This is a genomic window from Segetibacter sp. 3557_3 (assembly GCF_004354985.1).
Classification (GTDB): Bacteria; Bacteroidota; Bacteroidia; order Chitinophagales; family Chitinophagaceae; genus Segetibacter.
The window spans coordinates 1-57,671 of sequence record NZ_SMSK01000018.1 but is presented as its reverse complement, the minus strand read 5'-3'; the positions used below and the strand labels follow the sequence as shown (position 1 = coordinate 57,671).

Here is a 57,671-nt window from a genome sequence, read left to right as displayed (position 1 = left end):
AGCATGGTCATTATGAAATAGACATTGCAGTAGTAAGTAAAGAGGAGATCATTTGTCAATGGGTATCAAAAAAGAAATTGCAGGTACTCAGTGATTTTCAGTCGCCGCTTGACGAAAAATGGCTCGGCATTATCTCAGAGCCTTTAAAATTTTCTTACGGAAGCGCAAGTTCATGATGCTGCTAAAACAACTACTAGCTAAGTTTGGATTTGCAAAGACCTCATTTGAAAAATTGACCTTTGCCGCACTAGGCGCCGGCAGTTCAGTTGCGCCCCTGTTTTTTATAAAGAATCCGAAGTATATGAAGATCGGGCAGAATTTCTCTTCGCTACATAACCTGCGTTTAGAAGCCTGGGACAGTTACGCAGGAACCAATTACTCTCCACAGTTATCTATCGGTGATAACGTGTGTTTCAACTCAGATGTACATATTGGCTGTATAGATAAAGTTCAGATTGGAAACAATGTACTCCTGGCAAGCAGGATATTTATATCTGATCATTCGCATGGAGAAATAAATACCGAGGCATTAAAATTGCCGCCGATTGCCAGGCAATTATTTTCAAAAGGGCCTGTAATTATAGAAGATAACGTTTGGATTGGAGAGGGCGTTTCTATCCTACACGGTGTAACAATCGGTAAAAACGCGATTATAGGAGCAAATGCTGTTGTTACAAAAAGTATCCCTCCAAATTGCGTTGCCGGTGGTATACCGTGTAAGGTTCTTAAGGCATTGCAGTAACTTGTCGTTAGGGTTTTTAATTGCGCAACCCCAAGTCAATCCGCAAGGAATTAATCAAACGTTTTTGTGCTGTCTTGTACCCTATTTCAAAGTATACATATATAACTATGGCGCCATTTCACGTTCGCTACGAACAGCAAGAATTGGATCCGGTTCACTAAACATCAGGTAAAAAATCTTTCATGATTGCATTTACAATTTGTTCTAATAATTACCTGGCGCACGCCAAAACATTAGGTGACTCTTTTTTACAGCATCACCCGGAGGCAAAGTTTATCATAGGCCTGGTGGATAAATTTGATGATGACTTCGACTATAAATTCTTTAAGAACATCGAGTTCGTCTTGGTTGAAGAATTATCCATGTCGGAGTTTCCGGAGCTACTTTCTAAGTATAACATCACTGAACTGAACACGAGCGTAAAACCGGCATACTTTCATTACCTTTTTAAAAAGTATAATGCAGATAAGGTAATTTATTTAGACCCGGATATCCTGGTTACAAGCCGGTTTGAAGAAGTAATAAATACTTTAGCGGAGAAAAATATTGTTTTAACACCTCATATTTGCAGCCCTATAGACGATGACTATGCCCCATCCGACTTTCATACACTTGGCGGTGGCATTTTCAATTTAGGGTTTATTGCACTAAGCAATTATTCCAGCGTAAATGGCTTTCTTAATTGGTGGCATGATCGTGTGGTAAAATATGGCTATTGCGATCAAAGCAAGAACATGTTTTATGACCAGCTGTGGATTAATTACGTTCCTTGTTTCTACCCTAATCATCATATCCTCAGCCACGTTGGTTACAACATGGCCAACTGGAATTTGCACGAAAGAAACCTGACTGTCACCAGCAATACGTTCACTGTTAACTCAACACAACCGCTGCGTTTTTTTCACTTTAGTAGTTATAAGTACGAACGTCCCGATGTAATTTGTGCTTACCTGACAAGATATAACTTCAATAGCAGACCAGATCTGGTTCCCTTGTTCGATCAGTATAGAAAATTGTTGCAGGAAAATGGGATAGAACAAATCAAAAAGCTAAAGGTTTTTTACTTTCCTCAACTTGATAACGTTCAAATAACAGTGGAGCAGAAAAAACCAATTCTGTCAAAGCTTGCTTCAAGGGTAAACCGCTCAGCAAACATCTTAAGACGAGGATATGAGTAGTGGCTGTGTTGTCGTTATCCCGGTTCATAGTGCTAAACCCAACGCATACGAGTTGATATCTTTCCAGCAATGCTTTCGCATTCTGGGAAAATATCCCATTAAAGTTTTAGCTCCCGAGGGATTAGATTTAACGTTATACCGTAATAAAGTTCCTGATTTTAAAACAATCCTGATAGATCCCAAATGGCAATCCAGTTATATCTATTATAACAAGCTTAAAAAAAGCCGGTATTTCTATAACCTCTTTGCCGATTATCAGTATCTGTTAACCTACGAGCTTGATGCTTTTGTGTTCAGGGATGAAGTGGAAGAATGGTGCAAGAAAGATTATGACTACATCGGAGCCCCCTGGTTCGAAGGGTTCAATAATATTACCAGCAATAAGTTAATTGGCGTTGGAAACTCAGGCTTTTCACTTAGAAACATACAAACGATCAAGGACAAACTCGCCGTACTTTTTTTTAAGAAACCTAACGAGTATTACAAAGGGAGGAGACACTTACTAAAGGCTTATTTTAAGTTTCCGTACAGGTGGTTAATGAACCAATTTGGGGAGAACTACACGGTGCAGCGGTATAGCAATGGTTATGAAGATGGGTTCTTTTGTTTTGAGTTTCCAAATTATTTTCCAGACTTTAAAATAGCTCCGGTAAATGAAGCCCTTCACTTCAGCTTTGAAACCAGGCCAGAATACCTTTATGGGTTAACTAATGGTCAATTGCCTATGGGATGTCATGCATGGTGGACTTATAATCTAGAGTTCTGGCGTCCGTTTATAGAAGGATTTGGCTACGAACTTTCAACAGACCAGGTCGTGCATTCTTCTGACAAAGCTAAAGAAACACACTGATGCTAATTACTGTTATTACAGCAACTTACAACAGCGCCCATTGCGTAGCTAATGCCATTCAAAGCGTGATTGACCAGGATGTTTTCGAAGTTGAACACATTATAATAGATGGCGGTTCGTCAGACGGTACCATTGACATTGTAAAACGGTATTCAGCCGTTAAGTGGGTTAGCGAGCCAGATAGAGGCGTTTACGATGCTTTAAATAAAGGATTAAAAATAGCTAAAGGAAAATGGATATATTTCTTGGGAAGTGACGACGAATTAACAGAAGGATGTCTCAAGCGGTTACAACCTGATTTTGAGTCAACTACGGCACAAGTAATTTATGGAAGTGTACGCATTAAGGCAAGCGGTAAATTATACGACGGAAGGTTTTCAATGCAGAAATTCCTTACCACCAATGTTTGCCAGCAAGCGATCTTCTATCGCGATGCGTTATTTCGCACTAGTCAATTCGATTTGCGTTTTCCAATTGCAGCGGACTATGCTTTTAATATAAATTTACTTTCAAATAAAAGCATTGAGATACGTTACGTACCATTGCCGATAGCAATCTTTGATGACAATGGCTTAAGTGGGAGGGTAGTCGATACTCGTTTTTTATCCAAAAAAGTGAGCTTGTTTTCAAAAGCCCTGCAGAAGTCAAGATTTAACGCTTTTTTTGATAGCCACAGGCACCAGGAAGCGATTAATCAAATACTCTACGGTAGTCTTCTGCTTGGCTGGACTGAAATGTTGCTATGGTCTTACAGGAAGCAAGTTCTGGCAAAAAGTATTTATAACATGTTGGCGTTTACAAAGCAAAGGTTTTTGCAACGATGAGAATAACATTTATTGCCACGCTGCAACAAACGTACGGCGGAAGTGAAGTGCTTTGGGTTAAGATGGCGGAAAATGCAGTGAGTCGCGGACATGAGATCCAGGTTGTCGTTTATGCTCAAACGGATGGTCTGCATCCTGCATTGGCGAAACTGCAGCAAAATGCTACGTTCGTAGAGATGCCGAATTCGTTTGTTAAGGGCAATAAAATGGCGGCTGTCGTACGTTACGTAAAGGGGAAGTTGATGCCTTATAACCTTGATGAAGTTGTGAAGTTTAAGCCTGACTGCATCGTTGTAAACCAGGTGCATACTTATAGTGCTCCTTTTCATCCCGCAATTAACGACTTACTGCATCACAGCAACTTTCCTTTTTACCTGATATCGCATTTCAATACCGACCACGAGGTTCTAAGCTACGCCGATATTGTAAAGGCGAGAAGCTTGTTTAAGAAAGCAAAGAAGATTTCTTTCGTATCTGAAAGAAATAAAGAGATTGCTGAAAAGCAGTTAGCTGTTCGCTTACCTAATGCTGAAGTAATCAGTAACCATCCTGAAATTAGCAAGTTAAAGTACCTGGACTATCCGGCGGAAGAACAGCCAATTAAATTCGCGTCAGTAGCGCGACTGGAGGCAAATTTCAAAGGCCAGGACATTTTGCTGGAGATCTTCAAACAGGAAAAGTGGCGCGAAAGAAGCTGGCATTTAAATCTTTATGGCTCAGGTCCCGACGAAAACTACCTAAGAGATCTTTGCAGCTTCTATTCTCTGGATAGTAAAGTCACGTTTCACGGACATGTTCCCGGAATTGAAGCTGTTTGGAAGGAAAATCATGCGTTGCTATTACCGTCGATTGCTGAAGGAAAGCCACTTGCTTTGATAGAAGCAATGATGTGTGGAAGAATCGGAATAGCTTCAGATGTGGCAGGAAATGGAGAGTTGATAGACGACCTTGAAAATGGCTACCTGGCTTCCTCCTTTTTTGTTGCTCCATTTGGAAAGACCCTCGAAAACGCCTGGCAACAAAAGAGCAGTTGGGCAGAGATGGGGAAAAAAGCAAATAGAAAAATCCTTGAAACAATAGATTTCAATCCTCATCAAACTTTTATGAACAAAATTGAGCGGGAACACTTATGGTAACTTGCCATAAAGGAGCATCTTAACTTCGGCATACAAAAACCTTTATCATCTACGAAAATCATTGAGTCATTTGAAACTGATTACAAAGCATTATTCGCAAGAACTTTGAATATCCAATTTCTAAAGTGGCGATATCAAACCTCGAAACACTGCGAGCAAAAGCGGATAAACTTAAATGACTAGGCTCTGCTAACTGCATTTTAACAAGAACATCATTTTGCAAAACATATTTGGATGTTTCAGGGTTGCTGCAGTTTTACAAGCCTGTGAATAAAGACACAATCATCTAGAATCGTGCAAGTTTGCCTGCTCTAGTAAACAATCGAAACAGGCGAGTCTAAATCATTATTGTCACCTTTAACTTTTACTTTGAAAATATCAGTGATTATTCCGGTTAAGAACAGGGCAAAATTATTACACCTAACCTTAGAAAATATCCGTCACCAAAGTTTGCAACCCTATGAAATAATCGTTGTTGACGACGGATCATCCGATAATTTAACTGAGCTAATACAAACTTATCATTCTTCAGTGATTTTCACTAAATCTGAAGGAGTAGGACCGGGTGCAGCACGTAACACAGGGTTGAGGCTGGCAAGTGGAGATTTAATTCAATTTTTCGACTCAGATGATCTCATGACTTCTAACAAGTTGCAGGTTCAAAGTAATTTGTTGATTTCGAAGAACGCAGATTTCGTGTACGGCCCATGGGTGAAAGCAATTTATGATGCAGGCAAGTGGAAACAAGTAGATGTAATTATGCAATATTCCGCAATGCCAAATGGCCGTTTAGCGGACCACGTTTTAGGCGGCTGGTGCAATATCACCCAATCAGTGCTCTTCAGAAAAGATTTGATAGTTGAGGCAGGGCCATGGCGTGAAGACTTAATGCCTCATGAAGATTACGAATTTTGGTTCCGAATTGCTAAACTCGCAAAAAATTATCACCACGAAAATGATAGCTGTGTGATATACCGGCAACACCAGAATCAAATAACGGACATGCACGTTTCTGATGAAGGCAAATGGATTGATGGCTTAAAAGCGAGAGACATTATCGAAAAAGGAATTGACTTCAAGTCAGCTTGGTCAAGTAGATTAATGTTTAAGGCTAGCCTGGCTGCTTCACGGTTTCACTTTGTTAAGAAATTTGGGGTCAGACCTGAAGTAAAGTTAACAAGAACAGACTGGTTCTTTAGATATGTATACGAGGTGAAACGAAAATATGGTCAGCTTCAAACTGGAACTTCATGGCAGAAAATGCACGGGGTACTCCACCGGCACCCAGAAGTATTCGAAAATTACGTTCGACAGTTAACTTGAAAGTTCGCAAGTTAGAGGTCGATTAGTTACAAACTAGCGATCCTATATACTGAACTCTAGAAATGAGCTAAGCTAATCAATTATTATAACAGTCCTTAAGTCATGTCCCGTGACGGTAATTTATTTGCCACTTTGATGCTAGCAAATTGATTGAATTTGCGAAATCTTTTCTGAACTTACTTGTATTTCCGCTTTAAATAGATACCATGAGATTAGGTTTCTTAATTTTATCTTGTAATGAACCAGATGAGATTTACACTAAATTACTGACATTTTTAAGTGGTTTTTCTAATGCCATTACATACGTTCATCACGACTTCAATCAGTCTTCATTATCAGCGGAATTTATTTCACAACAGCAGATCGAAATTGTCAAGCCACACTACAAAACGTATTGGTCACATGTTAATAATGTTTTAGCGACAATTGAAGGCTTAAGGCAAATGATCAAGAGTAGTGCACCACCTGATTGGTTTATTACCCTGACCCCTAACTGCTTTCCGATAAAAAGCAAACAAGAAATTGAAACTTTCTTCAATAATGCTGTCGACGACGCGTATATAGATATGCATCGGGTCAAGGATGGCAATTTTGGTGAACTTGACAAATGGCTTTTGCGAGACATGGAAAAGCAACTCTGGTTTAGGCTCCCCTTTTTGAATAGAAAAGCACAACCCGTTTTTAGAAATGTGCGTAGAAAAATACCCGTGGCAAGAAACCCTTTTTTAAACGGCACCTATGAGTATTATCATGGTTCAAACTATTTCTTTTTAAACAAAACCGCTGCTTTAAAACTAGTCAATGAAGATTCATTAATATCCGACCTGATCCAATTTTATCACAGGTATATCATAGCGAATCCAAATATGCACCCTTGTCCACAAGAGACCATTATCCAAACTTTTCTTGCAAACCAGCCGGATCTTAAAATCAATTTCAATAATTACAGGTTTATTGATTGGAACAATGCAGTAAACTGGAGTCCTAACTGGCTTACCAAGCGACATTTCCCTGAAATTAAAAACACTGATGGCATCTGGGCGAGGAAATTAAGATATCCCGAGTCTAAGACCTTAGTAGATGAAATAGAGAGAATGCTACTCTAACAAAACCTGTTACACGCACTAAATAGCTTTGGCTATCAAGCAAAAGGGAAAAGATGCTTGTTTTGATTATTCAAAAGATTTCGTACTCTCTTGAATAATAAACGAAGTATAATGTCGATTTTGAATTCAACTCGTCGAATATGTTTGATTTTAGGCAAGAGCAGAAATGACTTACTGTATGTGTTCGGGGTAAACGCTGGATTAAACGGCATAGCCAATTTTTTATAAAAGGTGTAAGAAAAAATAAATCATAGATCTCACATACTTTCATTACAGTTTACAATGGATAAGATTTCAATTCTAATACTAAAGTCATTAAACCGAATTAATGCCAAACTCTCAACTACAGAGAAAGTTGGATATAGTGAAAGTCTTGTTGAACTAAGTGATCGAGATGCTTACAATTTAATAAAGGAGAAGTTAGCTGGAGATAATCCATGTATGATTGCTCGATTCGGCAACGTTGAATTAAACTGCTTGTTACATTATCATGCTATCACAGATAAAGGTGGCTTTCTTAAGAAATCATACGATTATATCAAAGGCGACATGTTTCCGTTTTGGTGGGACAAAGGAATATCAAAATACATGGGCAACAATGCCGGATTCATTAATCCAACTTCGGAAAATCTTCATCGTTTTTGTGAGAAAATGATTGAGGACATGGCGGAGCTTGACGTTTTAGGATCTTGGTTAAAAGGAGAGGAGCATTTCCTTCCATTTATGCCAAATGCCAACAAAGTAAAACTAGGTGCTTTTGCGCCATGGAACTATAAAGATCCTTGGAGTAGTGTGTTGGAAGAAAAAAAGGTGCTTATTGTTCATCCTTATGAAAAAAGTATTCGACAACAGTTTCTTAAAAGGGAAATGCTTTTCCCTGATAAAAGAATCCTGCCCGCTTTTGAATTGTTGACAGTTAAAGCTGTTCAATCTATCGCTCAAAACGAAACGCCATTTTCTGACTGGTTCGATGCTTTGCAGTACATGGAAGAACAGATTTTGAAAAAAGATTTTGACATTGCAATTTTAGGTTGTGGTGCATATGGCTTTCCTTTAGCCGCTTTTATCAAAAGAATGGGGAAAAAGGCTATTAATATTGGAGGCACAACTCAGATACTTTTTGGGATTAAGGGGAAGAGGTGGGAAAATCATCACCCCGAGAAGTCTTTCTTCAATGAGTACTGGGTTAATCCGTTGGCTGAAGAGATTCCCCAGAATTTTCAGCAAATAGAAGGTGGATGTTACTGGTAAAAGGGCTTGACTGAAAATTGCCGTGAATTCCACTCCCTAATCAAATCAGATGCGAGTCGATGAGGTGTAAACTAACTTTATAAAATTGAGATTTTCTGAACCAATTTCGAAATGTTTATCTAACATTCGTGAAATTACTTTGACAATCTCTTTCTTTAGATTACTTCCACTCGGTATTTTGTAATTGACGTATTTGACACCCTACTTTAACTTAATGAAGCTCAAAAAACAAATATTATTTATTGGTAACGATTTTGGAAGAACCGGTGCGCCTTTATTATTACTTGAGATCGCCAAATTTTTTAAAGCGCAGGGATGGGAATGTTTCTTCTTTGTGGAGGCAGGTGGAATTCTAGAACCAGAGTACAAAAAGCTGGGCAAGATTTACCTGTACACCCTGAATTTTAATAAATATAGAAAGAAGCTAGTCCGCTTTCCACTGAAGTTTCTTTGGAATCTCTGCTTGAGAAGTCTATGGCGGTTGCAGATAGCTTGGCGATTAAAATCGTTAAAAGCTGACGTGATTTACTGTAATACCGGAGTTAGCGGTTACCTTCTTTCCTCTCTGCAGCCAGTTGATTCACCTGTAGTAATGCACATCCATGAAATGGCGTTTATTCTTAAACATCATTGTGGTTTAAAGTTTACTCAAGGTATCAAGTTTGTAGACAGCTTCATCGCTGTTTGTGAAGAGTCGAAAGCAACACTTGTTAGGGACTACCAGATTCCGGCAAATAAGATTAGCCTAATTCCAGAGTTCGGCATGATTGAAGAATGGAAACCTACACATCGACAAGAACCGTCAGTATTTAAAGTTGGTTGTTCAGGCTATCCTGGATGGAGGAAAGGGACGGATTTATTGCTGCAAGTAGCGCAAGAGACAAAAAAAAGAGCAGGCAGCTTCGACATAAAGTTTTATTGCGTCGGGTATAACACCGACGATTCAGAAAACATTTCCTACAATTTCGATTATCAGAAGGCAGAATTGTCGGATATTCTTGAGTTCGTTCCCCCTACGCGGAACCCTCTTCCAATTTATTCACAATTTCAACTTCAGCTCCTTCTTTCCAGAGAAGACCCAAACCCGCTGGTGGTTCTTGAAATGGGCGCGCTCGGTATTCCCGTCGTTTGTTTCAAAGGGTCAGGACGTACCAATGAAATTGTAAAGAATGGTGGAGGACTGGAAGCAAGCTACCTAAGCATAAGTGAGATCGTGGATGCCATCTTTGAATTAAAAAACAACCATAAACTTCGGGAAGCATGTTCTTTAAAGATTCAATCTGAAGTAAGAACAACTTTCAACAAAAGCAAGATACTTCTTGATATTAAGAAGGCTGTTGATGGAATAAGCAAGTGTGCCTGAAAAGTGTTTATGTACTTCAATAACTTTATATTGTTGGCCAGTAATTCAATCAGCATTAACGATTTAAAAGTCATCAAATTATAACGATCAATGTGTGCTTTCCTCTATGATGATACAAGATGTGAGTACCTTCGCAAGTTGTCGAGGAGCTAGAAGATACACAGTTCAATACCTTCGAATATTCACAAGACCCTGGTGATGCCAGATGTAAGATAACTATCAAACTAGGCCTCACTTGTTCATTAGAATGATCAAATGAAAATGGAATTGATTGATTATGGTTTAACCATCTTCTAATATGTAATAACCCCTTGTACGTAACAAAAATTTTATTTATTAATCTTCTCTGAACTCAAAGATGTCGCCTTGCTCTAATCTTCTCTCAAGTTTTATTTGTTACTTCTTTAGTGTAGGTTTATGAAACAGGTCTAAGAGAAGACGCAATTAATATACGGGGATGCTATACTTATGTATTTTGGAATGAAAGCCAGCTGAGATTTAGTATGAGATACGGTAAGCACATTTTTGTTTCGTCAAGCTGATGCATTGAAATTCCAAATGATAGCTTAATAATGCACGTTGTCTATGTTTAGCATGCCAATTCCTGTGCTTTCGAACAAGCCAATGGTAGTTGAGATTGTTCGGAATCACTTAAGTCTTTTTTAAACAACAAGTATGTTGAATATTGGACATTTCCAGTTTACTTTAGTCTCTACTGTCTTCAACGAATCAAAAAGGCTCAAGCAAACTATTGCTGACCTGAATTCGCAAACACTTCAGCCAGCAGAGATTATTATCACCGATGCTGGTAGTACCGACGGAACCTTTGAGATCCTTGAAGAGTGGAAGAGAAGCTCACTTATTCCCATTCACATTATCTTGAAGCCAAAGTGCAATGTAGCGGAAGGAAGAAACCTGGCTATCCGGGCAGCCAGTTACGATCTAATTGCAAGCACCGACTTTGGATGTAGGTTTCACAAAGATTGGCTCCGGTCTTTAATCACACCTTTCCGGGATCCCGATGTAGATGTAGTTGGAGGATCATTTACTGTAATCGAATCTGATATCAGTACGAAGGCAGCCAAGGCTGCTTACATTATGTCGAATGGTTATAGCATAGACGTCAACGCACCATGGTTTATTCCTTCGTCACGATCTATTGCTTACAAACGTGAAGTATTTACTGCTATCGGGGGTTACTGCGAATGGCTGACGCTTGCCGCCGACGACCTTGTTTTTGGTAAAGAGCTAAAGGCACATGGCTACCGGATACAAATCGTGGATGAGCCTTTTGTTTATTGGGGAAGGCATCAGAAAGGCATTGGCTACATTAAAGAGGCTCAGCGGTATGGGCTTGGAGACGGAGAGGCCAGGGTGAATTCGCGTAATTTTTTAAAAAATAGCATCGAACTAATTCTACGGTATCTGTTTTTCACCCTTTTTACAACTTTTCTTGTGCTTTCAATCGCGGGAAAGCTGGACCTGATATACTTTCTACTGCTATTACCTTTAGCAGCAGGCATGCGGTCATATATCTCGTACACGAGCTGTTGGCTTCGATTTAGATCTAAAAAGTACGATTTCCCGACTTACGTTTATGGCTTTTACTTACTTGACGCCACCAGGTTTAGCTACATTAAAGGCTACCTTACAGGATATCTATATTCAAGCGACTTGCAAAAGGAAGAAGCAAAGGCATTGAAGAAACGATTGGCTTCACCGGCGGCCAACATCCGCAGCCTTGAACCAGCCTGAGAGGTGCATTGATCCATGATATCCTTCAGCAACTGTTTACTTGCTAACTGTTCGTTACATTTTATATTAGCAGGCAAGGATACTTTTTGCTGGTATGCAACGTTCTGGCTTACAATCACGTCTATCTTGAAAATAATTTTTATGATATCCTTGCGTTTTTTAGGCAAAGTTGTGGTTTGTTCTTGTTTACTAGCTGCCTATAATAATACGGCAACCGCTCAATGCAATAAGGAAAAAATTCCGGTGCAAAGCAATGCACACGGTAAAAATATTCCGAATTCCGTTCCGTTTGACGGTGGAGCAACCGCGCTGCTGATTGCCGGTGGTGTATATGCCATTAAGAAATTGTACAATAAGCCCAATCAATCGAAGTAGGGCAAATTAGAAGTAAGATGCGGATGTCAACTGGTGTAAAACGTGAACAAATACAAGCCGTTACCCGGTTTGTTGTTATCTTTTCTGCTCTCGTAATTGGTTGGCAAATACTTAACCCGTTCATTCACCGGCTGGACCCATGGCTTACACTGCAGTCTGCTAAGGGTAGCAATGTGCTGATCAATTTACTTGGGTATAAGGCTTTTTTAAAAGGCACCATTGTGAACGTCAATGGGCTTGATGTTGTTTTTGTTGACCATCCCTGTAATGGTCTTGTATTGTTTGCACAGTTTGCCGGTTTGATCATTGCCTTACCGGGATCCGCTGCTAAAAAGGTTTGGTTTATCCCTGTTGGCATAATGATCATTCATGTTCTGAACCTGGTAAGAATTTCAGCGCTTGCACTTAATGCCGTTTACGATTACCGTTCGCTTTCTTTTAATCACCACTATCTTTTTAACATCATAGCTTACTCGTTAATCTTTGTACTTTGGTCAGTTTGGCTGAACCGGTACTCGGGAATAATGCAAGGGACAGGAGCGCTGAGTAGAGTGCACCTGTCCACTACAACCGATCTCTAACGAAAGGCTTTTGACCTGCCGGTCAAATCGGATTATCCATCCATTTTTGCCCTGTACAGGCCTATATTCTATGAACCTTGTTATATATAACATTAATAGCTTTGGCGGTAACTATGAATATGTACAGTACCTACACCGTCAATACCTACTGCATCCGGAAGTAAAAAGTTGTACTCTTTTGATGCCGGCAAATGCTATTGTTGGAGGTGCGAATTCAAAGATTTTGTTGTCCGACATTTGCACATCTTCAAACAAATGGGTAAGGAGATTTTATTTCCTATACCGAAGCTTTATAAATCCATTCAAGCTATTTAAATTTTTGCGTAATCAACCAAAGTCGATTGTGCTCTTCAACGATTTTGATCAACCTACCGCAAACTTCTGGGCGCCATTTTTTAAGCTCTTCAGATCACATCGGTTTGCAGTTATTCTGCATGACCCTGACAGAGATCAGTTCTTTCCATTTAAGGCTTTGTCCCGATTTACCATGTCCAGCATCATGTCGTTCATGGATGTGGCATTCTACCACGGTGTATTACCCGACAGGCCATATTACAAAGGGAAATTCTGCAAAGTAAAAGTGCCTCATGGAATTTATGATAATAGAGAATTTAACCAGGCATTTCTTGAAGAAATATTACATCAAGCAAATGGTTCAGCAATCGTTGGCGTGCTGGGGAACATCCGGGAGGAGAAGAATTACGAGGTTATCATCGAGAGTTTAAAACACCTGAAGCACGTAAAGTTATTGGTGGCAGGGCAGGCATCAAATTCCGGAGTTTCAGTTGGTCATTATCATGAACTTGCTGCGAAATTTGGCGTTAGTGAACAGATTATATGGGTGGACAGGTATTTGGATCAGCACGATTTTAATGCGGCGATTGAAGCTTGCAACATTGTGTTATTGTATTATAAACCCTCATTTACTTCTCAAAGCGGGGTGCTGAACAGCATCGCTACATTTCACAAAATGCTTATTATATCAAACACAGAAAGCTCGCTAAAAGACTGCGTTAGTGCTTACAACCTTGGAGCGATTATTCCTCATAGCGACGTTGATCAGCTAACAAAAACTATTGTCGACTTGCTGGAACACAACCCTAAAAATCTGGCGCAAAATTGGGAAAATTACATCCGGGAGGCTAGTTGGGAAAAACACGTGGCTATTGCAGTCGAAAGCTATAAACAAATTTTGGGATGAGCATGAACTTGATAGGGGGTTCTATCCTCAATTACTGTTATAATAACCTGATAAGCCATTTTCCTTCCCACTTTGTAAGAAAGAGCTTTTTGCGGGCTTTTAACAAAAATATTCACAGCACTGCAGTAATCCTAATGCATTCAAAACTTCTCAATTTCTGGAAGATCGAAATCGGGGAAAGCGTGGTAATCAACCAAAACTGCGTGTTAGATTGCAGGCGATATAAAATAATCATCGATAATAATACTGATATAGGGCCATATACCAGGATATGGACCCTCGGCCACAAACCAGATTCAGAAACGCATGAATTGTACGGTGGGGACGTTAACATAAGCCATCATGTATGGATTGCGTCTGGAGTAACGATTTTACCGGGTGTAAATATTGGAAAAGGCGCGGTTATCGCGGCTTCTTCGGTTGTTCATAAGAACGTTCAGGAACTCGACATTGTAGCCGGCAACCCGGCTTCGTTTATCAGAAAGCGTAAAAATTCACTGACCTACACCCTGAAGTTTAACCCTATTCTCGAATAGCATTGTATACTTTGTTGCATCAAGGCGATGACATCATTAAATTCTATTTCGTTTAAAAATCCCTGCCTTGGCAATTACAACAGAAAGAAGCGCTAAAGTAACAGTAGTGGTCTGTGGAAGGTTTCACTTTCATAAATACATCCACCTGATCGCGAACAAAGGGATACTTAAACGATTTATCTACTCTTATAAGGTCAGGTATGACTTTAAGCTTAGTAAGAAGCTGTTAAAGAATTACCCTGCAAAAGAGTACCTGATGTATTTGGGTGCGAAATTCATCAAGGGAACACCATTCTTTAAATACGTACGGCTTTTACATAAGCTGTGGCAGGTACAGGTACTAACACTGGAGCCTGAGGGTAATGTTGCTCACTTTCTCCTTCATGGCAATTGCTACAAGATCATCGAGCGCTATAAACAACGGGGGATTCTAATAATCGGAGAAGTAGTGAATGCCCACCCGATTGAACAGGAGAAGCTGCTTGAACGTGAGCACCTAAACTATGGATTGCAATATACATCTGGAGAGAAAACCTTTCAGAGCAGCATCATAAAAGAGCTTATGCTTTGCGACAAGCTACTGGTGCCTTCTACATTCATAAAGAGTTCACTTGTTGCAAATGGGATTGATGACAGTAAAGTTAAGGTGCTTGCCTACGGCACAGAGCATGTCACTGAAACTGGTAAAAACTTTAAACATATCAAACATGGCGAAAAGATCAGTTTGATATTTGTTGGAAAAATAACCTTTAGAAAAGGGGTAATTTATCTTTTAAAGGCCTTTGAACTGCTCCAACGAAATGGGTATCCTGTAGAACTTACGCTTGTAGGGAGCATCGATGAAGCTTACCTGCCAATAATAAAAGGTCATCTCAGTCGTTTGAGCATCACACACGTTAGACATTTACCTAACGTGGAAATATTGGCAACTATCGAAAAACACCATTTGATAGTAATTCCAAGCATTGAGGACGGATTTGGCATTGTTGTGTCAGAAGCACTATCAGTGAACGTTCCGGTAATCGTTACCAAAAATTGCGGGGCAGCTGAAATCGTGGTAAATGGAATCAATGGTTTCGTAATTGAGCCATCTTCGGAGATTTCGATCTACGAAGCCGTTGTACAATCTATTGATCACCCCTTTTCAGCCGGAGACAAGAATATAACATGGGATCAATATGCTGAATGTCTCGCAAGGTTTTATGAAGAGACGTTATTAAATAATTAGTGGTGGAAATACTGGTTTACTTTTTTTTGCTGCTTGTAGTCTATAAGATATGTTCATTGCATGTGTCATCGATTGCATTTGTGTTCTCTATACTTACGTTGATGCTTTACATTGTTCCCTATCTTCAACTTTTTCCTACGTTCAGGAAATTAGGTCTGGTGAATAATGAGTACGAGTTATCGTTTATGGCCTTCATATTCCTGTGTTATGTCGGCTTTATTGCAGGCGACTCAATGGGATTAAATAATCAACAAGGAAACAACGGAGTTTTGTCAACTTCTGTTGACTACAAAAAGTATGAAAACTATTCTATCCAGACCGGGGTTATTGGGCTCGCTGGGTATGGCTACTTTATTTATAAATCGGGTCCTTACTACTTTTACGGGCACAACAGTGGAGATTTTAGCGTAGGTGGCTATATCTATGAATTGAGGTACTTCATTTTTTCATCGGTGCTCTTGTTATTCAACTCCTTCCTGAATAAAACGCTTTCAAAAAAGGGATTGATTTTCCTGGCATGTATTCTCCTGTTTCTTTGCTACGACGCCTATATTCAACAACAACGGGGAAGTTGGATCAGATTAGGTGTAATTTTAATTTTCTCCTATTTGTTTAACCAGAAGAATCAAATGAGCCTGCGCCTGACTACGCTGTTGTCCAAATACAAAGGTATAGCGATTTCGGGGGCAGCATTAGCGCTTTTACTCACCTTAACGGTTCAGATCAGGAAGTTCTACTCACCCTATACGACTTTTTCCGAGCAAATAAACCTGACTATAGATCGCCTTGTCGAACAACCTGAGCTGCTTATTGGCGGATCAGGAATAGACGAAGGCAACGAGTTTGTTACTGCATATAACGCCTTCCAGGCAAACCAGGTTGCGGTGACTTGTGATTATGGACTTAAATGGCTTTATCCATTCATCAACTTCATTCCGCGGGCTATGTGGGCGGAAAAGCCAACCTGGTTTTCATTTTCGACTGATATTTTCACGGTGATGAGGAAGTACAGCAACATTAAGCCGGCACAGGGCTCAGCTGAAACCGGCATGATTGATAGCTTTTATCGCTTTTTTTGGGGAGCACCCTTATTTTTTGTATTGTTTGGCTACTACACCCGCTTACTGCACAAAAGTTCGTCGACCAACTTCGGATCAAGGCTGTTTTATATTTGCTTGTATGTGGGTTGCTTTTACTTTATTACACAGAACATGATGCCCATGATCATCTTCACACTGTATATGTACATTCCGATCTGGGTTGTTTTAAAAACCTGCTTCAAAGTTCGTAAGCTCCAATATGCCTAAACCTTCACTTTCTTTTTATACCAATATACCAACACCGTATCAGCTTGCGTTTTTTGAAGAATTAGCGGTGCTGTTCGACCTGACAGTGATTTACTATGCAGTTTCGGAGAGTAACCGGGAGTGGAGTTTTACCCCTCCGAGTAATTACGAAGCAGTTGTGCTAAGAGACAATTTCATCGCCCGTTTGCTCCAAAAGCGGGTACTGGACTTTCATTTTAGTTGGGACATTTTTTCAGTTTCCTCAAGAGACAAAAGCCAATACGTCATTATTGGAGGCAGTTACGCCTCGCCGAACGCAACGGTAGCACTGTTGATTCACCGCTTTAAAAAAAAGAAAGTCGCTTATTTTTCTGAACCCCTGTTTGAGGTTAAGAGTCCCTTGAAATACAGATTTAAGTGGTTATACCTCAGAATCCTCAACTACTGCTGCAAGGCTATTTTTTGCGTAGGCAAAAAAGCAGCGGAAAGCTTTATTGCTTACCAGGTTAACCCCAAAAAGTTTATCATTCCTTACAACATCGACGAGAGAAGCTTTACTGCGCTTGACCCTGCAGTACTTGGAGAGTACCGTAAAAAATATAAGCCCAACAACGAAATAATCATCCTGTCATCGGGTGCGTTAATACAACGTAAAGGAATGGATATCCTGGTTAAAGCGATGAAAAAGGTAGATCATCGCAACCTTCGACTTATCATCCTGGGCAGTGGGGAGGCGCAGCAAAGACTTGAAGAATTAAGAAACGGGGATGAGCGGATAAGCTTCATGGGATTTCAAAAACCGGAAGAGCTAAAGTATTTTTTCGGACTTGCAGACATTTTTGCTTTTGCGAGTCGCTACGATGGATGGGCCGTGGTGATTAACGAGGCAATAGCCGCAAACGTGCCGATCGTGTCAAGCAATACAGTTGGTGCATCGGTAGAACTGATCAGTTCTCCTGATTATGGCATATTGTGCGAAACTGAAGACGTGGATGCCTTTAGTCGAGCTTTTAATCACCTTATAGAAAATCCAGGTGAAAGGAAGCGAATACAACAAAGTTCGAAGGAACTTATACCGCTGATTTCATCCCGGTATAATGCAAAAAAAGTTCTGGATATATTTCGCACGCAACTCAACTAATCTGTTGCTTCAAACACCTGATTAAATAATGAAGGTTTTACTTGTTGGCCCCTTTCCTCCTCCAATTAATGGCTGCTCGAATGCGAAACCAAAGCTTCTTAGCAGAAACCGTCGCCACCCATAAAGAAATTGAGGCGATGTACGGAAAAATAGCGCCTCTACGATCCACCAGAGTTGAACGAACCAGCGGGACTTACCTCGGGAGCCCGGGGGCAACTTAAATAAATCAAGTCGTTGATATTCCATGAACAAAGGCGATTTATTAGACGAGACATAATCTTCCGCAGTAACATTCGAATACGCTCTATCAATTTCAGGACTTTTCTTGACCATGCCGGTTAGTTAAACTTGTGAATAGTAAGAATAACGGGTTTTTAAGGGTGTCTATTTTATTACAGTCAAATATATATTTGACAATCAGCTATATTGAGCACATCAGGATTGGGAATACCGCTCCAACGCCCTCTCTAGCCCGCCAGCATACTCGTAAAAACGTGCCAAAGTACTGAGAAAACACGGTTTCATTTACATCGATGGCCTGCTGATAAATTGCTAATAATTAGTTAATACAAGCGAACCGCTGTAAAACAGGTAAGGTAGACTGATTGCACCAGGTGGGTGAACCCCAGCACCTACGTAAAGTGATTGGCAGAAAACCCCCTGGATTACCCAGGGTAGAGGTGTTCTTCACATCTTTCTGCATGCAGCTAAAGCTGCTCATAGATGATGTTACCCAGCATTCCGTTCAGGATCATATTGAGTAGGAAATTTTGATCGTTGTTCGGCCCATTCGTTCTTATGCTTCCGTCCATGTTGATATCCGACGTGGTATACATATTCATTAAAACACTCGAAATCGAGCCCTCGAGACCTGAATTTTGGATTTGGTTTTGATCGTTATCGGGGCCGTTAAATTTCACATTGTTATTAACGTTTGCATTTCCGGCCCGCATTGCCCAGATGCTTCCAATCTGAACCGTGGAAGAGTAGCTTTGATTGCTAAATGAACTAGAGGCAGATGTGGTAAAATCGTAGGCTGCTGAGCCACCATTGAAATCTAGGGTCGTTTTAGATTTGATACCAAGATGATTCCTGTGGCGAATAGCCACCTGGTATTTACCCCGGGCAATACCCGGGATCCCAATTTGTGTTGTTGAGCCATCAAGGTCTACGAGCACACCGTCGGTATTCACGAATAATGCCTTTCTTGTTAGGGTACTATTAGTAGCCGAGTCGCGTAATTCCAGTAACACCCAGTCAACAATGTTTTGGTGATTGGCAAAAAAGGTGGCGTTAACCGATTCCGTACCCGTGTAACTAGTGGGTGTTTTATTATAAGGTTGGGTTGCTGCTTTTGCCTGCAAAATACCTAACATATTCAGGGCATTATTCATTCTTCCTGTACCCGCGTTATAAGCCCCCTGCAGAAAAACTTTGCCGTTGAACTTTATTGAGGCACTGTCTACTTGAGGATCTATCTCAGTTGACAAGAAGTTCCATCCTCCGGGAAAAACATTATCGGTGATTGGCTGAAGACCTTTTCCGGTTTTTACTTCAACCCCGTTTCTTACAATGCTAAATGTTGGCGTACCCCGGAACGCGTCGCGATCGATCTCAAAATAAGCAGCCCCGGCGGGTTTCAGTTCGGATAATGTATTGTTGATTTTAAGTTGTGCCGGTGCGGTGAGGTGTGCAGCCATCTTGATTTTGTCGGTTTCAAACCGCGTTTTTATTCCGTATACCTGGTTTCCTCCGCCGACTTCAATATGGCCGGTTGCATAAACGGTTTTGTTCCACCACGACTGATTCAAATGCGCATAGTTACTAAATTCGGTTGGAAGAACGGGGTTTGGGGTCGCTGTACTTGGATGCAGATAGTAGTGCGAGAACATCCTATCCTCTTGGAAAGTAGGGGCAGGCAGGTTGTTTTTGTAAGCCTCTACCCATGGTCTTAAGAATTTTTGAATTCCGCTATGATCTGCAATAGGATACCGTACATTATCGCCAAGGTTGAAGCCTGCGTTTAGCGGGGGAACAAACGACATTCCATTTACAGCAGGAATAACCAGTGGTGATATATAGGAAAGCTCAGCATAATCATTAGCAGTAATATCGCTCATTGCCGTAGGCCTGGAATGGGCAGGAGCTACTAAAAGACTATCCCAGATTTCTGCTGCACCATTAAAACCAAAATCACTGAAAGATACAGAGGCATAAAAAGAACTTACTCCTGCCATCGAAAACTTACCCCTGGGCACTGAGGATTGAGTGATGTATCTATTGGTTTTGATGATAGAGTATTTGTTCCCCTGGTCAACTGCAAAATTGATCAGGCCGTCTATTTGCGGACGGGTATCGTAAAGGTGATGAACCCCTTCGAGGCTACGGGCGTCAGATGTACCAAACCAGCTCAGGTAACCGGAAGTGGTCATATTCTCCCCGAGCCATGTTGCACCATCATTGTAGGAAATAGGGTACCTTGAATGCACCCATAGGTAATAATCGTCCGTTGAAATATTTTGAGCAGCCAGCAAGTTGTCCAGTTGACTTTGGTTGTCCATTTGGTAGTCCCAGCCCGTGTAAACTTTTTTGCCGCCAATGGTAAACAGTGCCGGATGGTTCCAGGTGTCAGTGTACATCTGGCTAACACTTGCAGGCTCTACCCACCAAGATGGACCTGGCATAACCGGAATTCCACCGACCCGGGCAGATGCATCCATAAGTTTTCGCAAGGTTGAAATATAATTGCCGGAATAATCGTCAAGGTGAGCCCAGATCAGGTTATAACCGGATGCTTTCATTTGCTTCAGCCATTCATCCATGTTGTCGGTAAACGCCAGCAGGTTGACCATTACGTGAGCAGTGTAGTATTTGGTGGATGTGAACCCTTGCGGCACAATCGAAATCCATTTATCCGTCTGTTCTGAGACTCGGTCATTTTTGACTGCGATGGCTCGTAGACGGGTCGTTTTGTTTATTGCTAAGGGTGCGTTATAAATAGGGCTCAAGACAGTTGGTGTCGTACCATCCAAAGTATAGTGAATGGTAGCACCGGCCATCAGGGAGTTGGTGGGGCTTTCGGTAATGGATACCAACTGTGTTTGGGTGTACAGGCCGTGCGCGGAAAATACTGGCGGGGCTATTCTTCGGCCGAGGTCCTGTAACAAACGTTTTACATCGTTAAAAAACAAAACGGCTTGTTCATTGCTAAGCATTCCGTTGTCGATACAGTAAAATTGTCCCTTTCCTATGTCGCTGGCATCTCTAAAAACCTGAATGGCCGCGTCCCTTAACTCTGTAGTAGTTGGGGTATTGCTGGTAATGCCAACTTGTCTACCATCAACAAACACTTTTGCAGTATTAAGTGATTGTTTTATTACGTGGAAAAATCCCTCCCTTGATGAAGGTACTCCCCCGCCCACTACAGCATAGTTGGAAGCTGAACCAATATAAGCATTCACACTGGAAGGGGCAACTGCCAAAGTCGAGTAAGGACTGGCGGAATTTGGTAAGCCAATCCATCCCCAACCCTTATCTTCAATCCACATGGAATAACCAAATAGTCCCTGCAAATTAAGTTTGCTCAGATTTGTATTTGAGTTGAGGAAACAGGAACGGTTCAATTTTAACCCTGACGTGGGCGTATAATCAGAAGGTTGAAATCCGTTGTTGGCAATCAAACTTGTTCCCGGAACAGGGAATTTCAACTTCACCAAAGCCGCATTAAGATCTTGTCCTGCAAGTGGTGCGAGGTCGATTATTTTGTCCCAATAATTGTTTGTTTTAGCAGCCCTTACAAATGTATTGACTGCTTGCAGGTCGCTAGCACTGATCACGCCACCGTTTAATCGAATCCTGTTTTCGTAATCTGTTACAATGGTGTTGACATCTGAGCTTTGACTAAAACAGTGTTGAGACAGTATCAGTAATAGAAATAATGTGATTAGAATTTTCATAGCATACTTCGGTTTCGGGGAAGGTGAAACGAATTTCAAACGAAATCATAGAAGTATTGTTGTGCTATTCATAGGGCGTCAGTCGAAATATTGGAAGTTAATCGCTGAACATGGTTTATTAAAATTCTTAATACATTTTTAATTCCTTCTGAAAACATTTTAAGTAAGCCTTCTACCTGTTCTTAGGGCAATGACTCCGAGGAAGTACTCGTCGACTTCACCGCTCCGTCGCGATTACCAACGAAAATTGCAGGTACTCCGCCGTAGATTTTCCCACCTGAAAGATCCTTCAAAACGGATGATCGAGATTTCACAACTGTCCCGAGGCCAATGGTAACTCCCGGCCCAACAAATACATCCGCAGCCAGCCAACACTGATCTTCTATAACAATCGGATTTTTGTTGATCGGAAAATCTGGTCGGGTATAATCATGAGATCCCGCGCAAACATAACAGTTCTGCGATATGACTACATGTTTCCCTATCTCGATGTTACCCAGGCTATATAAAACGACACCATCCCCCAGCCAACTATAGTCCCCTACGACAACTTTCCAGGGAAACTGCATTTGAACAGACGACCGAATCATTACACTCTTCCCAATCTTAGCGCCAAAAGATCTGAAAACAAACCTTCTCCACCCGTACATAAACTGAGGTGTAGTGTTCACAAGCACAGCCTGAATTATCCACCAGAGTTGCACCAGCCAACCTGGCCGACCTCTGAAACCAGCCGGTAGCCGGAACTGATTAAGTTTTTGTACTTGCATTGAGAACTTGTAAAATATTGTTTGTAAATGCATCAACAGTGAAATTTTGTTGTGCATATGCCTTATTTGTATTTGCGTATTTTTGAATCATCTTTGGGAGGTCGGTACTTAGCCTTTCCAGGCAAGCACAAATGTGGGCAGACGATTTCGGGGGAACCAGGAAGCCATTTAGTTCGCTCACAATATCGGGTATACCAGCGTGCCTGGTGCTGATGATTATATTCCCGGTTGCCATGCCTTCCAATAAAGCAATCGGCTGACCTTCCATCTTGTAATAGGTTGGTAATATCAACACATTTGCATCCAACAGTCGCTGTCGTTTATCTTCTCCTGAAATTGTTCCAATGTATTTGACGTTGTCACCTAGGCTTGAGAAGAGGGAGTCCAGCCTCCCGGCAAGACTACTTTCAACTGAGCCGGCAAAAACAGCTTCGAAAAGTATTCCTTTGTCTTTTAATTTACGTAGTGCATCCAGTAGGTCAAATACCCCTTTCTCCTCCATGAGGTTACTCAAAAAAAGGATCCTCAACTTGTCTGTTTGCTTCGGAGCGTCAACTGCAAATAAGGAGTCCTCCACAAAGTTTGGAACAACATATGTTCGCTCATTGTCAAGTAACGACTCAAAATTGTGCCGCAGAGAATGGGAGAGTACGATTCCGGCCCGGGCTTTCGTTACTAAGGACTTAAACATTTTCTTTTTGAAACCCGTTAACGATTTATACTCACTCCCAAAATGGTTACCATGTACATGAATGATAAAGGGTTTCTTTAGGTATAGGCATGAAAAAATGAATGGTGCATACTTTACCACCCCGAAGAAAGTCTGCCCCGGGGTCATATATACAACATCGTACTTACCGACAAACAAGGTTGAACGATAAACATGGAGAAAAGAAAATATCTTTTTTAACGAAAACTTTCCCTGGTTACTTTCGTTTTTAGCTGCACTTGTATTGATAAATCGCGCGTCAATTGATCTTTTTAGGAGTTCGTTATACAACACTGCAGCCAAGATTGGAACCAATGTGATCATTCGAGCATCTGTACATACCCACTTTCCGTGGAAGGTTACCATTGGCGATTATAGCTGGATAGGCGACGGGGTTGTGCTTTACAGCCTTGCCGACATTAACATTGGCAACAATGTCGTAATCTCACAAAAAAGCTACTTATGTGCAGGCTCTCACGATTACAGGTATGTTGAGTTTCCGACAACGAATTCGCCGATAACGATTGAAGATGAGTGTTGGCTGGCTACCGACGTGTTTGTAGCCCCGGGTATAACTGTTGGAAAAGGCACCGTTGTAGGTGCAAGATCGTCCGTATTTAAATCGCTTCCTGCAGGAAAAATTTGTGCCGGCAGTCCGGCGGTATGTTTCCGCGACAGGGAAACGCTTTCATCCTTTAAACAATCACATCACCCTACTGATTGACTATGCCGGTGAACTTTGTGTTCGCTAAGCCCTACCTCGTAGCCAGGCAGGGAACAATTTACTGCGGAAAATAAAGGTTGCTCAGGGCTATGGAGTACAAGGGAGTGACACAACCGGGGTACAATAGCCAACAAATGCCGGAGCACAAAGAATCTTTCCTTGTTAAAATGGGCCGAACAACACAGCTGGCGTTTCCTCCATTCGTCTGCAGGTTGCCCGAGCACTTTCCGCAGCCAATCGCCCACCGGAAAGCACTTACTAAGCCCGGTCAGCACATTCAGGTTTTATCAGCCATCGCAACAACAATTAGAAGACTACTTCCCTTTAGAACCCCCTACCCTTTCCTATAAAGGCCATCAAGTTTATTGATGATTGTTTATCAGTAAACTTGCACACGAGGTAGCATACAAATATTTACAGTTTTCCAGGAATGCAAAAACCACCAGTTAAAAAAAGGATTCTGCTTATTGGCGGGAATTACTTTCCTGAACCTACAGGAATCGGAAAATATAGCGGGGAAATGATGGATTGGCTGGCAACGAACAATTACGAGTGTGCCGTTATTACTACTTTTCCCTATTACCCACAGTGGAAAGTGGAAGAGCCTTACCGCAAAGACGCATCGTGGTACAAAAGCGAATTGAGAATGCCTGGCGAAAACGCCTCTCCAATTAAGATCATTCGCTGTCCGCATTATATACCCGCAAGCCCGTCGGGTCTCACGCGAATAATTTCAGACTTCAGCTTTTTCTTTTCTGCCTTTTTTGTGGTTTTCCGGTTGCTTTTTGCCAAGCGATATGATTACGTGATAACGGTTGCGCCGCCCTTTGCGCTGGGACTACTGGCGATTTTTTACAAGACCTTCAAACGTACGAAGTTCATCTATCACATCCAGGACCTTCAGATTGACGCAGCCCGCGAGCTGGAAATCGTCAAGTCGCCTGCTTTGCTTAACGTGTTGTTCGCAATAGAAAAGTTTATCCTGAAAAGAGCCGACCGGATAAGTACGATATCGGAGGGTATGATTAAAAAGATTAAAAATAAAATAGACAAAAACATATTACTGTTTCCAAATTGGGTGGATACAACAAAGTTTACGCCCCTGCATGACAAAACTGAAATTAAGACTGCATACGGCTTTTTGCCGGGTGATATCATCTTCTTGTATTCAGGCGGAATTGGGGTAAAACAAGGATTGGAGGCAATCCTGCATTCGGCCAAACGTTTTGCAAGCAATACCCGGGTAAAGTTTATTATTTGCGGATCGGGCCCATATAAGACCACGCTCGAAGCACTCAAAAATAAATTGAACCTGCAGAACGTTGTATTTCTACCGCTGAAGCCAGTGGAAGAACTTAATCGATTTTTGAACCTTGCTGATTTTCACCTGGTAATTCAAAAAGCTAATGCAGGCGATTTGCTGCTACCGTCGAAACTGACGACTATACTTGCTGTTGGTGGTATCTCGATTGTAACCGCCAGTGCCGGAACGAGCCTTTACTCAATTGTCAAGGAAAACAGAATCGGAATCTTAACGGAGCCAGACAACCAGGAAGCGCTTAACGAGGTCATTGCGAAAGCACTTGATGGCATGAACGAACATGGAACCGTTAGTATTAATGCACGTGCGTACGCCGTTCAGCAACTGAGCACGCACACCATTTTACAAGGATTCATGCAGGCCGTTGAACAATCGCAAAGTGGAGCATACACAAAAGAAAAGCTCATCAGGGCGTAATAGGACTCTTAAAACCTGGAAGATTGGATGGCTGTGACCTTAAGTTATTTTTTATGCAATTAATTAGAATTATAAGATAATTTGGTAATATCTTCGGCGAGGAAGATACTACGCTACTTTTCGAAATTAGTTTACAGGCATTGTATTACATACGGTTATCACTCCCCCGTTATCTGAATTCAATATTCACTTCGCCAAGCCAGTTATTAATTCTACTCACTACACAACTCGGAGTTTAATTCTTCGTTTATAGTGAAAACGCACCCTTGAAAACAGACCATTAATGAATGCAACACCAACTGACTTACCAGACTCAACACATCTGTTAAGCACAGAACGTTCGGCAGGTGATGCGACCCGCATTCCCTCTTCACCTCCGGTTATAGTGCCTGTTCAGCAAGGTAAAGAAGGTTATTTGTGGTCGGTTATGATACCATCCTACAACTGTACACAATACCTGGCGACCACAATAACAAGCGTACTGCAGCAAGACACGGGAACAAACATGCAAATTGAAGTAATTGATGATTATAGTACAGATGGTGATGTAGAGACAGTCGTGAAAGAAGTTGGAAAAGGCAGGGTTGGCTATTACAGGCAACCACGGAATGTGGGTAGCTTGAGAAATTTCGAAACCTGCATCAATCGCGCTAAAGGCAAGTGGGTGCATATCTTACATGGCGACGATTTGGTACATTCCGGCTTCTATAATGAAATTGAGACCCTGTTCAAATTGGATGAGCATATCGGCGCTGCGTTTGTAAACAATTCAACAATTGATGCGGGAGGAAAAGTTAAATCGGTTCATCCAAACATTTTACCTGCGCCAGGCATCATTCCCGACTTTCTTTACCAAATTGCAAAGTACCAAAGGCTGGAACCCCCTGCTATTGTGGTAAAAAGAAGCGTTTATGAAAAGCTTGGAAGCTTTTACGCTGTTCACTACGGTGAGGATTGGGAGATGTGGACCCGTATTGCAGCTAACTATAAAGTGGCTTATTCGCCAAAAATACTGGCTTCTTATCGCGCGCTGAAGGTTGGAAATATAAGTTCCATTTCGATTAGTACAGGCCAAAATCTTACTGACCTTTTGAAGGTTATTGATTTGATACAACCCCTTTTGCCACCGGATAAAAGAGACGCTATAAAGCGATATTCAATCCGGCACTATGCAATATATTCTATCAAACTGGCGCACGGTTTAATAGGTCATAACAACAAAGCTGCGATACTGCAGGTGAAAGCCGCATGGCGCCTCGACCGAAGTGCCAAATCGTTTTATTGGCTGTCCAAATTTTTTGCAAAATACCTGATGGCATCTGTCGTACCCGGAAATACAACGAAGGTGAAAACAAAACCAGCTTAGCAATAGGGTTAACTACAACTTCTTAGCTGTTCGGAATCCCGATATTGTTAAAGCAACTTGAATTTTCGTTCATTTAACCGATGCTTAACCGGTAGTTTCGCTTAAATCAGTGCACATTAGCGGGGTACGAATGCGAAATTAACCAGGTACTGCATTGCATTTATAGTGTGATAGCAAAAAGCAATCTTTTTGCTTGTTTAAAATTATTTACCATAAAAAAACCCATTGTTGCTGAACCATACGGTACTCACCAGGTAGCAAAGACAGAAGATGAAACACGCAACAGTAATTGGATCAGGCATTTCAGGTTTAAGTATTTCACGTATGCTGAGTGACCGTTATCAGGTAAGCATTCTCGAAAAGGCGGATAAAGCAGGTGGATTAATAAAATGCGACCGGGTAATGGGAAGCCTTTTTCACCGGGTGGGGGGGCATGTTTTTAATAGTAAAAATGAAACGGTGTTAGATTGGTTCTGGAGTCATTTTAACCGTGAGGAAGAATTTATTAAAGCTACCCGGAATGCTAAAATCCTGTTTGATGACCAACTGCTTGGATATCCCCTCGAGAATTATCTATACCAGCTCCCTGAAGAAAAGCTCCGACCTATAATTGATGAACTGCTCACAATGGTTTCCCAGGTACCTAAAGCACCGGAGGAGTATCCAAACTTTAAAGCGTTCCTGATCGGGAACTTTGGTGAACAGTTGTACAACTTATACTTTGGCCCGTACAACGCCAAAATATGGAACACCGATATCAGCAAGGTGCCGCTGGAATGGCTTGATGGGAAGCTGCCGATGCCACAAATACGGGAAGTTATCATCAGCAACATCCTAAAAAAGGAAGAAGCATCGATGGTCCACTCCAGTTTCTATTATCCCAAAAATAATGGCTCGCAGTTTATCATTGATCGTCTTGCAGAGCAACAGGATATACAGCTTTCCTACCAGGTAAGTAGCATTGGTGTTGGTGAAAAAGGTATTGGCATCAATGGAGATGAACTGAATACGCAATTGTTGGTATACTGTGGTGATGTGAGGCAGCTGGCGGGTATAGTGGCCATAGAAGATGAATTGCTAAGGACATGTTTGGATGCTGTAACCAATCTTCCGAGTAATGGCACTTCAAATGTGCTGTGTGAAACAGATGACACAAACCTTTCCTGGATGTATCTTCCCGAAGAAAAGTACAAGGCCCACCGGATCATCTATACGGGTAACTTTAGCGGAACAAACAACGAACCCAATCGAAGAAAAACCTGTGTTGTTGAGTTTTCTGGTAAGCAAGACCAGGATGATATGCGCAGTGAACTGGCATTGTTGCCCGGCAATCTCAAGCCAATCGCTTTTAACTACGAACCAAATTCCTACATCATTCAGCAAAAAGATACCCGTAGTAAAATTGATACGCTTAAAAAACACCTGGCTAAGTACAACATCTATTTGCTGGGAAGATTTGCAGAATGGGAATATTACAACATGGATAAGTGTATAGAATCGGCAATGGAACTAAATAAAACGATCAGGTAGAATATTTCGGGTTTTAAAATGAAGTCAGGCTTACATATACACGTTTTTATTGCAGGTGTATTAACATAAGAATAGCATTATGGTCGCATCTGCATTTTACCGTCGCGCAGGAAAGCCTTGTTGAAATTTCCCCAACGACGGTGAAAAGCAGTCTTAAATTAATATCAATTAATGTCGGAAAAAGTTATCGAAGTCGAAAACCTTTCAAAAGTCTACCGTTTGGGGGAAGTTGGTACCGGTACGCTTTCCCGTGATATTGAGCGATGGGTGGCAAAGGCCAGAGGAAAGCAGGATCCATTTACCATTATCGATGAAGCGTCTGGCGTTAATAAACCAACAGATGATATTATCTGGAGTTTAAAGGACATTGACCTTACCATTCAACAAGGTGAGACATTGGGAATAATCGGCAACAATGGCGCAGGCAAAAGCACGCTGCTAAAGTTGCTTAGCCGTATTACAACACCAACAAAAGGAACCATAAAAGTTAAGGGCAAAATTGCAAGTCTGCTGGAAGTAGGCACAGGATTTCACCCTGAACTTACCGGAAGAGAAAACATCTTTCTTAACGGTGCCATCCTCGGCATGCGAAAAAAAGAAATCGCAAAATTGTATGATGACATTGTTCAGTTTGCCGGGGTTGAGCGATATATCAATACCCCGGTTAAACGCTATTCTTCTGGTATGTATATCCGGCTTGCTTTTTCTGTGGCCGCACACCTTGAAACGGACATCTTAATCGTAGACGAGGTGCTTGCTGTTGGAGATGCAGATTTTCAGAAAAAGTGTCTCGGAAGAATGGAAGAATTATCAGGAAAACAGGGCAGAACCATCTTAATGGTAAGTCATAATTTGCAGGCGATTGCTAATCTCTGCGAAAATGCAATATGGCTTGACAAGGGACAGATTGCGAAAAAGGGTAAGTCAAAGGAAGTTGTAAAAAGCTATACCGCAAGCACAAAGCCAAAGGAGACAGTTCAGAGTTGGGAGGATTTTGATTCTGCTCCGGGAAATGAGCTAATCAAGTTAAGAAGAGCTGTGGTTAAGCCGGTATCTGCAGAAGCCGATGCTTACATAACGGTACGAACACCTGTGCAGTTGAACTTTGAGTTTTGGTGCAATGTTGATGATGGCGTGGTCAATATCAATGTCATTCTTCTGTCGACAAAAGGAGAATGTATCTTCAACCTGGGCTCTCATAATCTTGAAGCAAAAAAAGGTGTACTGGCACTACAAAGTACAATACCGGCAAACCTGCTAAATAACAAAACCTATACAGTTTCTCTCGGAGTTATGAAGAATAATGCTGCATTAATTGCTGATTTTCAGCAATGCATTCAGTTTGAAGTGGAAGACATCAGGGAAGGGATGTACTATTTTGATACCTGGCCGGGACTGATCAGACCTGAAATCGATACATTTATTTTTTATAAGAACCCGGATAAACAGTAAGCATAACATGTTATACATGCTTCCATATCTAAGCAGTACATCCAATGCAATGAATGACTGTTTCAGAACAGATAGCCGGAAACAAAGTTTGGTAAACGTTACCGCTTATTAGTGATGCCAACAGCTATATTGGATTTAGATATCGATAATTTACCTGAGGCAATTGAGTTGTCTGACCGGTATGATAAAGCCTTCATCTTGCTTCGACAGAACAAGGTTCCCCTGGGCAAGATCGTTGTTCCGGTTATCGACAACCAGGTAATTACAACCGAAATCCTTTCCGAAATAATAGCCTCCACTGGACCAGCGCTGGCAAAAAACATGGTGTTAGATTACCTTGGCATAGATAGAAATGAGCACCTTAGCCAAAGCAAGGTGAAAGCAACTATCGCAGTTTGTACGCGCAACAGGACATCTGATCTTCGCAAGTGTATAGAAGGACTTTTGAAGTTGCCTGATGATGGACAGGAAATCCTGATTATAGATAACTGTCCTTCCAATAATGACACGCAGTTACTCGTTGAAAGTTTTGGAAGCCTCAGGTATGTAAGGGAAGACCTTCCGGGCCTAAACAATGCCCGGAACCGGGCTTTGAAAGAAGCAACACATGATGTTGTTGCTTTTACCGATGATGATGCGATTCCGGACTATGGTTGGTTACGTGCATTGATGGCCAATTTCAGCGGCACACAAACGGCATGTGTTACGGGGCTCACGCTGCCACTTGAATTGGAAACAGAGGGCCAGGAAGCGTTTGAAAGTTATAGTCCATTTAGTAAGGGGTTTAAACGCGTGGTGCATTCAATGGCAAGTCGTAATCCATTGGCCACTGGACAGGTTGGAGCAGGAGCAAATATGGCTATTCGAAAGCAGATTGTTCAAACCATAGGATTCTTTGATGAAGCTCTGGATGCCGGAACGCTTACCCAATCCGGTGGTGATCATGAATTCTTTCTTCGGATACTTACCGCAGGATACCAAATCATTTATGATCCGGCTGCCCTCAGCTGGCATCGTCACCGCCGAACTATGGAAGAAACAAAAAAAGCCATATGGGGCTACGGGGTAGGTGTATATGCGTTTTGGACCCGCACATTAATCGAAAAGGGTGAGTTAGGCATTATAAAGCTTCCCATAAACTGGTTTTTTCATGAGCAGTTGCGTGCATTGATTAAATCAGCAATCAAGTGGCCGGGAAGCCACCCCTTCACACTGGTATGGGCGGAACTGTCGGGGTGTATTTACGGACCCTGGGCGTACCTGGCATCGAGGAAACGGGCACATAAACATTTGAAGAATGGATAGTGGATGTCAGATTGCAAGCGTTATCATACCAACGCATAATCGCAAAAACTTACTGCAAGGTTTATTAAGCAGCCTGGCCCAACAGACCTTCCCATTGCAACAGATGGAAGTAATTGTTGTAGCCGACAATTGTTCAGACGGCACTATTGAAATGCTGGCGGCTTACAATGCTCCATTCCGCCTGGAGTTTACAAGTGGCCCCGGTATGGGAGCAGCAACCGCAAGAAATACAGGAGCACTCCGGGCAAGCGGCAGGGTGCTTATATTTATAGACGACGACATCGACCCTTCCCCCGGCCTTGTAGAGGCACATCTTGCAAAACATACTGCCAGCGACGTCGTTGTTATTGGTTATCTTCCTTTACCCCTTGAAGAAGATCCCGGCTTCTACAGGATCCTCCTTCGAAAATGGTGGGAAGATGAGTTCGGGGAATTTTTATTACCGGGACATCGGTTTTCGTACCGGAATCTGCTTAGCGGTAACTTTTCCGTAAGCCGCGAGCGGTTTACCCAGGCAAAGGGCTTTGATACCAGTTTTGACTGCAGGGAAGACTATGAGCTTGGTGCGCGCTTATTAAAGGGCGGGGCAAACTTCGTATTCTCGCGTGATGCATATGGCTACCACCTCGACACCGAAACGGACCTGAAACGATCTCTCGGAAGAAAAAGAAAAGAAGGAGCAGCCGACGTGTTATTTGCCTTACGACACCCCGATCTTTTACCCGACCTCCAGATATCAAAATACGGGTCCTTAAGCGGTAAGGAAAGTTCCACGCTTTCTCATTACGCATTTGAACAGAATAAGGTAGGTGACTTTATGGCCGGTCATGCGATCAGCCTTATGCACATGCTGGAGCAACTAAAACTTCGCTCATTGTGGCAAAAGTTAAGTAATAAGGTACACCAATATTGGTACCTGCGGGGAGCAGCAGATGCGCTAAAATCGCGCACTGCACTTGATGAGCTGATTAGTGCCTCATCAACTGCTGATATCAAATCAGAAGCTTTAAAAATTAACCTCAAACTTGGTTTACCTGAAGCAGAACGAATCCTGGACTTTGAAAGACCTTCCGCGATGCAGCTATTTTATGGTGACCAATTTATCGGGGAGGTAAAAGCAATTGCTGGTGCTGAAGACTTGCGAGGTAAACACTTGCGACCAATAATTGCAGCTAAATTCCTAAAGGAAATGTCAGAAGCATTGGCTTTGGACGAACCTTTCAAAACTCATCTATCTGGTCGTTTGACAACCAAATTTGCTCAAGAAAAATGAAACGAAAACAACGCGGGATGATGTTGTGGATCGAAAATACGCTCCAATATTTGTTACAAAAGATTAGCGGCACATCCTATATACCAGAACACACTGATGATTACAGGTTAGGTTGGCAACCGGGACATTTCTATTCTCCGATTCCTTCACTGAAGCAGGTTCAATCCAGAGAGCACATCATATGGGGAGCATTTCCAAATCAGCTCGCGGGGATCGATTTGCAGGAAGAGCAGCAGCTTGCTTTGCTCGCGAGTTTATCGCAATACTATGTTTCGCAGCCGTGGAAGGATCATAAACAAGAGGGTCTCAGGTACTACTTTGAGAACCCTAACTACTCCTATGGAGAGAGTCTGACCCTCTACTATTTGCTCGTTCACCTTAACCCCAAGAAAGTGATCGAAATTGGTTCAGGCTTTTCATCAGCAGCAATGCTCGATATCAACGAGCGATTTCTCGGGAACAGGGCAGCAATTAGTTTTGTTGAACCATATCCAGACTTGCTGCGATCTTTATTAAAACCGGAGGATCATAACAACATCAATATACATTCAAGTCGCCTCCAGGAGTTAGATCCGGAGGTTTTTCAAACCCTGGATGCTGATGACGTTTTGTTTATTGATTCTACGCACATCTCCAGAATTGACAGTGATGTAAACCATATCTTATTTACCATTCTGCCAAAACTTAAAAGCGGGGTCTATATCCACTTTCACGACATTTACTACCCCTTTGAATATCCAAAAAACTGGATACTGCAGGGACGTGCCTGGAATGAAGCTTATATACTAAGGGCTTTTCTGCAATACAACACAGCATTTGAAATTGTGGTGTTCAACTCTTTTATCGGGCATTTTCATCAGGATTTTCTTAAACAACGAATGCCATTGTATGCCAAAAATCCCGGTTCAAGTTTATGGCTGAGAAAGAAATAGCAGCAACCCGGAGAATAATCAAAGTACTGCAAGTTGATCTCGCACAAGACTTGGAGAACCTTATGGTAGATCCCCGGTACAATTGCTACCGTATTCTTGTACTGATTGATAAGAAGCCCCTCGGTTGGGTTACACTTACTGTTGGACCCGGTAATAGCTACATTGGTTATGATGAGGTCATGAGCGCAGTCAGAAGTGAACTGAAGCTGCCGTTGGTAGAACTTTCCATTTTAAACAGAATTAGGGCTAGTCACCGCGTTTCTGATGCAGGGCCCATTAGCATCGTTGTTTGTACCCGCGATCGAACTGCCCTGCTCGCTTCGTGTCTTAACGTACTAACAGTATTGAATTATCCAGTCTTTGAAATTATTGTAGTTGATAACGCCCCTTCGTCAGATGACACTTTTGAATTAGTGAAAAAATTTCCGGTTCGTTATGTAAGGGAAAATACGCCGGGGCTCGACTGGGCACGCAACCGTGGTATACAGGAAGCAAACTACCCCATTGTAGCGTTTACCGATGATGATGCTCATCCCAATCAACATTGGCTCTGGATAATCAATGAAAGCTTTACGAACCCTCGGGTAATGGCCCTTACCGGCTATGTAGGTCCTGCTGAATTAGAACACCCTGCGCAGGAAATCTTCGAAATTGGTTACGGGGGAATGGGACATGGGTTTAGGCAACGCTATATCCGAAAAGCAACTTCCACGGATCAGCAGCTTTTATGGGCCAGTAGCTTCGGCGTGGGTGCGAATATGGCATTCAGAAAGACAGTCTTCCAGCAAGTAGGAGATTTTGACACGGGGCTGGACGTTGGTACTCCTTCTTCCGGGGGTGGTGATATTGAAATGTTTCACCGGATTGTTTTAAATGATCATCTGCTCCTTTATGAGCCGTCCATGATTGTTTGGCACTATCACCGCTCTACAGACCAGGCGTTGCGTAAACAGGTTTATAACAACGGCCGGAGCTTTGGCTGTTATTTAATCGATTGCTATATAAAAAGAACAGTCAGGAGACCGAGCATCGTACGGTTTTTCCTGGTTAACTGGCTCTACAAATGGAACATTCGAAATTTGTTGAAACGCGGCGACACCATTCCCAGGTCACTTTCACTTACCGAGTTACAAGGGATGTTAACCAGCCCGTGGGCTTATCGGAAAACCCGGCTGATGCAACGTGAAACGGTGGCGAAAAGTAAAGAAAATTGATAAGGCAACAGTTGTAATCAGGGGTGCACTCTTGTTTGATAGCCTTATAAGTTACAATTAACAACCCCGCTTAATCACAATGCAAATAACATTAGCAAACAACAGCTTGTCGGTATGCACGTTTAACATCAGTTAATGAGGGTCTTCTTTGAAAGCCTAACAAGCACCAGCTTAATCCGAAGGAAAACTGCCTGTCCAAGATTGTAAGATCCACCGTTAAGCAATTGATCCGGACACATTTTGTTGAGACTAAGGTTTTTCGATGATCTGTTGGTGGACCTTTGTAGAATATCGCACCTGAACAAAGACTAGGTACACTTATGAATATTTCGTACTGTACTGTCTCATGCTTTTTGCTCCTGGATCAAGCCTGGCGAAAGTTCATGTTAAACTTACTCCCTTCAAGCTTCAATAAGAAGTTCAATTCAACTAACTGTAATAAATGGTCTCAGGTATTTCAGTGATCGTTCCTGCATATAACGCAGCAAAAACCATTAGTGAAACAATTGGTTCATTGCTTACACAGCGTTATCAGGAATGGGAAGCAATCATCATCGATGATGGTTCTACTGATGACACCGACGGGATAGTTAGCCCATTTGCAGCAAAGGATAAGCGCATAAAAATCATTAAGCAGGAGAATCAAGGTGTGTGCGTTGCAAGGAATACAGGTATTGCAATTGCGCAGCATGAATGGCTGCTTTTTCTTGATGCTGATGATTGGATTTCACCGGAGCACTTACACAACATGGGCCAAAAACTGGATGCAAATGCTCATTTGGACGCTGTTGTATGCGGTTGGAACATCATCACGCCTGAGGGAGCATTGAGCGGTGCAACATATCCAATGATTACAGAAGATATGTTCCCGGCATTTGCCCGAACCTGTGCTTTCATCATGCATTCCTGCATAGTACGAAAGGAACTTGTCACCAGTGTAGGCGGATTCACCCCTGGCTTAACGATCTGTACAGATTGGGATTTGTGGCAGCGTGTAGCACGCACGTCGGCACGTTTTGGTGAGTTAAGAGAAGTGCATGCATTTTATAGAATGTCACCGCAGTCAATTTCGAGGAATGCTAATAAATTCTTTAGTACCGCGCTACAAATTCTTAAACTTGGCTTTTCGGCTGACCCAAGGGTTAGCAATCCGAACAAAAAATATATCAATGGACTTGACCCGGCAAATCTTGAAGCGCAACAATTTTATTGGGCGAGCTGGTGTGCCGGTCTGTTTATCAGTGAAGGTAAAGACGGTCGAGCCCTACTCGATCTGGTTAGTGACTCCTGTTGCGACATGGATCCTGCTTTTGTTGCCGATAACTTATTTGATGCAATTTGGCGGCAAACCTGCAAGCTGCCTTCCACAGTTTACGTATTGTGGCCAGCTACGGTAGACAGTTTGAAGCAATTCCTGTTTGCATTTGAATTGAAAACGGGTAACAAATTACTTGCACAAAGGGTGGTAGCAGAATTGGCGCGTAAGATGCTCCGGAATGCAGCGATCTCTAATCCCGCGATGGTTGAAAAGACCTTTGCAATACGCATGGAAATCACAGAAGAAATCATAGATATCGTTGCACCGGATGAAGCAGAACGCATTCATATTTCTATAGAGATAGGGTCTGAGAAAATCGGCAGTATTGAGTTACCCGTATGCGACCGAATAGTAACTACCCCGGTTTTAAAAGATGCAATTGCCGCTGAGTTCTCCTGGCTAATATTGGAAAAGTTTTTCCAGTACAATGTTTATGAGCAAAAAGAGATTAAGGGTGATCTCCGGGATCATCATAACACCTGGGGGTGGACCAAATTTCTGCAGCAATTATGGGAACGCGATGGTTGGGACGGTACCCTTTTCTATGATCCTGAAACACCCGAGTCTGAGTTCGCAGAAGTCATAGATTGCACCCATATACCCGTTGTTGAAATCAGTGAAACATTACCCGCGCTTTCTTTGCGGGGCGGAACCAAACAAATCATGTTATCGGTAGCAGGGGTCGTCGCTGGGATGGTTGACATGAGTGCTTACGAGGAAAAAAACATTGTCAGCCCGCAGGCATTGCGGGCAGGCATCACGATCACAACTGGTTTTGACTTATGCGTACTCTGCGTTAGAGAAGCCCTAGTTGGTAAACCCCTGGATCAAAAAACAACCATTCGCAAAAGGCTGTTGGAAGCAAAGACACAGAAAAGGGCTTCAGATCCATGCGGGCAAAGTAGTGTCGCGGTTACGGACCACGAATTCGGTTCGGTTAACGAGATAATATGTATCGGAAGACGTGATGGCGACTTTGGAACCAGTTCTTCGCGTAGGGTGACATTACCATTGGCCGTGTTACCGTTTTTCGAGGGCTTGGAGGATCGCTTCATGAAAAAACAACCAACTTTCGGCCCTGGGCAATTTTGCTATTGCCCCAATCTTATTGAGGTTGGTATTAATACAAAAACAGTAAGCAAGAAAAAGGCAATAGCCGATACAGCAGCCGAGCCTTATGGCAGGTCTTATTTCGAGACAATCTTCGCAAATAACCATGATCCATGGAACAGTAGCCATCCTTACGAACAAAGCAAGAACGCACTTACGCTCTCGCTGTTACCACCCGGCAAGTTTAAGAACGCGCTTGAAATTGCTTGTGCCGAAGGGCATTTTACCATGCAGTTGGCAAATATTACGGATAACCTTTTTGCCTGTGACATATCAGAAATTGCGTTGCAACGAGCGCGGGAAAGATGCAGTCATTTGGACAACATCCGGTTTCAACATTTGAATTTTATAACGGATTCCTTACCCGGATCCTTAGACCTTATCGTTTGCAGCGAAGTGCTTTACTACATCACTGAGTTGAGGTTGCTGAAGGATGTAGCTAAAAAAGTTGCCCGTTCAATTTTGCCGGGTGGGTATTTAATTATGGCCCACGCAAACCAGTTAGGTGAAGAGCAGAATAGCACCAGCGAAGTTGTGGCCTTACCTTTTGGTGCCACCCTTATAGGCGAAATCTTTTCAAAAACGCCTAATCTCACAATGGTCAGGGAAATTCAAACCTCCGGCTACTCCATACATTTATTTCGCCGGGAGACAATGAACTTTCCATTTTTTTCCAGGCACAAGCACCAGGTGGAAAGGATTGAGCAGCCGGAGCTTTTGCCTGGAGGCAGTCCGGTACAAGTTGCGCCGGCTCGCAGCATCATTTTGCCAAGGCGACTCGCGGTAAGCGAAACACAACAATTACCAATTCTAAAGTATCAGCACATTAGCGGGGATCAAATAAGCAAGCCTGCGGGACCCTGTGTGAACAAGCGGAATTTTGAACAACAGCTAGCGTTTTTGCGCGACGCAGGGTATTATTCTGCCCGCCTGGAGGATTGGCAAAATGCAATACTTACCCGTAAGCCCTTGCAAGGTCATGCTATCGCGTTGACATTTGACGGTGGCTATTCCGATTTCTACGAGCATGCCTGGCCATTGTTGAAAAAATATGGATTTAATGCAACCGTCTTTTTAACCGCAAACGGCATCAATATACCGAACCAGAGCGGAATGCAAGATGTCGGAGGTGAATTTTTGTCAAAACAAGAGATTATAGCTTTACAGGAAAACGAGGTTGAGTTCGGATCACATTCGCTTTCGGGGTACCATCTAACAGGACTGTCGCACGTGGAAATGATCAAAGAAGCTGCTGAGTCGAGAGTTATACTACAGAATATTTTGAAATCACCTGTGAAATTATTTGCCTATCCTTATGGGGACATCGACCCTGTTGTTAAACATTTCATCGGTGCCTGTGGATATACTTTGGGCGTGGCAAGCATAAACACGAAGAGTACATTAACAGATGACCTGTTAAGTTTGCCCCGGATTGAAGTTGCTGGTTCGGACAACTTCGAAAAATTTGTTTTAAAATTAAGTTGAGTCCCGATCGTCACATGGCTGAAGTTCAACCTCAATTACGCTTAGCATTCACCAGTCCCGAAATGATTTTTTCAATACCGCTGCTTCATCTCTGCTTGCTTTTAATCTACAAGCAACACCGGTGCTCGCCCACAATTAACAACCCATAATTTATCGTACAATATGTTCAACCTAACCTCTGGCGAACAATCGGCTGTGGCCTCACGACGGTTTACCGACCCTGCCAACTTATTTGTCTGGTCAATCTGGTTCATTATGCTGGTAGTAGCCCTGGTTTATGTTTTTGTCTATGGACGAAATCTACCACTTGAAGAAGACTGGAATATGGTATCGGCATTAACAGGTAACCAGCAGGACATAGCTACATGGCTCTGGGAGCAGAATAACGAACACCGCATACCATTTCCTAAATTGGTGTTGCACCTTTTGCTCAAAATCACCAATGGCGATTTTCGCTGCGGAATGGTATTGAACATCTGCAGCTCAGCGGGAATTGCGGCAATGTTTATCGCCGCATGTAAAAAGCTTCGGGGCAAGACAAACTATGTGGACGCCTTTTTTCCGATTGCCTTCCTGCACATGGGTAACTGGGAGAACTTTTACTGGAGTTGGCAATTTACGCTGATACTATCCACATTTTTGACCTGTATACTTATCGCTATCGTAGCTAATTATACCCGGCTACTAACAACAAGGCTCACCGTATTGGCGAGCGTTTGCATGATGGCGCTTCCTTTAAGTGGGGCGAATGGTCTGCTATACTTAGTTCCCGTTGTTCCCTGGTTAACTTACGAATGTTACTTCCAATTCAAATCAAAAGAACAAGGGGGAAGCCGGCTCAATGCTTACCTCATTTTAGTTTCATTGATTATAACCGTCGTGTTTGTGTTCATGTATTTCGACGGCTACTATCGTCCATGGTGGAATCCGCCAAATCCCGGGATATACCCCACACTTAAAACAAGCATTAAATTCCTTGCATTGGCTTTTGGCCCAGCCGCAATACTATCGTGGACAATCTCTACGCTTGCCGCGTTGTTAATAAATGGTTCAACCTTATACATACTACTTAGAACACTGTTAAAGGTGCGGGGACCTGAGTTTCGCCGGGCATTCGCCTTATTGCTCTTCCTTGGCGGTAGTATCGTGTTTGCGTTAGCCATGGGCTGGGGACGCGCAGCATGGGTGCCCACTTTCGGTATGCCGATACGGTATGTACTACTTGCTCTTCCTTCGCTGATTACCTGCTATTTCAGCTGGCTATTATATGGATCAAAACAGTCACGGGTCATCATCCCTGCAAGCCTTTTTCTAGCAATGGCGCTGTTGATAATTCCCAACTCACGAAAAGGATTTATCTGGCGGGACTGGTACCTCGATGGTACCCGGTCAGTAATGACAGACATTGAGAACGGGGTTCCACATGGCGATTTAGCCACTAAGCATTTCAATTTCCTGCTTCACTCAAACAAGAAACGTTTATCTGACCGGATGTTGCAACTTAAAGAGGCAGGTATTGGTCCTTTTAAACAAATGAAAGTCGACAGTGACAATAAGAATACAGCTCCAACTCAAAACATCGATACCACCATCACGCAATAAAGTCGGATTATGTCTGGCAATAAAGACAGATGCCTTAAGTTCTTAAATAGGGTCGTTTTTTCATCTGCTGCATAAAGAAACTTACATGAAACAGCTATCAATTCTTATAACCGGAGGTTGCGGGTTTATTGGCTCCAATCTTTGCGTCATGCTAAAGGAGAAATACCCAGCCTACCAGGTTATCGCAGTCGACAACCTTAAGCGGCGTGGTTCTGAACTGAATATAGAAAGGTTGGCAAGGCATCAAGTGCTCTTTGTTCATGCCGACATCAGATTCTCTTCAGACCTTGTGATGGAGCATAAACCTGATTTCATCATCGATGCGGCAGCTGAACCATCCGTACTGGCTGGTGTTGGATCATCTCTTGATTATGTGATCCAAACAAACCTCAATGGCACGATTCACACCCTTGAGGCAGCAGCAAAACATCGGGCCAAATTTATATTCCTTTCAACAAGCAGGGTTTACCCAATCAAAAATCTTGAGCGTTTGAAGCTCACAGAAAGTGACAGCAGGTTTGAGTTAACAGCCAACCAATCAGTTTCCGGTGTAAGTGAAAATGGGATCAATGAAGATTTCCCTCTTAACAATGCACGATCAATTTATGGTACAACCAAGCTGGCATCGGAGTTACTTATAGAAGAGTTCAGGGAGTTTTATGATCTGGAATATGTAATTAACCGTTGTGGCGTTGTAGCGGGGCCGTTTCAAATGGGAAAGGTGGACCAGGGAGTTATTGCTTTGTGGGTGGCTTCTCATTACTGGAAAAAAGACATCTCGTATTTCGGGTTTAATGGCTCTGGTAAACAGGTCAGGGATGTGCTGCACATAGAAGACCTGTTTCGACTTATCGATCACCAGATCCACCATTTCAGCCAGGTAAGTGGTTCTACTTTCAATGCCGGTGGAGGTCTTAAGTCAAGTACTTCCTTAAAGGAGCTTACATCAATCTGTAAAGCAGTTACAGGCACTAAGCTTGCAGAACATGCCGTTACTGAAAAGCGAAAGGGAGACATACCCTGGTATATCACAGACAATAAGAAAATCACCAGCGTCACCGGATGGGCTCCTGGTAAGTCCGTTTACGAAATCGTAGAAGATGTTTTTCACTGGATTAATAAGAATGAGCAGCAGTTAAAAGGCGTATTCAAGATGTAATCATTAATTCCACCCTGATCATCAGGGTAAAAAATTGATATCGTAAATGACGCCTGTACTACGTTCTTCCCGAGCTATACCAACACCTGATCAAATTGGCATTCATAGGTGATGTCGACTTACGAACTTACATGCTGCTCACGTTATCGTATTTGCAACCAGACCGCCTGTCTCCTTTTTTGATGAAAATCATCCAGACTGTATAATAATGAAACTAAGCGTAGTAATACCAGCGTATAACGAAAGTCTAAATCTCCCGGATACCTTAAATGCTTTTTATGCCTCTTTAAATTCGCATCATATTGATCACGAACTGCTCGTTGTAAATGATAATTCCAGCGACAATACCGAAATGGTACTGCAGGAACTTCAACAACAAATACCTACCCTCAGGTACATATGCAATCATCCTCCCTTAAATGGCTTTGGATACGCTGTCAGAGCCGGCCTGGGAAACTACCAGGGAGACTGTGTGGCAATAGTAATGGCGGATTTGTCAGACGCTCCCGAAGACCTCGTGAAATTCTACAAAATATTTGTTGAACATAAGGTTGATTGTGTTTTTGGCAGCAGGTTTATGAAAGGTGGAAAGGTTAGCGGGTATCCACGTAAAAAGTACTATATAAACCGCTTTGCGAATAACTTAGTCAGTTTTGTTTTTCACCTGGAGTATACCGATTGCACCAATGCATTCAAGCTGTATTCCCGTGCTGCAATCGAAGGTTTGAAGCCCCTCCTTTCGCCACACTTCAACCTTACGCTCGAAATGCCACTAAAGGCCATTGTACGCGGTTTTAGTTATAAGATTGTTCCCAATTCATGGCAAAACCGAAAAACGGGTCAATCAAATCTGAGCATTCGCGAAATGGGTAGCAGGTATTTTTTTATACTCCTGTACTGCTTTATCGAAAAATATTTCAGCAAAGGCGACTTTAAAAAGAAATGGTAATAAGGGTAGAACGATATTGCGATGCAACTTTGTTTCGCCATAACAACTCGCTTTCCAAAACAACCACTTAGAGCTGTTCAACATATACCGAACCGGTAGATCCATTTAATATTCCATTCAACAGAAAGTCAGTGTCGTTACCCGGGCCATTGGCTTTTACTTTCCCATCGAGGTTGATATCTTCCAGGCTATATTGATTGCTTAACACAAGTGATATCGATCCCCCCATTTTAACATTTTGTATCCTGTCCTGGTCGTTTGCAGGACCATTGAATTTCACATTGCTATTCGCATTCGCATTCCCCCCGCGCATCAACCAAACGTTCCCCTTTTGTACCGTTGCCGTATAATTAAGATTTTGAAAGCAAGCGGTTCCTGATTGTGTAAAGTCGTAGAAACCTTTGCCGTCTGAAAAATCTACCAACACGGCAGAACGTATACCCAGGTGGTTACGATGTCTTATGCTGACATAATATGATCCGGGGGCAATACCTTCAAAGGTGATTTTTGTTGCAGCACTATCACTGCTGATTATAGTACCATCTTGTTTTAACAATGCTGCTTTCCGTGCAACAACCGTTAAAGGATTTGATGCTGTACGAATCTCAATCAGCACCCAGTCAATAATATCTGGATTGCTGACAAACAAATGGGATCCTGCAAGTTCGGTACCCCTATAATTGAATGGCTCTTGATTATATGGTTGAGCGCTTGCGTTAACCTTTAGGATACCCAAAGCATTTAACGTATTGTTCATTGTTCCCGTAAATGGGTTGTAAGCCCCCTGGAGTAATACTTTGCCGCTAAAGGTCACACTCGAACCACGCAGCTCATGTGCCCCAATGTTGGCCTCTGGCCTTAAAGCAATTTGGTTGTTATAAAAGTCCCGTACTCCATGTTCAACGTTAAAAAGGTTTCGCATCGACAAACCTGCATTGATCATCGGGGAAACAGTTTGCAACTTATATGCTGCCAGCTTTGTAAGGTCACCGCCCTCAGCCGGGTTGATTGTTCCACCAGTACCGGCAGAAATCAGCATAGGATCTATCGTGGTCCCTAGTTGCAAACTCCCTAGCGTTTCCTGGCCATGGGAAGCTCCTTTCCAGGCACTTAGTGAGTAGTAGGGCGTTGACGCCCAGATAAACCGGGGCGTGTTTGAGGATGAGAAGTAGTTATTGTTTTGAAACAATACCTGGGAAGTATCAAACCCTGTATTGCAGTAGGTGAAGTTCACTCCCGCAGTAGCATAAAATATATTGTTCCTGATTTTTAATCCGGTAATATGTTGATCATAAACCTTGAAGCCCGCTGGCGTTCCGCTTATAATATTCTGGTTGCTGGTATAAATAGTATTGTTATAAGCCTGGCAATCTATAATCTTATGATCTGCATCCGATGCCCAAAAAGCAAGACCTCCTTCGTTGTTCTTTCTTCCATCGCCCTGGCTGATGTTGTACCTGATGGTATTATTACGAAAACTGTTGGAGGAACCATACTCCAACATCGCAAAACCTGCACCTTCATTTTCGTGAGAATAACAATATTGTATCACTGAGTTTTGGCAGCCGCCATCAAGATCAAAGCCTCCGCCATCCGCAAGTTTGCCGGCCATATTATGGTGGCTTTCGCAAAATTGTATTACTCCGTTCTTCACATCATAGAACCATATTCCCATAGGTCCACCATAAACCTTTCCATTGTATTGGCCGTTTTCATAAGCCTCCGAAAATTCGATTGTAGCACCATCAATGCCCGATAGGGCAATACCGCTTCCTGTATTTGTTTGTGTCATCTCGATTCGCCCGGTATTTCTAAACGCTTTGCAATAGCCTACATAAAAGTTGCGGTGAACATATAAAGAGCCTTCAGCGTAACTAGTGATCCCTGCCCTGCCATTATCATGGGCACTACTGCGAAGAATTTTTACATTATGATACCCTTTAGTTGTACCCCAGGATCCAATTGAGATTCCAAACTTTCCAAATCCCGATGCTTCAACGCTATCAACAACAATATGGGCAAGATCAGCAGTGGTTTGATCCATATAGAAATTGAGCCCACTGGAATTATTATTGCCTGCGCCATTCCCGCGCACTGCCACGTTCCTGATTTCCACTGCTCCTACATTATATGCAAACACGCCATTTGCAGCACCGGCATCGATGATTGCTTTTCCGGTACCATATGAAGAAATGATAATTGGGTTTTCCGCTGTGCCACGATCAGTATTGACCAATTGTAACGAACCGGAAAATGTGGATTGCCCCTTGAACAGGATTTTATCGCCGGGCTGAAAATCTATGGAGTTTACTTTCGAAACAGATTGCCACGCAGAACCCTGACTAAAGCCGGTATTTGCATCACTTCCCTCAGGAGAAATATAATAAGTCTGGTTTTGTGCATGTACAAAAATGCAATGCATGCTCACGAGCAGGAGAACGAACTTTTTCAAGGATTTGGATTAACTGGTTCCTGCCATTAACGCTACGTACTAAAATAATAGTATACGTTAAAAGAGAATTCCAGCATCTCTAATATCCTATCCCCTATTTATGCAACCAGTTACACCCACCAACTGCAAAGTAATCCCTCCTAAACCTTTATACTCCTCGTAACCTTCTGCAATTCTGCCGCAGCTTTATACAACAAATTGAATTGGTCGGCTACTGATTTGATATCAAACAAGGCCTTTTTTGTTTCAGTCTCCAACTGGCCCATCTTCAACTCATCCTGTCGTATTTTCATCAGGGTACCGGCTTCACGATTAATGTGTTCTAATGAAACTTTTCGCGTCACCGGCTCTGTTGTAACCGGTTCATCACGCAACAAGCTGATCGTGATAAAAAGGTGGTTTCGGATGTCTTCAATCACCGAGTTCAACTCAGCAGAGGTATATGGGATTGATTTGTACTTTACATAGCCTGCCAGTGTTGCGAGGTAAGACGTCAGCATATGGTTCAATACCACGAACTGATGAATCAGCTCAATGCCTTTTTGCTGGCTCTTTGGTTCCGACAACATCCGGTTGAAGGCATCAGACAGGTTTGCCAATGCAACCAGCGCATCCTTGCGCGCGATGTGCCGCTCCTGGTCCGATACCGGTTCCTGTTGCGCAAACCCGCCCGCAATAACCGTAAAGTAGGCTACGGCCTTTTCAAGCATCTCTATCATCAGCGACTTCATCTTTGTTCGCTCCCACGCCGGCAATAGAAAACTCGTTGTAAAAGCAATTACGGAGCCGATTGCGGTATCAATAACCCGGTCTTTAAGCAGCGACCTGAACTCATCCGGGTGCATGAGGTGATAGAATACAATCAGGTAAGGCGTCATCAGCATGACAGTAAGAAAGTAGTTTCTCCGCATCACGCTAAAGTTTGCTGCCATAAACACAATCATTACCAGCAGCAACGCGGTGTTGTCATGTATCAGTTGCAACACGCCCATTCCGATAAGTACCCCCAGTATCGTTCCCAGCAACCTGTCGCTATTCCGCTTTTTCGTGAGGCTATACGCCGGCTTCAAGATCACAATTACGGTAAGCAATATCCAATAGCTATGGCCGATGGAAAAGAACTGCGACACCACAAATCCAATGGTGGCCGCCACACATACCCGAAGCGAGTGCCTGAAAATGTCGGACTGCAGGGTGAGGTTATCGCGAAATGTTTGTACGCGCACCGACTCTTTTGTTGTCAGGTCGCCATAGTCAATCTGGTGTCGCGATCGCTTTTTTATCGTTCTGTCGTAGGTGGTATAGCGGTGCAGGGTTTGCAGCCGCTTGTACAGGTCATCTATGCTTTCCAGTATTCGCCGCAGGCTTATAAAACCTTCTATATTGTCTCCCGCAAGGCTGGTATGCCGCAATTCATCCAAACTTCCCCTTACCTCTTCGATATGCGTGGGCAAAGCAGCATTGGGATGAGATGGCCGCACGCTTTTGACCGCCAATCCAATTTCATCAAGTTCCGCCGCCAGTTGCAATAGCAAATCATAATATCTATCCAGTATACCGGTCTTGTCGAAGTATTCATGCAGTAAAGGATAGCTCTGGTACGAGGTCATAATCTTTTCAAAAACATCTGCAGCATCCAGGTGAATCAACACCAGCACCCTTCCGGTATGCGTGGTTTCTTTAACAACACTGCGCGTTTTGAAGATCAGATCGTTCAGCATGTTTTGTTTCTCCTGCACCGAAGCCTGCTGTTGCAGCAGTTCCTTGTATACGGCGTCGTAATCGACCTGCTTCTTATAAAAGCCGGCACGAGTACGCAAATAAGAGGCGATATTTTCTATGCTCTCTCCAAGCGCTTGCTGCAGCAATTTATACGGCCTGAACGTGTGCATCAGCAGGCTGAAGCCAAAATACCAGATACCCCCCGCAAGCAAGTACGCGGCATGTTCTACAACCTGCCTGCCTTGCTGCTGCGGCTCAATGCTCAGCACCAATACCACCATACCCGCTATGCCTATTGAAGTTGCCCGGGCACCAAAAACACCAATCATGGAATACAGGAAACAGGAGGCGGCCAACACTACACCGAAGAGCCATGGTGAACCATGAGTTAAGCCTGCAACAACCGACATTAAAAAAATGACAACGGTACATATGAGCATCCCGTTTCTGCGGTGGTGCACCGGCCCCGGTCCATCGGCAATCGATACAAAATAGCCACCGAGTGCCATTACAATTCCAATCTCAAGCTTGTCAAAGCCTTCCAAAATGAAAGCAGGTAGTAAAATACCAACCGTCATGCGCATCGCCTCTGTCAGGTAATGGCTGTTAATAAAACTTTTATATGCGCGTATATAGTCGGTCAAACTAAGGAGTTAACGTGCAAACGGCTGTTCTGTTGCACGTTGAATTCATGCAAAGAAAAGAAGATATCATCAGCACAGGGGAATATTCAGGATGCAGGCAAGGATAACGACTACAAGTGCAGTTTCTTTTACAGTACTAATTTGGGCGTGCCCCAAGCTACGCAAGGGTCGGGCTTTTCCCGTCCGAATGCCCGTCCGACTGGCGCAGCCCGGCGGGGCTTCAGCCGGGCGGGCGTTCCAAGTCCTCGTCCCCCACTGCGTTGGGCTCTGCGGGCTTTCCACTTCAATCCCTCACGCTATTGAATCCCCGACCAATAAACTGGGTTTCCAAAAATTATGTACGAATTAGGTGCTGGCTGGCCACAGACCCCTCCATAGACCCGCAGTAAATTACATTCCCGTTCAAGATCCGCTTTATCCCGGCGAATAGCATTGTTGCCGTACAAGAGCGCGACGCAACGATGTCGAACAGTGTTTCCGCCGCCCGGACCCAAAAAATTTATCCTGAATAGTACCGCGCGTATGATCTGGTGGTAACGGCGAGAAAAAGCACTGAAAACTGCACAAAACGCGTGCAGGTCTAAGTCAAAATCTAAGTTGAAAAGATGAAGATCTGTGGGTATCAACTAACCCAAAACCCACATCAGATACGTTTACAGCCTATACGCGATTTAGTGCGGCGACTACCATATTCCGGCTCGCCCATGCCCAGTTTAAAACCAACTTTTATGTTTACGGTAATGTAGGCATCCGAATTTTTGGCGTTGCCGCGTTTGATGGTCGAACCGGTTGCAACGGTGCTACGATTATACAGTGCACGGGCACTATTGACCAGCGCAGGATCCAGGTAACGGTCAAACAGGTAAGGGTCAATGTAGTTTGTACTAACGTCGTCGAGGTAATCGGTGTGAAGTCGTCGATTGAGGGCCTCAAGTCGCATGTTGAATCGCCGAAGCTCAATCCGAACCCCACCACCAAAGCTGAGGTTGGTTTGGGTGAGCCGGTAAGGTTTACGGTCAGGATACTCGGGGAAGCCCTGCCCTTCGGTACGCAGGGGGTGAAGCCGAACCCAGTTTCCATTCAGAGATGCTTTAGGATCAAAAGCAAAAACACCTACCCCCGCCAGCAGGTAGGGCGAAAACACGGGCATCTTATCCTCGAACTGCCCCATCATCAGCGGGTGAAACTCACCCAGGATGGCAAGTTCCCGGATACTGCTCCTGAAGCTCAGGTTCCTTTCGTAACGGCCGATTGCCTTTTCAGTTGCTATGCCTTTCAAAATGGTATCGTACGCCCTTACGGCACCTGCTGTATACTCGAGCCTTACGCCGACAACATGCTTATACAACATGCTCGCATAAATGCTTCCACTGAGTTCGGTATTTTGCCAGTTGATCTCATTCAGGTAGTAGCCGCCCCTGCCACGAGGACCACCAAGGTCGGTGGCGCAATTCATACCACCAAGCCCTATACCGGCTTCAAACAAAAATGGTTTATCGGAATTTGAATAATACTGGCCGAATCCGGCTATTGCAGAAAGGAGCGCTATAAACAGCGTGGTAAGTTTAGGAGATCGGATCATCATTCGGGTCTGATTATAGGAACCAAAAAGACCCGTTCTACCGAGCTGATCTATTGATTCTTAATGAGATGCTGATAATATTTGCACGCAACTTTTAAGCCGCAAATGTCGCATTTAGGTTTACGTGCCTGACAGATGTACCTGCCATGAAGTATCAGCCAATGATGTGAAACGTAAATAAGGTCGGTTGGCGTATGTTTCACCAATTGTTTTTCTGCAGCCAGCGGGGTTTTTGCATTTGTTGTCAGGCCAATCCGGGCCGCAACCCTGAAAACGTGGGTGTCGACAGCCATATTGGGCTGGTTGTCTACAACTGAGGTAATTACATTCGCTGTTTTTCGTCCTACCCCCGGAAGTTGCATAAGTTCTTCAACGGTAAGTGGTATGTTACCGCCAAATTTGTCCTGCAGCATCCTGCCCATCCCAAGCAGGTGGCGTGTTTTATTTCCTGGGTAGGAAACACTTTTAATCAGTTCAAATAAGTCGTCGTAAGTGGCTTCCGCGAGTTCTTTTGGCGAAGGATAACGGCTAAAGATAGCGGGTGTGGTCTGGTTTATTCTTTTGTCGGTGCATTGCGCCGACAGGATAACTGCAACGAGCAGTTGATAGGGGTTGTCGTAGATTAACTCCGTTTCAGCATTAGGTGCGTGTTGCTGAAAGTATTGAATTATAAAACTGTATCTCTCCTTCTTCGTCATACCAAAGCGGAAAGATACAGTTTCGATAAAAAATTAGCGCATATTAGTGTTGTTCAACAGCGGCCGTGTTCCGGGCATAGTTTAGAATAGCCTCAATCGACTGTGGACGTGGACTTTCAACAATTTCATCCAAACCTCTTAAAGAGTCTTGCAACGCGTCGAGTTTTTCCTTCAGTTCCCAGTTTTCTTCTACAGCCTTTCTAATTGCTATTGCTTTCTCGTTCGAGGTTTCCTGATACACGAACTGTATAAGATCCTCCGTGGTAAAATTGGGCATAGTTTATAGAAGGGTTTTGCAATCTTATAATTGTCCTACTTTTCCAAAACGGATCAGAGAGCATATTATTGTGGCAGAACTCAGTTTTTTACCGCCGAGCTGTCCACCACAATGAACAAATCTTCATTTGGCCGTTTCAGGTAGAAGTTTTCACGCGCATACTTTTCAATGATAGCCGGATTGTTCTGTATCTCCGCAAGACCTTTATTAATCGACTTTATTTCTGCCTGGTAATAGGCTTTGCTTTGTTCAAGTTTATTCAGCTCCTGCTTTCTATCCCATTGTGTGAAAAGGTCATTGCGGTCGAAAAACAATATCCAAACCAGGAAGCTGAGGCATGCAATAACGTATTTGTTCTGCACCAACTTCCATATTCCGGATAACGACAACATTCTCCTACAATTTAACTAAAAAAGTTTATTCAAACCACACCAACCTATTTGCCAAACCGGATCTTGCCCTTTGGATATCTTGCGTTTGTACCCAGCATTTCCTCGATCCTGATCAACTGGTTGTACTTGGCAGTCCGGTCGCTTCTGCTTGCACTGCCCGTTTTTATCTGGCCGCAATTGAGCGCTACAGCCAGGTCGGCGATCGTGGTATCTTCCGTTTCGCCGCTGCGATGACTCATTATAGTAGAATAGCCGTTTGTTTGCGCGAGCTGAACCGCGTTGATTGTTTCGGTAAGCGTACCAATCTGGTTAACCTTGATCAGGATGCTGTTTGCAATTCCTTCGTCTATACCCCTTTGTAAGATCTTTGTGTTGGTTACAAAAAGGTCGTCTCCAACAAGTTGTAACTTTTTACCTAGCGCATCTGTCATCTTTTTCCAGCCATCCCAATCCTCTTCGGCCATACCGTCCTCAATACTGATGATTGGATACTTATTGGCCCACTCTACCCAATAGCTCACCATTTCATCACCCGTTAGCTTCTTGCCATCGCTTTTGTGAAAATGATATACACTTTCGTCGGCCTTCCACATTTCAGACACAGCAGCATCGAGTGCTATACCGATTTGTTCACCTGGTTTGTAACCGGCAGCTTCGATAGCCATCAGCACGGTCTCAATTGCTTCCTCATTACTTTGCATATTCGGTGCAAATCCACCCTCGTCACCAACGTTTGTGCTATAACCTTTCTTTTTCAGTACCGTTTTCAGGTGGTGGAATATCTCAACACCCCAGCGCAGACCCTCACTAAAGGTTTCCGCGCCAATGGGTACAATCATAAATTCCTGGTAATCGATCTTGTTATCCGCATGCGCACCGCCATTCAGGATGTTCATCAGTGGCATTGGCAACACTGTACCATTTACACCACCAAGGTACCTGAATAGGGGAAGGTTGCTTTCCTGTGCTGCCGCTTTTGCAACAGCCATGCTCACTGCAAGCAGGGCATTTGCACCCAGGTTGCCTTTAAAGTCCGTACCATCCAGTTCAATCAATTTATGGTCGATACCCGCCTGGTCGTTCACGGGCCACCCCAGTAACGGATCGGCAATAATCTCGTTTACGTTTTTAACTGCTTTCAACACACCTTTACCCATATAACGGCTTTTGTCTTCATCACGAAGCTCAACAGCTTCGTGTATGCCGGTGGAAGCCCCACTGGGTACAGCCGCACGCCCGATGTGGGCGTTGTCGGTAATAACATCTACTTCTATCGTAGGATTTCCACGGCTGTCAAGTATTTGCCGCGCTTGTATGTTGGCGATGTAACTCATAATAGTTGGTTGGTTTATAATCGACATTAACCTAATGCCGGTGCTCAAAATTTTTGGATCGTTGGTATGGGTTTTTCAAGGCGTTTGCTGCCCGACGTGAACTAAAGAATTCTGTGAAAAAGTCTTGCTTAGCCGGAAATCAAACCGCAACTAACCCCTCGCACTCACAGCACTCCCGGTACACAAAAATCTTTTCAGCATTACCCCGTTGCACGGCTCATCTGATCCTCTTCAGGCTTACTAACTGCCACGATAATCCTAACGTTATACTGCTACCGGGCTGGTGGTAAGCGAGCGGAACACTTCTTCAAGGCTTCCGCCTTCCGTGTGCAAAGAAACAATATTTAGGTTGTGCTGCAAACTCAGTTCCAGCAGCCCTTTTTTTACTTCATTTGGATCTGTGGCCTGCAACTTCCAGCTGTATGTATCTACCTTTTCCACCGAAACGGTTCCGCGAATCCTGCGCAGCCATTCCTGTTCAAGCGGCTCTTTAAAAGACACCAACACGGCACTCGAACTACCCTGCTGTTGCAATACGCTTAATTTATCATTGGCCACCAGTTTGCCCTTATTGATGATGATTACACGATCGCATATGGCTTCCACTTCCTGCAGAATGTGCGACGAAAATAGGACCGTTTTGGTTTTGCCTTGCGCCTTGATGACATTCCTTATTTCAATGATCTGGTTAGGATCCAACCCACTCGTAGGCTCGTCGAGGATTAGTACCTCCGGGTCGTGCAATAAGGCTGCAGACAGACCCACACGCTGCTTATAACCTTTCGAGAGTTGCCCGATCTTTTTTCTCCGCTCAAGGGTCAAACCCGTCAGTTCAATTACTTCGTCGATCCTTTTTCCGGGACTTTTAATCCTGTGAACCCCGGCTATAAATTCCAGGTATTCCTTTACGTACATATCAAAGTAAAGTGGATTGGCTTCGGGCAGGTACCCGATTTTGTGCTTTGCGGCAATGGGTTCATCGGCTACATTGATGCCGGCTATAAGTGCCGAACCCTTATCAGGTTTCAGGTAGCCGGTAATCATTTTCATGGTCGTAGACTTTCCTGCTCCATTTGGCCCAAGGAACCCGACAATCTCTCCCTGCTCAACAGCAAACGAAATATGGTCAACCGCTTTTTGGGTGCCATAGGTTTTAAGGAGATTGTCTACAACGATCGACATGAGGAAGATAACTATTGAGTAGGGCACAAATTACGGTAATACAAACCAAAAGGAAAGTAAAAAGGGGGGAGTGGGCTGTGGGTATTCAGGTATCGAGGTATTAGGAAGAGTAGATCAGTTGGTAAATTGATAGGTTGAGGCGGGTATTGACGTATTGGGTATTGAGGAGAAAGTTGTAAGTTGAATTGTTTAGCCCTACAATAACTTCATACTTGGATTTAACAGCAATACCCGGTTAAGCCGAATAGGACTTCATGAAGTTTTTTTGGACCCAGCTGCAGATCTCTGCTGGTGCATCGTTGCGTCGCACTCTTGTACTGCATATCTTTTCTGAGCTAAAAATTAGCAGGAAGGCTTTTACGTCAGTCCCAATACCTTAATACCCGATACCTTAATCCCTACCTCAGAGCTCCTGCGAGCTTTCAGGAAGCCGGTCGTACTCGCCGGCCATCGCATACTTACCAAAGATGACCAGGCCGGTTGCTATCGGCAAAAACACCGCAATGATGATGGCCCATTGAAGGATGGTATTGGTAGCGTTTGAAGCAGCCATGCTTTTAGCCGCTGCAGAGGTAGCAAGCTGCACCTGCTCGCGTGCAATTCCAATTTTGTCGGCCGCTTGCCAGATCATAAAGATGATTGAGGCAGGCCCGAGTATCATCCAGATAATACCAAGGCCCCTTTTCAGATTGTTCATATAATGCGCTTTAGCGACGTTAAGTGTTGAATGTGTTGTTATAAACCGGGTTATTGGTCCCACTTACCTATTCGTGAAGACTGTCTTGCTAATCAAGGATGTTTTCATCTTTTTTGTTTCGGAGGTAAATTGAACCAATCACCAAGCACACCGAGGCAACGCCAATCGGGTACCATAAACCAGAGAGCGGGGTGGCACCTTTAAAACTCGTGATTAGCGTGGCGATAAAGGGAACAAGCCCGCCAAAAACACCGTTTCCGATATGGTATGGCAAACTCATAGACGTATACCTGATCTTGGTTGGAAAGAGTTCGACCAGGAATGCTGCGATAGGGCCATAAACCATGGTTACATAAACAATCTGCAGGAAAACCAGGAACACAAACAACCAATATGTATCCGTCGGCAGCCGTTTTTCGGTGTATGTGGTGTTACCAGGATGAGTGCCCCTGATAGGGTTGGCGAACATAGTATCCGTGCGTGTCTCCCTGAACTTTATGCCATCAGCAAATTGTTTTTCGGTCGACGTGATCATGATTGAATCAGGGCGGTCCTTTACAGGCTCGTACCGAACCGATGGCGCTCCAAGCATGGTGGCCCCGGCGCTCGCAGAAACATCCGTTTTGTCGAGGAACATCTGGTATATAGGCCGGTAGGTAAGTATACCCAACAACATACCCAGGATCATGATCCACTTCCGGCCAATCCGGTCGCTAAGTGCGCCGAATAAAATGAAAAAGGGTGTTGCAAATAAGATCGCCCACAATACAATTGTACGGCTTTGCTCGAAGTCGAGCATCGCTTTTGTTTCTAGGAAATTTTGTGCGTAAAACTGGCCGGTATACCAGATTACACCCTGGCCCATAACAGCACCAAACAGGGCCAGCAATACCATCTTCAGGTTTGCCTTATGCGCAAAACTTTCCTTTAAAGGATTGGTCGACGTTTTACCCTCTTTCTTCAGCTTAGTAAAAACGGGTGACTCCTTCATCTTCATCCGTATGTAGATGGACACAACAACAAGCAGGATGGAAACCCAAAATGGATAACGCCATCCGCCCCATTCTGCATTAAAGGCTTCATTGCTCATACTCATTTTGGTTAGCAGTATTACCCCTAGCGATACAAATAAGCCAAGGGTTGCCGTCGTTTGAATCCAGCTTGTATAATAGCCGCGGCGGCCTGGCGGGGAATGCTCTGCAACATAGGTAGCGGCGCCGCCATATTCGCCACCTAAGGCAAGCCCCTGCACAAGTCTCAGTAGCAAAACCAATATAGGTGCGAGCATACCGATTGACTTATAGCCGGGAACCAAACCGATCAGGAAGGTAGAACCACCCATAAGAACAAGGGTCAGCAAAAACGTGTATTTGCGACCGATGATGTCGCCCAGCCGGCCAAATACCAGGGCCCCAAATGGACGAACAATAAAACCTGCGGCAAAAATGGCGAGGGTCGACAACAGCGCCGCAGTACCCTGTTCTTCCGGGAAAAACTGTTTTGAAATAACCGTCGCAAGGCTACCAAAAATGTAAAAGTCGTACCATTCGATTAATGTACCCAAAGAGGATGAGAAGATCACTTTACCAATACCCTGCGAGGCGTTGTTGCTCATATAGCTGTTAGTTAGGGTTTAAAGATATAGAATTAGGATATGCAGTAGCGGGAATAAGGTTTTGAGGTAATGGGTTGTTGGGTATTGGGGTATTCAGGGATTGGGTATTGTGGTATTGGGTATTGAGGTATTGGGGTATTGAGGTATTGGGTATTCAGGTATTGCATATTTAATGAGAGTTGCGTGATTGGAGATTGTCCGTATGAATGGCTATGTGACTTGTAAAAGAGATCCCGTGTCGCGTTAGATTTTTTATTTTCCATTTTTAATTTTGCATTTTCCCTTCCACTTACCTTAGCTGCACAAAAACCTTTGCATGTCGTACCCTTACCAGATCACCAGCTTAGCACAATACGAGGCAGAATACAAGAGAAGTGTAAATGATCCTGCCGCTTTTTGGGCAGGAATAGCCGGGCACTTTAGCTGGAGAAATCAGTGGAACGAAGTACTGAACTGGAATTTTACCGAACCTAAAATCGAATGGTTCAAGGGTGGCAAACTAAACATCACCGAAAATTGCCTCGATCGCTACCTGGAGAGCCATGGAGATCAACCTGCACTCATTTGGGAGCCTAACGATCCTGAAGAACACCACCGGGTATTAACCTATCGAAATCTTTATGATAAAGTCTGCCAGTTTGCGCATGTCCTGCGCAACAACGGCGTAAAAAAGGGTGACCGTGTATGTATCTATATGGGTATGATACCCGAGTTGCCCATCGCCATCCTGGCCTGCGCACGTCTTGGCGCTATCCATAGTGTTGTATTTGGCGGCTTTAGTGCACAAAGTATTGCCGACCGACTTGTTGATGCAAATGCAGAATTCATTGTGACCTGCGATGGCGCTTATCGGGGGCAAAAAGATATTCCGCTGAAAAGCGTAATCGATGATGCGCTGATTGCCTGCCGTTTTGTAAAACGGGTTATTGTATGTACCCGTACCAGAACAGCGGTAAGCATGATTAAAGGACGCGACGTTTGGTGGGAGGATGAAATTAAAAAGGTAGAAACACTTGGGTTGAAGGACTTTCCTGCAGAAGAAATGGATGCTGAAGACCCGCTATTTATACTATATACTTCAGGTTCAACCGGCAAACCGAAAGGAGTGGTACACACCATTGCCGGATATATGCTTTTTACCAATTACACGTTTGTAAACGTGTTTCAATATAAACCGGGCGAAATCCATTTTTGTACGGCCGACATTGGCTGGATCACGGGGCATAGTTATATCCTTTATGGCCCTTTAAGTGCGGGTGGTACATCACTGATGTTTGAAGGCATACCCACCTGGCCGGATGCCGGAAGGTTCTGGGACATCGTAGACAAGTTTAAGGTTAATATTTTGTACACGGCGCCAACTGCCATACGCAGCCTTATGGGTTTTGGGGAAGCACCGCTGAAAGACAAGGACCTGGGCAGCCTCAGGATCCTCGGCACTGTTGGTGAACCCATCAACGAAGAAGCCTGGCATTGGTACGACGAACATATAGGCAAGCGCAGATGCCCGATTGTAGACACCTGGTGGCAAACGGAAACCAGTGGTGTTTTGATTTCCAACCTTGCTGGTATCACGCCTGCAAAACCCAGTTGGGCAACCCTGCCGCTGCCCGGTATACAGCCGGTGTTGGTAGACGAGAAGGGAGAAGAGATTACCGAAGCATCAGCTGAGCATGGTGGCCTGCTTAGTGGAAACCTGTGCCTGAAGTTTCCGTGGCCAGGAATCATCCGCACAACCTATGGTGACCATGAGCGCTGCCGCAATGCCTACTTTGCAACCTACCCGGGCTTATACTTTACCGGGGATGGCGCACTTAAAGACCAGAATGGATTTTACCGTATTACCGGACGGGTTGATGATGTATTAAACGTAAGCGGACACCGCATTGGAACCGCTGAAGTTGAAAATGCCATTAACATGCATGCCGGTGTTATTGAAAGTGCAGTGGTGGGCTACCCCCACGACATCAAAGGCCAGGGGATTTATGCATACATCATTCACGATGTACACCATGGCGACCCCGAACATACCCGCAAAGACATTCTTGCGACAGTAACAAGGATTATCGGGGCCATAGCAAAACCAGACAAGATCCAGTTTGTGAAAGGATTGCCGAAAACCCGGAGCGGCAAGATTATGCGACGGATCTTACGCAAGATCGCCGAAGGCGAAACGTCAAATCTTGGTGATACTTCTACCCTGCTCGACCCGGGGGTTGTAGAAGAGATCAAGGAAGGGAAACTTTGAAGAAAATGCAAAATGTAAAATGCAAAATGTAAAATCAACCCGTACCAGCTCGAATACACGACCGAACATCACGTCTCATCTCTTATATCTCATAACTTCTTCCTTCCCGTCTCGATAGATGTGTAGTCTTCTCATAATGTCAAACAAAAAGCGAAAAGTTAGAAGTTGAGAGGACTTCAATTTGCAATGGATGGCATTTAGCTAAAACCGCGTTGAGTTTGGGTCAATAGAATTATCAAGAGTACAAGGGAGTGATTGCTATGATACGCCTTAGCTTTTTGAAACTTTTTTTTCTGTTTTGTTTATGCCACTCCTTTGTAGTTATTCACATATTTGGCCTGGTTATTTATCACTGCGACA

43 protein-coding genes and 2 pseudogenes (1 of these 45 running past the window's edge) are annotated in these 57,671 nt (G+C 43.4%); 32 read left to right on the top strand and 13 right to left on the bottom strand.

Going from position 1 to position 57,671, the window contains the following annotated elements:
- The 18 genes from EXU57_RS20835 to EXU57_RS20750 all read left to right on the top strand — a co-directional run.
- Window positions 1–176, top strand: the end of a protein-coding gene (locus tag EXU57_RS20835; protein ID WP_133270196.1) for an ABC transporter ATP-binding protein. Its footprint begins 1,084 nt before the window's first position; 176 of the gene's 1,260 nt are visible here — the last part of the coding sequence; its start codon lies beyond the left edge, outside the window; it ends in the stop codon at window positions 174–176.
- A complete protein-coding gene (locus tag EXU57_RS20830) occupies window positions 173–742 on the top strand; it encodes a DapH/DapD/GlmU-related protein (protein WP_165958227.1) in 570 nt (189 codons plus the stop codon). The genes EXU57_RS20835 and EXU57_RS20830 overlap by 4 nt, the downstream gene beginning before the upstream one ends.
- A 182-nt stretch (window positions 743–924) precedes the next feature.
- Window positions 925–1,920 (top strand): glycosyl transferase, encoded by a 996-nt coding sequence (locus tag EXU57_RS20825; RefSeq protein WP_133270194.1) that lies wholly within the window; start codon window positions 925–927, stop codon window positions 1,918–1,920.
- Window positions 1,913–2,770 (top strand): DUF5672 family protein, encoded by an 858-nt coding sequence (locus EXU57_RS20820; RefSeq protein ID WP_133270193.1) that lies wholly within the window; start codon window positions 1,913–1,915, stop codon window positions 2,768–2,770. The genes EXU57_RS20825 and EXU57_RS20820 overlap by 8 nt, the downstream gene beginning before the upstream one ends.
- Window positions 2,770–3,594 (top strand): glycosyltransferase family 2 protein, encoded by an 825-nt coding sequence (locus tag EXU57_RS20815; RefSeq protein WP_133270192.1) that lies wholly within the window; start codon window positions 2,770–2,772, stop codon window positions 3,592–3,594. Before EXU57_RS20820 ends, EXU57_RS20815 begins: the two co-directional genes overlap by 1 nt.
- Window positions 3,591–4,730 (top strand): glycosyltransferase family 4 protein, encoded by a 1,140-nt coding sequence (locus EXU57_RS20810; RefSeq protein WP_133270191.1) that lies wholly within the window; start codon window positions 3,591–3,593, stop codon window positions 4,728–4,730. Before EXU57_RS20815 ends, EXU57_RS20810 begins: the two co-directional genes overlap by 4 nt.
- A gap of 369 nt (window positions 4,731–5,099) precedes the next feature.
- A complete protein-coding gene (locus EXU57_RS20805; RefSeq protein WP_165958226.1) occupies window positions 5,100–6,053 on the top strand; it encodes a glycosyltransferase family 2 protein in 954 nt (317 codons plus the stop codon).
- 206 nt (window positions 6,054–6,259) lie between these two features.
- Complete coding sequence (locus EXU57_RS20800) at window positions 6,260–7,159, top strand: beta-1,6-N-acetylglucosaminyltransferase (RefSeq protein ID WP_133270189.1); 900 nt, start codon at window positions 6,260–6,262, stop codon at window positions 7,157–7,159.
- A gap of 282 nt (window positions 7,160–7,441) precedes the next feature.
- Window positions 7,442–8,410: a hypothetical protein gene (locus EXU57_RS20795; protein WP_133270188.1), complete on the top strand. Its 969-nt coding sequence runs from the start codon at window positions 7,442–7,444 to the stop codon at window positions 8,408–8,410.
- A gap of 214 nt (window positions 8,411–8,624) precedes the next feature.
- Window positions 8,625–9,773, top strand: coding sequence for a glycosyltransferase family 4 protein (locus EXU57_RS20790; protein ID WP_133270187.1), 1,149 nt, complete (start codon window positions 8,625–8,627; stop codon window positions 9,771–9,773).
- 675 nt (window positions 9,774–10,448) lie between these two features.
- Window positions 10,449–11,528, top strand: coding sequence for a glycosyltransferase (locus tag EXU57_RS20785; protein ID WP_133270186.1), 1,080 nt, complete (start codon window positions 10,449–10,451; stop codon window positions 11,526–11,528).
- Between the two features lie 141 nt (window positions 11,529–11,669).
- The gene (locus tag EXU57_RS20780) at window positions 11,670–11,903 is read left to right on the top strand and encodes a PID-CTERM protein-sorting domain-containing protein (RefSeq protein ID WP_133270185.1); all 234 of its coding nucleotides are present in this window, start codon (window positions 11,670–11,672) and stop codon (window positions 11,901–11,903) included.
- A 23-nt stretch (window positions 11,904–11,926) separates the two neighbouring features.
- Window positions 11,927–12,484, top strand: coding sequence for an archaeosortase/exosortase family protein (locus tag EXU57_RS20775; protein ID WP_165958225.1), 558 nt, complete (start codon window positions 11,927–11,929; stop codon window positions 12,482–12,484).
- Window positions 12,485–12,803: 319 nt separating this feature from the next.
- Window positions 12,804–13,685: a glycosyltransferase gene (locus tag EXU57_RS20770; RefSeq protein WP_165958224.1), complete on the top strand. Its 882-nt coding sequence runs from the start codon at window positions 12,804–12,806 to the stop codon at window positions 13,683–13,685.
- Between the two features lie 134 nt (window positions 13,686–13,819).
- Window positions 13,820–14,221 (top strand): acyltransferase, encoded by a 402-nt coding sequence (locus tag EXU57_RS20765; protein ID WP_165958223.1) that lies wholly within the window; start codon window positions 13,820–13,822, stop codon window positions 14,219–14,221.
- Between the two features lie 67 nt (window positions 14,222–14,288).
- Window positions 14,289–15,449 carry a glycosyltransferase family 4 protein gene (locus EXU57_RS20760; protein WP_133270181.1) on the top strand — a complete coding sequence of 387 codons (1,161 nt, stop codon included), beginning with the start codon at window positions 14,289–14,291 and terminating at the stop codon, window positions 15,447–15,449.
- Between the two features lie 101 nt (window positions 15,450–15,550).
- Complete coding sequence (locus tag EXU57_RS20755; RefSeq protein ID WP_133270180.1) at window positions 15,551–16,756, top strand: hypothetical protein; 1,206 nt, start codon at window positions 15,551–15,553, stop codon at window positions 16,754–16,756.
- Window positions 16,749–17,876, top strand: coding sequence for a glycosyltransferase family 4 protein (locus EXU57_RS20750; RefSeq protein WP_133270179.1), 1,128 nt, complete (start codon window positions 16,749–16,751; stop codon window positions 17,874–17,876). The genes EXU57_RS20755 and EXU57_RS20750 overlap by 8 nt, the downstream gene beginning before the upstream one ends.
- Before the next feature lie 1,559 nt (window positions 17,877–19,435).
- Here the strand turns inward: EXU57_RS20750 and EXU57_RS25960 are convergent.
- From EXU57_RS25960 to EXU57_RS20730, 3 genes and pseudogenes are all read right to left on the bottom strand, one after another.
- A pseudogene (locus tag EXU57_RS25960) lies at window positions 19,436–21,091 on the bottom strand (endo-1,3-alpha-glucanase family glycosylhydrolase); the annotation flags it as partial.
- Between the two features lie 923 nt (window positions 21,092–22,014).
- Window positions 22,015–22,602, bottom strand: a complete 588-nt coding sequence (locus EXU57_RS20735) for a WcaF family extracellular polysaccharide biosynthesis acetyltransferase (protein ID WP_133270177.1) — start codon at window positions 22,600–22,602, stop codon at window positions 22,015–22,017.
- Window positions 22,583–23,635, bottom strand: coding sequence for a glycosyltransferase family 4 protein (locus EXU57_RS20730; RefSeq protein WP_165958222.1), 1,053 nt, complete (start codon window positions 23,633–23,635; stop codon window positions 22,583–22,585). The genes EXU57_RS20735 and EXU57_RS20730 overlap by 20 nt, the downstream gene beginning before the upstream one ends.
- Between EXU57_RS20730 and EXU57_RS20725 the strand changes: the two genes are divergently transcribed.
- The 13 genes from EXU57_RS20725 (at window position 23,628) to EXU57_RS20665 (ending at window position 42,468) form a co-directional block, all read left to right on the top strand.
- Window positions 23,628–24,035 carry a colanic acid biosynthesis acetyltransferase WcaF gene (locus EXU57_RS20725; protein WP_165958221.1) on the top strand — a complete coding sequence of 136 codons (408 nt, stop codon included), beginning with the start codon at window positions 23,628–23,630 and terminating at the stop codon, window positions 24,033–24,035. The genes EXU57_RS20730 and EXU57_RS20725 overlap by 8 nt on opposite strands.
- Window positions 24,036–24,465: 430 nt before the next feature.
- Window positions 24,466–25,773 carry a WcaI family glycosyltransferase gene (locus tag EXU57_RS20720; RefSeq protein WP_133270174.1) on the top strand — a complete coding sequence of 436 codons (1,308 nt, stop codon included), beginning with the start codon at window positions 24,466–24,468 and terminating at the stop codon, window positions 25,771–25,773.
- A gap of 283 nt (window positions 25,774–26,056) precedes the next feature.
- Entirely contained in the window at window positions 26,057–27,139 is a 1,083-nt protein-coding gene (locus EXU57_RS20715) for a glycosyltransferase family 2 protein (protein ID WP_133270173.1), read from the top strand.
- Between the two features lie 270 nt (window positions 27,140–27,409).
- Window positions 27,410–28,669, top strand: coding sequence for a protoporphyrinogen/coproporphyrinogen oxidase (locus EXU57_RS20710; protein ID WP_133270172.1), 1,260 nt, complete (start codon window positions 27,410–27,412; stop codon window positions 28,667–28,669).
- A 171-nt stretch (window positions 28,670–28,840) separates the two neighbouring features.
- Window positions 28,841–30,121 carry a polysaccharide ABC transporter ATP-binding protein gene (locus EXU57_RS20705; protein ID WP_133270171.1) on the top strand — a complete coding sequence of 427 codons (1,281 nt, stop codon included), beginning with the start codon at window positions 28,841–28,843 and terminating at the stop codon, window positions 30,119–30,121.
- 129 nt (window positions 30,122–30,250) lie between these two features.
- Window positions 30,251–31,426, top strand: coding sequence for a glycosyltransferase family 2 protein (locus tag EXU57_RS20700; protein ID WP_207955556.1), 1,176 nt, complete (start codon window positions 30,251–30,253; stop codon window positions 31,424–31,426).
- A complete protein-coding gene (locus EXU57_RS20695; protein ID WP_133270169.1) occupies window positions 31,419–32,699 on the top strand; it encodes a glycosyltransferase in 1,281 nt (426 codons plus the stop codon). The genes EXU57_RS20700 and EXU57_RS20695 overlap by 8 nt, the downstream gene beginning before the upstream one ends.
- A complete protein-coding gene (locus tag EXU57_RS20690) occupies window positions 32,696–33,631 on the top strand; it encodes a class I SAM-dependent methyltransferase (protein WP_207955555.1) in 936 nt (311 codons plus the stop codon). The genes EXU57_RS20695 and EXU57_RS20690 overlap by 4 nt, the downstream gene beginning before the upstream one ends.
- Window positions 33,613–34,845 (top strand): glycosyltransferase, encoded by a 1,233-nt coding sequence (locus EXU57_RS20685; protein WP_133270168.1) that lies wholly within the window; start codon window positions 33,613–33,615, stop codon window positions 34,843–34,845. The genes EXU57_RS20690 and EXU57_RS20685 overlap by 19 nt, the downstream gene beginning before the upstream one ends.
- A 442-nt stretch (window positions 34,846–35,287) precedes the next feature.
- Window positions 35,288–38,758 carry a trifunctional glycosyltransferase/class I SAM-dependent methyltransferase/polysaccharide deacetylase gene (locus EXU57_RS20680; RefSeq protein WP_133270167.1) on the top strand — a complete coding sequence of 1,157 codons (3,471 nt, stop codon included), beginning with the start codon at window positions 35,288–35,290 and terminating at the stop codon, window positions 38,756–38,758.
- Window positions 38,759–38,920: 162 nt separating this feature from the next.
- The gene (locus EXU57_RS20675; protein WP_133270166.1) at window positions 38,921–40,360 is read left to right on the top strand and encodes a hypothetical protein; all 1,440 of its coding nucleotides are present in this window, start codon (window positions 38,921–38,923) and stop codon (window positions 40,358–40,360) included.
- Between the two features lie 85 nt (window positions 40,361–40,445).
- Window positions 40,446–41,519: an NAD-dependent epimerase/dehydratase family protein gene (locus EXU57_RS20670; protein ID WP_133270165.1), complete on the top strand. Its 1,074-nt coding sequence runs from the start codon at window positions 40,446–40,448 to the stop codon at window positions 41,517–41,519.
- Between the two features lie 208 nt (window positions 41,520–41,727).
- Window positions 41,728–42,468: a glycosyltransferase family 2 protein gene (locus EXU57_RS20665; RefSeq protein ID WP_133270164.1), complete on the top strand. Its 741-nt coding sequence runs from the start codon at window positions 41,728–41,730 to the stop codon at window positions 42,466–42,468.
- 1,360 nt (window positions 42,469–43,828) lie between these two features.
- Here the strand turns inward: EXU57_RS20665 and EXU57_RS25955 are convergent.
- The 10 genes and pseudogenes from EXU57_RS25955 to EXU57_RS20615 all read right to left on the bottom strand — a co-directional run.
- Window positions 43,829–44,260 (bottom strand): annotated as a pseudogene (locus tag EXU57_RS25955) (right-handed parallel beta-helix repeat-containing protein); the annotation flags it as partial.
- 800 nt (window positions 44,261–45,060) lie between these two features.
- On the bottom strand, window positions 45,061–47,286 hold the full coding sequence (locus EXU57_RS20655) for an FUSC family protein (protein WP_133270162.1): 2,226 nt from the start codon (window positions 47,284–47,286) through the stop codon (window positions 45,061–45,063).
- A gap of 643 nt (window positions 47,287–47,929) precedes the next feature.
- Window positions 47,930–48,871: a hypothetical protein gene (locus tag EXU57_RS20650; RefSeq protein WP_133270161.1), complete on the bottom strand. Its 942-nt coding sequence runs from the start codon at window positions 48,869–48,871 to the stop codon at window positions 47,930–47,932.
- A 47-nt stretch (window positions 48,872–48,918) separates the two neighbouring features.
- Window positions 48,919–49,566 (bottom strand): endonuclease III, encoded by a 648-nt coding sequence (nth, locus tag EXU57_RS20645; RefSeq protein WP_133270160.1) that lies wholly within the window; start codon window positions 49,564–49,566, stop codon window positions 48,919–48,921.
- A 43-nt stretch (window positions 49,567–49,609) separates the two neighbouring features.
- Window positions 49,610–49,843 (bottom strand): hypothetical protein, encoded by a 234-nt coding sequence (locus tag EXU57_RS20640; RefSeq protein WP_133270159.1) that lies wholly within the window; start codon window positions 49,841–49,843, stop codon window positions 49,610–49,612.
- 80 nt (window positions 49,844–49,923) lie between these two features.
- Window positions 49,924–50,235 carry an FtsB family cell division protein gene (locus EXU57_RS20635; protein ID WP_133270158.1) on the bottom strand — a complete coding sequence of 104 codons (312 nt, stop codon included), beginning with the start codon at window positions 50,233–50,235 and terminating at the stop codon, window positions 49,924–49,926.
- A 44-nt stretch (window positions 50,236–50,279) separates the two neighbouring features.
- Window positions 50,280–51,569, bottom strand: coding sequence for a phosphopyruvate hydratase (gene eno / locus EXU57_RS20630; protein ID WP_133270157.1), 1,290 nt, complete (start codon window positions 51,567–51,569; stop codon window positions 50,280–50,282).
- 264 nt (window positions 51,570–51,833) lie between these two features.
- The gene (gene gldA / locus EXU57_RS20625) at window positions 51,834–52,751 is read right to left on the bottom strand and encodes a gliding motility-associated ABC transporter ATP-binding subunit GldA (protein ID WP_133270156.1); all 918 of its coding nucleotides are present in this window, start codon (window positions 52,749–52,751) and stop codon (window positions 51,834–51,836) included.
- A 403-nt stretch (window positions 52,752–53,154) separates the two neighbouring features.
- Entirely contained in the window at window positions 53,155–53,448 is a 294-nt protein-coding gene (locus EXU57_RS20620; protein ID WP_133270155.1) for a DUF6814 family protein, read from the bottom strand.
- Window positions 53,449–53,536: 88 nt separating this feature from the next.
- A complete protein-coding gene (locus EXU57_RS20615; protein WP_133270154.1) occupies window positions 53,537–55,063 on the bottom strand; it encodes an MFS transporter in 1,527 nt (508 codons plus the stop codon).
- A 316-nt stretch (window positions 55,064–55,379) separates the two neighbouring features.
- Between EXU57_RS20615 and acs the strand changes: the two genes are divergently transcribed.
- Window positions 55,380–57,311: an acetate--CoA ligase gene (acs, locus tag EXU57_RS20610; protein ID WP_133270153.1), complete on the top strand. Its 1,932-nt coding sequence runs from the start codon at window positions 55,380–55,382 to the stop codon at window positions 57,309–57,311.
- Window positions 57,312–57,671 lie beyond the last annotated feature (360 nt).

Coding starts and splice junctions, on each gene's coding strand:
- EXU57_RS20830 (WP_165958227.1), top strand. CDS start 173: ATGATGCTGCTAAAACAACTACTAGCTAAGTTTGGATTTGCAAAGACC.
- EXU57_RS20825 (WP_133270194.1), top strand. CDS start 925: ATGATTGCATTTACAATTTGTTCTAATAATTACCTGGCGCACGCCAAA.
- EXU57_RS20820 (WP_133270193.1), top strand. CDS start 1,913: ATGAGTAGTGGCTGTGTTGTCGTTATCCCGGTTCATAGTGCTAAACCC.
- EXU57_RS20815 (WP_133270192.1), top strand. CDS start 2,770: ATGCTAATTACTGTTATTACAGCAACTTACAACAGCGCCCATTGCGTA.
- EXU57_RS20810 (WP_133270191.1), top strand. CDS start 3,591: ATGAGAATAACATTTATTGCCACGCTGCAACAAACGTACGGCGGAAGT.
- EXU57_RS20800 (WP_133270189.1), top strand. CDS start 6,260: ATGAGATTAGGTTTCTTAATTTTATCTTGTAATGAACCAGATGAGATT.
- EXU57_RS20795 (WP_133270188.1), top strand. CDS start 7,442: ATGGATAAGATTTCAATTCTAATACTAAAGTCATTAAACCGAATTAAT.
- EXU57_RS20790 (WP_133270187.1), top strand. CDS start 8,625: ATGAAGCTCAAAAAACAAATATTATTTATTGGTAACGATTTTGGAAGA.
- EXU57_RS20785 (WP_133270186.1), top strand. CDS start 10,449: ATGTTGAATATTGGACATTTCCAGTTTACTTTAGTCTCTACTGTCTTC.
- EXU57_RS20780 (WP_133270185.1), top strand. CDS start 11,670: ATGATATCCTTGCGTTTTTTAGGCAAAGTTGTGGTTTGTTCTTGTTTA.
- EXU57_RS20775 (WP_165958225.1), top strand. CDS start 11,927: ATGTCAACTGGTGTAAAACGTGAACAAATACAAGCCGTTACCCGGTTT.
- EXU57_RS20765 (WP_165958223.1), top strand. CDS start 13,820: ATGCATTCAAAACTTCTCAATTTCTGGAAGATCGAAATCGGGGAAAGC.
- EXU57_RS20755 (WP_133270180.1), top strand. CDS start 15,551: ATGCTTTACATTGTTCCCTATCTTCAACTTTTTCCTACGTTCAGGAAA.
- EXU57_RS20750 (WP_133270179.1), top strand. CDS start 16,749: ATGCCTAAACCTTCACTTTCTTTTTATACCAATATACCAACACCGTAT.
- EXU57_RS20735 (WP_133270177.1), bottom strand. CDS start 22,602: ATGCAAGTACAAAAACTTAATCAGTTCCGGCTACCGGCTGGTTTCAGA.
- EXU57_RS20730 (WP_165958222.1), bottom strand. CDS start 23,635: ATGATCACATTGGTTCCAATCTTGGCTGCAGTGTTGTATAACGAACTC.
- EXU57_RS20720 (WP_133270174.1), top strand. CDS start 24,466: ATGCAAAAACCACCAGTTAAAAAAAGGATTCTGCTTATTGGCGGGAAT.
- EXU57_RS20715 (WP_133270173.1), top strand. CDS start 26,057: ATGAATGCAACACCAACTGACTTACCAGACTCAACACATCTGTTAAGC.
- EXU57_RS20710 (WP_133270172.1), top strand. CDS start 27,410: ATGAAACACGCAACAGTAATTGGATCAGGCATTTCAGGTTTAAGTATT.
- EXU57_RS20705 (WP_133270171.1), top strand. CDS start 28,841: ATGTCGGAAAAAGTTATCGAAGTCGAAAACCTTTCAAAAGTCTACCGT.
- EXU57_RS20695 (WP_133270169.1), top strand. CDS start 31,419: ATGGATAGTGGATGTCAGATTGCAAGCGTTATCATACCAACGCATAAT.
- EXU57_RS20690 (WP_207955555.1), top strand. CDS start 32,696: ATGAAACGAAAACAACGCGGGATGATGTTGTGGATCGAAAATACGCTC.
- EXU57_RS20685 (WP_133270168.1), top strand. CDS start 33,613: ATGGCTGAGAAAGAAATAGCAGCAACCCGGAGAATAATCAAAGTACTG.
- EXU57_RS20680 (WP_133270167.1), top strand. CDS start 35,288: ATGGTCTCAGGTATTTCAGTGATCGTTCCTGCATATAACGCAGCAAAA.
- EXU57_RS20675 (WP_133270166.1), top strand. CDS start 38,921: ATGTTCAACCTAACCTCTGGCGAACAATCGGCTGTGGCCTCACGACGG.
- EXU57_RS20670 (WP_133270165.1), top strand. CDS start 40,446: ATGAAACAGCTATCAATTCTTATAACCGGAGGTTGCGGGTTTATTGGC.
- EXU57_RS20665 (WP_133270164.1), top strand. CDS start 41,728: ATGAAACTAAGCGTAGTAATACCAGCGTATAACGAAAGTCTAAATCTC.
- EXU57_RS20650 (WP_133270161.1), bottom strand. CDS start 48,871: ATGATGATCCGATCTCCTAAACTTACCACGCTGTTTATAGCGCTCCTT.
- nth (WP_133270160.1), bottom strand. CDS start 49,566: ATGACGAAGAAGGAGAGATACAGTTTTATAATTCAATACTTTCAGCAA.
- EXU57_RS20640 (WP_133270159.1), bottom strand. CDS start 49,843: ATGCCCAATTTTACCACGGAGGATCTTATACAGTTCGTGTATCAGGAA.
- EXU57_RS20635 (WP_133270158.1), bottom strand. CDS start 50,235: ATGTTGTCGTTATCCGGAATATGGAAGTTGGTGCAGAACAAATACGTT.
- eno (WP_133270157.1), bottom strand. CDS start 51,569: ATGAGTTACATCGCCAACATACAAGCGCGGCAAATACTTGACAGCCGT.
- gldA (WP_133270156.1), bottom strand. CDS start 52,751: ATGTCGATCGTTGTAGACAATCTCCTTAAAACCTATGGCACCCAAAAA.
- EXU57_RS20620 (WP_133270155.1), bottom strand. CDS start 53,448: ATGAACAATCTGAAAAGGGGCCTTGGTATTATCTGGATGATACTCGGG.
- EXU57_RS20615 (WP_133270154.1), bottom strand. CDS start 55,063: ATGAGCAACAACGCCTCGCAGGGTATTGGTAAAGTGATCTTCTCATCC.
- acs (WP_133270153.1), top strand. CDS start 55,380: ATGTCGTACCCTTACCAGATCACCAGCTTAGCACAATACGAGGCAGAA.